This is a genomic window from Stenotrophomonas sp. SKA14, assembly GCF_000158575.1.
In the GTDB taxonomy this organism is placed as follows: Bacteria; Pseudomonadota; Gammaproteobacteria; order Xanthomonadales; family Xanthomonadaceae; genus Stenotrophomonas; species Stenotrophomonas forensis.
On the sequence record NZ_DS999412.1, the window covers coordinates 2,511,992 to 2,568,672 of the forward strand.

Consider the following 56,681-nt stretch of genomic DNA (forward strand, 5'->3'; position numbering starts at 1 on the left):
ACGCCTTCCTGGGTGAGCGTGTGCGCAGCTACTGCGTGCAGTACCGCGAGAGCGATCTGGACTTCCTGCAGCGCTTGCTGGCCGAGGAAGGGTTGGGCTGGCGCTTGTATCCGGATGAGGAAGCGCCCTGCGGCAATGGCCTGGAGATCTTTGCCGACAGCGTTGCGCTGCCCGAGGATGCCACCAGCGCCGGGGCCGGCGTGCGCTTCCATCGCAGCGATGCCACTGAAGCCAGCGACAGCGTGCAGGCCATCGGCCTGCACCGCAGCCTGGCCAGCACGGCGGTCAGCCTGCAGAGCGATGATTATCGCCAGGTGCGTGCACTGTCGGGCCAGTCGCCGATGGAAGGCGGCGGCAACGGCTCCACCCGCGAGGATTTCGATGCGGTGGGCGCCTATGCCTTCAGCGATGGCGCGGCCGCATCGCGCCAGGCCCGCCTGCAGGCGCAGGCGCGCGAAGCACACAGTCGACGCTGGCAGGGACACGGCACCGTGCGCGGCCTGCAGTCGGGAAGCTGGCTGCGGTTGCAACAGGCCCCGGGCGGCACGCCGCCGGAGCTGCTGCTGGTCGCGGTCGACCATGCCGGCATCAACAACCTGCCCACCGACCTGCGTCGCAGCGTTGACGACGCACTCGGCGTCGCCCCCGGTGACAGCGCAGACGCGGCCCTGTGGCAGCAGGCGGAGGCGATTGGCTACGGCAATCGATTTGAGGCGGTGCCGCGCGACACGCCGTGGCGACCCCTGCTGCAGGATGGCACCGGGGCCCGCCTGAATCCTCGCCCGACGGTGCCCGGGTACCAGACGGCAGTCGTGGTGGCCGGCCAGGGAAGTGACAGCAAGGACCTGCATGCCGACAGCCACGGCCGCGTGCGCGTGCGCTTCCATTTCCAGCAGGGGCAGGGCGAGGGTGCTCATGACAGTGCCTGGTTGCGCGTGGCGCAGCGCTACGCTGGACCGGGCGTCGGCAGCCAGTTCCTGCCGCGGATCGGCCAGGAAGTGCTGGTCGGCTTCCTGGACGGTGATATCGACCGGCCGCTGGTGCTGGGGGCGCTGTATAACGGGCGCGGCGAGGCCGGCGTGACGCCGACGCCCGCTGGTGCCAGCAGCGAGGGCGATGTCTCTGCCTATGGCCAGGCCGGTGATGCGCGCCACAGCGCACAGGCCAACCTCAGTGGCGGCCAGGCGCCGGCATGGCACGCAGCAGGCGCGGGCGACCAGGCGCATCGGCAGGGCGGAGCACTCTGGGGTATCCGCTCGCGAGAATGGGACGGCGGTGAAGGCAGCAACCACCTGTTGTTCGACGATTCGAACCAGCAGCTGCGTGCACAGCTGGCCAGCAGCCAGCAGGTTTCGCAGCTGTCGCTGGGTCACCTGCGGCATCAGGCTGACAACTATGTAGGCAGCGTGCGCGGCACCGGTTTCGAGCTGCGCAGTGATGCCTGGGGGGCGGTACGGGCGACGGCGGGCGTGTGGTTCACCGCCTATGGTCATCGATCGACTGCACCTGCAGGCGAGGCGGTGCAGCCCGCCGCGCTGCTGACCCAGCTGCAGGCCCTGGGCGAGCGCTTCACCCAGGCCGCGCGCACGCATGTAACCAGTCCGTTGGCGATGCAGGAGGGGGCCAAGGCTGCGGCACGCTCCAGGATGGTGGCCGACAAGTCACCAGTCCCCGGCTTGCTGGCGAGCGTGCGCACCACCACCGGTGGCGATGATTTCGGCGCAGGAAAGGGCAGTGCGGCCGAGCGCGCGTCCGAGGCGGGCCAGGGCAGGGTGCCGCATTCCGGCGACCCGCTCCTGGGGATGGCTGCTCCGCAGGGCGTTGTGCAGGTGGCGGGTCAAGCCATGCACTGGAGCAGCGGTGAAGGCCTGCTGCTGGCCAGTGGCAGTCACAGTGAAGCGATCACGATGGGGCAGGCGCGGCTTCATGCCGGGCAAGCGATCGGAGTGCTGGCATCCGTCGTTGAAGGCGCAGCCGCCGCTCCGACGGCACTTGACGTGGTGGCCGGCAGCGAAATGCTGGACATCCAGGCGCATGCAGACCTGGTCCGCATCCAGTCGCGTGGTGCGCTGCGTGGCGCCAGCGCGCAGGCACCGGTGGAGCTCGCCGCGGCCAACACGATCCACGTCGCGACGTCCGGAGGGGCCAGCCTGACCATTGCCGGCGGCAGCATTACCATTGCTTGCCCCGGCACGATCACCGTGCATGCCGGCAGCAAGTCATTTGTTGGGCCGGCCCAACAGGGCTATCCGCTTCCCCAGTTCCCGCGCAGCAGCTGCAAGAGCTGCATTCTCGACGCGATGCGCCAGGGCACGCCGGGAGTGCTGGTGTGATGAATCGTTATGCGGTGATCGACAGCGCGCAGCGGCCGCATTTCCATGAGCGGCTGGAGCGCCTGGGCGCGCACTATCGCTCGCTGTTCGAGGGCACGGCCGAGGCGAGCCTGCTGGATATCGCTCCCTTGCTGGTGGCCTGGCCGGACACGGCCGTGCACGCCAGGCTGGATGCGGAGATCCGCCAGATGGGAACGCAGCGGCCGGGCGTGACCCTGCTGTGGAGTGCGCTGGAACTGGACGAACTCGCCAAGCGGCTGCGGACCTTCCATCTGGTCAAGGTGCCCGAGAAGGGCGGTCGCGAAATGCTGTTGCGCTGGTACGACACGCGCATCCTGCCTGCGCTGCTGGAACTGCTGCTGCCCGCGCAGCGTGCCGCGTTGCTGGAGGGCGTGCAGCGCCTGCAGTACTTCGACCGCTATGGCGATCTGCAGGAATGGCCGCTGGCCGAGGTGGACGATGCCGGCCTGCCTGCACTTCCGCCATTGCGCCTGGACCCGCAGCAGTACACGCGCCTGCTGGACGCGTGCGAACCGGATGTGGCCATCGCCCAGCTCCGCCGGGTCATTCCCGATGAGATGAAGCGGGTGCCTTATCGCTCGCTGTATCCGTTCGTCGTCAAGCATATGCAGGACACGATCGCGCACGGCGTGGACCAGGTGGACGATCACGTGCAGTACCTGTTGCTGGCACTGTACACCTCAGGCGCTTGCCGGGATCATTCCGCCGTGCGGGCCCGGTTTTCGCAGGAGGCCAGTGCCTTTGAGGCTCCGTTCCCGGATTGGGCGTCGGCCTTGCCTGACGATATCTGGTTGATGGGCGTTCCATTGTGGGAAGCCCCCACGGCCTTGCCGGCGGAAGCGGCATCACCACTGAACTAGAGGAACAACCATGCGTTTGATGCGCACTCATTTGCTGGCGGCCTTGGTACTGCTGCTCCTGGTGCCAGCCCTGGCCGCGTGCAAGGGGCGGACAGCCTCCACACCTGTGGCTGTGCTGGGCTACAACCACACCGATGCCTACATCGCGCAGTTCCTTGTGAACGGCGGCAGTGGCGGGTCGGCCGATTCCCACTCGGAAGGCGGAACGGTGTGCTGCGCGATGCTGCCTGATCGATGGACACCGGATATGAAGGTGGAGATCGAATGGACGACGGATCTCGAAACGTTCCAGAAGACGACTGTTGCAGTTCCAAAGTACGACCAGCTCGGAAACCTGGCGGTCCATTTCCTGCGCAACGGACAGGTCAAGGTCTTTGTTACCGGTCTCGTGCTGGGTCATCCCGATTATCCGTTGACCGGCCCTGAAGCGCCCTTGCGCGAAGGCGAGAATCCGGTGTGGGAGCACCTACGGCGCCCGGCTGAAAAGTGATTGGAGGACTCGCCCCGAGTGATGATTTCAGCAACTGCATCGGGACCGAGCGGGCTGGAATGCCGCAGGGCAACAGCCATGACGTACCTTCCAGGCCGATGCTGCAGCCTCAAGGACATGAAAAGATGATCCCGCGACTCATGCGCACACATCTGCTGGCGACTCTGGTACTGCTGCTCCTGCTGCCGGCCTTGGCCGCCTGCAAGGGCCAGCCCGCGTCGACACCTGTGGGAGTGCGGGGCTACAACCACACCGGCCAGTCCATTGCGCAGTTCCAGGTGAATGGTGGAAGCGGAGGGTCGGCCCGACGTCACTCGGCAGGCGGCACGGTCTGCTGCGCTGTGGTTCCTGACCGATGGACTCCGGATCTGAAGGCGGAGATCGAATGGACAACCGATCTGGAGACCTACCAGAAGGCGACGGTATCAATCCCCAGGTACAACGAGGTTGGCAGTCTCGCTGTTCATTTCCTGCGCAATGGCCAGGTCAAGGTGTTCGTGACCAATCTGATACTGGGGCATCCGGACTATCCGTTGACGGGACCTGAGGCGCCGATGCGCGAAGGCGAGAATCCGGTGTGGGAGCACCTTCGGCGCCCTCTCGAAAGCTGATCAGAGGGCCAGGCGCGAGTGATGACGTCAGCAACTGCAGCGGGAGTGAAGATGCTGGAAACCAGAAGGCAACAGCCATGACGTGCCGCTCGGGTCGCTGCTGCACTCTCAAGGACAAGAAGAAATGATCCCACGATTCGTTCGTACACAGAACAGGATGCGTGTTCCGCTGCTGTCCACTTTGGTTGTACTGCTTCTGCTGCCGGTACTGGCCGCCTGCAAGGGGCAGCCCGCGTCTACACCTGTGGGAGTGCGGGGCTACAACCACACCGACAACCATGTTGCGCAGTTCCTTGTGAACGGCGGGAGTGGTGGATCGGCGTGGCCACACTCCGCAGGGGGAACCGTCTGCTGCGTAGTGCTGCCGGATCACTGGGCACCGGATCAGAAGGTGGAGATCGAGTGGACGACTGACCTTGAAACCTACCAGAAGGCGACGGTATCAATCCCCAGGTACAACGAGGTTGGCAGTCTCGCTGTTCATTTCCTGCGCAATGGCCAGGTCAAGGTGTTCGTGACCAATCTGATACTGGGGCACCCGGACTATCCGTTGACGGGACCTGAGGCGCCGTTGCGTGAGGGCGCAAACCCTGTGGCGGAGCATCTTCGCCGCTAGTCGGGTATCCGATCCGAGGGCTTGGCACGATTGACAAGGACAATGATCCCGGCTGGGACCAGCATCGAATCCAGGAGACAAGGAAATGAGTGAACGCACGACGACCGGTGCGCAACCAATGCCGGCCAATGGACAAAGGGCATTGAGTGGTGCGGAAGCACAACAGCGGGCGCGCGCCATGGCGTGCCTGCGCGAAAAGGGTTCGGAATGCCAGGGCCAGGTGCACGTAAGCATCTATTTCGATGGCACTGGCAACAACCGCGAGTGGGAAGGAACCTTTGTAACCGGCAAGACGCGCTCCCCCAAGACCCAGCTGGCTCGCAACGGTCACAGCAATGTGGCGCGCCTGTACGATGCCGCCCTGAAGGAACGCGAGAACGGCTTCTTCAGCATTTACGTTCCCGGCGTCGGTACACCCTTCGCGGATGTCGGCGATACCAACCAGGATGGCGATACGCTGGGAGGTGGCGCCGCTCGTTACGGTGCTGACCGCATACATTGGGCCATCCTGCAGATCATCAACTCGGTCCATCAATATCTGAACGCCAGTGATCTGATCCAACCCAACGAAATGAAAGTGCTGGTCGCCTCAATGAGCGAGACGCGCCTGCTGGAAGGCATGGCACGTCGCTCGATGCTCACGGCGATCGCACAGAGGCTTGAGCGCGTAGTCAATGGGCACCAGCGCCGGGTGAAATCGGTACACGTTTCCGTCTTCGGCTTCTCGCGCGGTGCGGCGCAGGCCCGGGCCTTCGTGCATCGACTGTACGAAACCGCCGAAGCCTGGGGGAGCGGCTGCGGCTACAACATCGCCGGTATTCCGCTTTACCTCAACTTCATGGGTATTTTCGACACCGTGGCATCGGTGGGCGTCGCCGCCATGAGCCGGGTGTCCAAGGGCAAATGGGACTGGGCAGCGGGTGACATGATGAGCATTCATCCCGAGGCCAGGCAGTGCGTTCATTTCGCGGCCCTGCACGAGCAGCGCATCAACTTCCCGCTGGATCTGGCGACCAGTGGGAGGGAAGTGCTTTACCCGGGCATGCATTCGGATGTCGGCGGCGGTTATTCACCCGGCGGGCAAGGCAAGGATTTCGTCTCTGGTAGTGCGGATGGCAAAGCCAAGTTGTCGCAGATCCCGTTGATCGACATGCATCATGAGGCGGTCAAGGCGGGCGTGATAGTGAAGACGATCGACGAAATCGGTACGCGGCCAACGCTCGCCATGCACTTTGGCTGCCACCCGCAGCTGATCCGCGATTACAACGCCTGGCTGACCGGTCATGGTGTCCCCGGAGGCGGCCATGCGCAGCAGATTGCAGGACATTGCCGGCAGTACGTGGCCTGGAAGGGCAAGCGCCTGCCGAATGGTCCACAGAGCGTGTTGCAGCAGCCGTTCTTCACGCAGTCCGATGCCGAGGATCAGGTGGATCTGGCCAATGCGCAGCGGGATTTCGCAAACCTGGTCGGGAAGCTGAGCAGGGGCAAACAGGAGATGGCCGCCTACCGAAGCCAGCTGGACGAAAGCCAGAAGCGCATGGAGGCTGGGCGCAAGGCCGGGCGTCCGGTCTTCGAACCTACGCCACGGGCCTCTCAGGCAGCCTACGACTACGCCGGCATTCCTGCCGAGACCAGTACCCTGCTCAACCTCGTGCTGGACGGTGCGCCGGTACCTGATGTCAGCACCAACCTGTTCGACAATTACATGCACGACTCACTCGCCGGCTTCTACATCGGGAAGTGGACGGAGCTGAACATTCCTGCGGTCAGTACCTACGGCTACCTGCGCTATCGCGAGGTCTTCAGCGTCGCCGGCAGGAGGGCGCAGGAGTGCCGCGATCCCGCCACGCTGCCGCCCGCGAATATCCCCTCCATCGGCGGCGCGTTCCAGCAGCTGGGAACAGCCATGGGCGGCTGACCGGTGAAGATGGCCGGGTTCGTGAATCGAGTGGCGCTTGCGGCAGCAGGCGTACTGCTTGCGGCGAGTTGCCATGCGCAGCCGCCCGACGTGGGCGGGTGGCGCCGGGTCTCCGACAGTGGTTACGCGCGGCACTTCCATTTCTCCATGCTTCCCCATGCTGCACCGGTGGGAAGTCGCTGGGCGATCTACGACGCCAGGGCAGGCAGGGTAGTGTGTTGCCTGTCGGTGCAAGGCGCGGAGGTGAGTGAAAGCGAGCTCCAGGACCGCTTGCACATTCCGGGCCCGTGGGTGACCGATCTGACCAATGGCTGGAATCTGGATGCCGCGCCCTATCGTCCGCATGTCCAGCTGCTGAAGGTGCAGGATGCGATGGGCAGCCATACCTTCAAGGAAGAGGGCGACGCAGCGGGTGGCCTGTTGCTGCCGCCAGATGCGCGGGCGGTGGGGGCGGGTGCGCTGGAGATTGCAGGGGAGCGCTATACGGTGCAGCGCGATGAAACCTCGCTGGCCGATGGCGACGGTGGCGTACACACCTACACCTTGAAACCGGCCAGGGGCGGTGCAGCCCTGAGGGTCGAGGTGCCCTTCGGAACCTATTAGCCGGCATGCCCGCATCGTTGCCTGCCTGGAACCGGCGCCGCCGCGCCCTTGCCCGTCCCCACATGGCAGCGGCTGCATCTTCATGGCATCCTCACGAAACTGATTGGCCCGGTGCCATCGACGGATGAACAACATGCACAACTGGATCGCACCCGCGGCCGGCGCGCTGATGGTGGCGCTTTGCCTGGCCGCCCCGGTGGCACAGGCGGCCGAGCCGACCTTCGGTGGCTGGCGCAACCTGGGCTCGCGCGATGGCGCCGAGCCGGCGTTGCGGGATGTGCCGTTCGCGCTGCTGCCGGCGCCGGCGAGCCGTGACGCCCGTTTCGCGATCTATGACCGCGAGAGCAAGCGGCTGGTGTGTTGCCTGCAGGTGGCCAGCGCCGAACTGGACGATACGGCGCTGCGCAAGGTCTACCAGCTGCCCGAACAGTGGGTGACCGATCTGCGCAACGCCCGCAGTACGGCGCGGCCGTGGCCGACCCGGGTGTACGAGATGCGACGTACCGATGAACTCGTCGACTACGGCTTCAGTGATGCGCCCGAAGCCTACAGCGATCTGGGTGGGCTGCTCGTTCCGGCCAACGCACGGCTGCTGCCCGATGGCAGCGTGCAGGCCGGGTCGACCTACCGCCTGCAGTTCCGCAGCACGCCGCTGGGCGATGACAGCAGCGCGCTGGACCGCTTCACCCTGCAGCCGGCCCAGGACGCGGGCAAGCCGGTCGTGGTGGAAGTGTCGTACGGCACCTACTGACCCAGGACATTGATCCGGCGGAACGCCAGGACCGCCATGGAAGCGATTCGGCGCGACCCCGCATACCCCGGGCAAGGCAAAGGAAACCTTGCATGCCGCCGACGCGGTGCGTGGCTGGGAGGGCGGCTACACTACGGGGCGCGGCCGTTGGCCGAGCCATTGACGTGAGTGCCGTGCCCCGCCTGTTGCTGCTGTTGTCCCTGTCCGCGCTGGCTGGTTGTGCCAGCGCTCCGCCACCGCCGGCCCACTCCGATGCGTTGTGGCGGTTGATCGAGCGTGACTGCCGCGGGGCCGAAGGCCCGCGTGGCGACTGCCTGCAGGTGGAGGCGGCGGTGGATCGGCGCGATGTGCTGGTCAAGGATGCGCACGGCGACTACCAGTTCCTGTTGATGCCGCTGGACAAGCTGAGTGGCATCGAGAACCGCAGCCTGTACCAGCGCGGCGCACCGAACTACTTCGCCGCCGCCTGGCAGGCCCGCCGCCATACCGAACGGGCCCTGGGCCAACCGCTGCCGCGCAGCGTGGCCAGCCTGGCGCTGAATTCACCGCATGGGCGCTCGCAGCACCAGCTGCATATCCACGTCGACTGCCTGCGTGCAGATGTGCTGCAGGCCCTCGATGCACACGCGGCAGCGGTGGGCACCGAGTGGGCGCCACTGCCCGTGCTGCTGCGTGGCCATCGCTATCAGGCACGCCTGCTGCCGGGTGCGGAGCTGACCGCCAATCCGCTCAACCTGCTGGCCTATGGCCTGGCAGGCGTGGACGACGTGGGCCAGTGGAGTCTGGTGGTGGCGGGGCGTGACCGGGTGCAGGGTGGCCCGGGCTTCATCCTGCTGGCCACCCGTGTGGACGCGGAAACCGGCAACGAGGCCAGCGGAGAAGAGTTGCAGGACCACGCCTGCTCCGTGCTGACCGGTGCAGGCGATGTGCTGGAGCGGGTCCGCTAGTCCGCCACCTGCAGGCCGCTGCGCCACAGGGGCGCGGTCAGTGCCCACAGTTGGCGATCCTGCCAGCCGTCGATGTCCAGATGATGGTCGCGCAGCAGGCCTTCCTGGCTGAAACCGAAGGCGTGCAGCGCATTGGCGAACGGCGTATTGCCGTCCGGTGGCAGCATCACGAACAGGCGATGCAGGCCGACCCCTTCGAACAGGAACGGGCACAGTGCCTGCAGCATGGCGTCGGCGTGCGGATGCCAGTGCTGCAGCGACAGCAGCTCGGCGCAGCGCGCCTCCAGCGATTGCAGGCGGATATGCAGCTGGTCCAGCACCGTGCCGTGATCGTCGTCGAATACACCCAGCAGCAGCTGGTCGTTGTCCTGTTCCAGGCGTGAGCGATGCATGTGGGCGAGGAAGCGTGCCTCCTCGTCGATGCCGGCCGGGTGACGGCGGCCGCGCTGCTGGCGGTCGTCGAACAGGCGCCAGCGCGGCAGGTCGGTGCGCTGGAATGGGCGCAGGGTGACCGGTGCCACCTGCAGCTGCAGCAGATGGCGGCGCAGCACCGGGCGTAGCGGGGGGAGGGCGGGGGTCGGATATGGGGTGATCATCCCCGCAACGATGGCGAGGCCCGCAGCGCCAGACCATTCAATTCGTTGCAAAAGCGTGATCGCTGCCGCGGCAGGTCTGATTCGGTTCAGGCATAAGTCCATCAGGGCTGGTCTTTTCCGTTGAAACTCCCCATTCAGGACACTTTCGTTACGGGAACGTTATGCGCCGATGGCCGCCGCCCGTGCCACCACCCCACTCCTCCAGGAAGCCCATGTCCGCCTCTCACAAGGCGCTGCGCCCGCGTCCGCTGGTGCTCGCGCTGTCGTCACTGATGCTGGTCTCGTTGCCGGCCTTCGCGCAGGAAAGCGCACCCACCCAGCTACAGGAAGTGAAGGTCACCGGCTCGCGCATCCCCCGCGCCAGCGTCGAGGGGCCGTCGCCGGTGACGGTGATCAGCCGTGAGCAGATCGATGCGCAGGGTTACCGCAATGCCTTCGATGCATTGAGTGCCCTGACCGAGAACACCGGCAACGTGCAGGGCGAGGACTTCGGCAATACGTTCACTCCGGCCGCCAATACCATCAATCTGCGGGGGCTGGGCCCGAACCGGACGCTGGTACTGGTCAACGGCCGCCGCCAGTCCGACTATCCGCTGGCCTACGAAGGCTCGGTGAACGTGGTCAACCTGGCCAACATTCCGAGCGCGCTGATCGAGCGCATCGAGGTGCTGGCCGCCGGTGCATCGGCGGTGTACGGCTCCGATGCCATCGCCGGCGTGGTCAACATCATCCTCAAGGACCGCTTCGAGGGCGTGGACGTGAACGTGCGTGCTGGCGGCACCCAGCAGGGGGGCGGTGACAACCAGCGCGTGCAGGTGGTCGGTGGTGGTTCCGGCGAGCGCTGGGATGGCCTGTTCGGCTTCGAGTTCGATGTGCGCAAGGCGATCCACGCGCGCCAGCGCGACTTCATGGATTCGCTGGACGATGACCCGACCGGCAAGGCGCCGCAGGCCACTGCGATCGCCTACCGGCGCAACGCCGCCACCGGCCGCAACATCGACCCGGGCACGAATGGCTGCGACCCGGCGTCGGGCATCTACGGCGGCAGTGTGTTCCGCGCATTCAATCCGCGCCAGGGATGGTACTGCGGCAGCAACGAGGCCGCCGCCAGCTACTGGACCGTGCAGACCGAGAAGCGCAACCTCAATGGGTATGGCCTGCTGACCTTCCACGTCAACGAGACCACCGACCTGTTCGCCGATCTGGCCGTGGGCAGCGCACGCATCACCAACAACACCCGCGCGCCCACCTGGACGTCGGCCCGCAACTACTTCTACAACCAGACCACCGGCAACCTGGAGAGCTGGTACCGCCGCTTCGCACCGGAAGAAATCGGTGGCCTGCCGCGCAACGCCAACCGCTTCCTGGAAAACTCGTGGTCGTTCAACGTTGGCGCGCGTGGCCGGATCGGCGACAGCGACTGGGACTACGAAGCGGTCTACAGCCGCTCCCGCTACGAGAACCGCACCCGTCGCCCGGTGCTGCTGGCCGGCATCAACGAATACCTGCTTGGCCCGAAGCTGGGCGTGCGCAATGGCGTGGAGGTCTATGCACCGGACCCGGCGCGCCTGTTCAAGCCGCTGACGCCGAACGAGTACGAGGGGCTGTCCGATTACCAGGAAAGCCGCAATGCGGCGTGGCTGCAGACCTTCAGCGCCAGCATCAACGGCCGCCTGTTCGCGCTGCCCGGCGGAGATGCCGCGCTGGCGGCGGTGGTCGAGGCCGGCAGCCAGGGTTACCGCAACCGCCCCGATCCGCGGCTGGGGAGCGGAGAGTTCTGGAATACCAGCGCCGGCATCGGTGCCGGTGGCGAGCGCGACCGCTATGCGGCGGGCGTTGAACTGCAACTGCCGTTGCTGAAGTCGCTGACCACCACCCTGGCCGGTCGTTACGACCAGTACCGTGCCGGGGGCGAGCACCTCGGCAAGGCCACCTGGAGTTTCGGCGTGGAGTTCCGCCCGATCGAGAGCCTGCTGATCCGTGGTACCGCCGCGACCAGCTTCCGTGCGCCGGACATGAATTACGTGTTCGCCACCGAGACCCGCGGCTACAACCCGGGCATGACCGATTACTGGCGTTGCCGCACCGCAGGCCAGTCCTACGACAACTGCGACTACAACGGCCTGTCGATCGACTACAGCAACCGCGCCAACCCGCAGCTGCAGCCGGAAACCGCCAAATCCTATGGCTTCGGCGTGGTCTGGTCGCCGCTGGCCGGGCTTGATTTCAGCGCTGACTACTACGACATCCGCATCGACAACGAGGTGACCAGCCTCGACACCAGCCGCATCCTGCGCGATGAGGCCGATTGCCGCCTGGGCCGCACGCTGGGCGGCGAGGCGCGCGACATCGGCTCACCGCTGTGCCAGGACGCGCTGTCGCGGGTGATCCGCAACCCGTCCACTGCCACCGTGCAACCGGACCAGGTGACCCGCGTGCTGATCAACCCGATCAACGCGGCGTCCGAATCGGTGCGCGGCCTGGACCTGAAGGGCAACTGGCGCTTCGATGCCGGCCGCTATGGCCGCTTCACCACGCGCCTGGCCTACACGGTGGTACTGGAACACACGTACAAGCAGTTCTCCGATGATCCGGAGCGCGACATCCGCAATTCGCTGGATGACTACCAGTGGCGCAGCAAGGCCAACGGCAGCGTCACCTGGAACCAGGGTGACTGGACCACCACGCTGTATGGCAACCGTTTCGGCTCGCTGCCCAAGAGCGATGGCAGTGGCCGCATGGGGCCATACATGACCTATAACGCCAGCGTGTTCCGCCAGTTCGGCGAGAACCTGTCGGTGGGGGTGATCGTCAACAACCTGCGCGACAGCCGCCCGCCGGCGGACAGGAACGGAGGCGGCTGGCCGTTCTATCCGGTCGGCAACTACGACCCGTATGGCCGCCAGTACTGGTTGCAGCTGGACTACCGGTTCCGCTGATCCCGCTGCAAGCGAAAGGCCCGGCATTGCCGGGCCTTCTGCTTTTCATTCATTGTGCGGTGCCGCTGCGCCCGCCGTCGGTTCAGGGCAGCGCCTGCTGCAGGTATGACTCGATGACATAGCTGAAAGGCTGCTGCTGGCGGTCGCGCAGCAGGGCGCGAACCTCCAGGATCACGCCATGATCGCCTTCGCCGCGTGGTGGCCAGAAGGTCTGGTCGGCCAGGGTCTGGCGCTGGAAGCCGAGCGGGCCGACCACGCGGCCGAACGGCTCGTCGGTGCTGTCCAGCACGTCGTTCATGGCCGGGCTGAGGTGGCCGGGCAGGTACCAGTTGTCGGCCTCGGACAGCACGCGGCTGCCACAGACCAGCTGCACGCGGCGGTAGCGCAGGGCGGTACCGGATTGCGCCGCGCCCAGCGCCTGCAGCACATCGGCCGGTGCCGGCTTGTCCTGGCCGCGGACGCGCACCGCACGCACCCGTGCCTGCTCGGCCAGGCCATGCTCGGCGCACCAGTGTTCCAGGGTGGCGGTGGCGCTCTGCCCGGACAGCACGCGCTGGTGCAGCCGTTCGACCAGCGCAGCCGGCGCGATGCGCTGCTGTCCAGGCGGTGCCTGCAGCGGTGCGGCGGCGGCATCAGTGGCGGACAGGCTGGCGATCGGGGCGGCGGCAAGCAGGGACGCGGCCTGCCAGCGGCGGAGACGATCGTGGCGGTCGGACGGGCCCATGCGGCATCACAGCGGAAACAGGCCTCTATGGTACCCGTTCAGGCGTGTTCACGGCGTGGCAGCGGCCGGCCGTCGTTGCGGCATTCATCGTTCTGATGAATGCATGGCATCCAGATATTTCGTTGGCCGATGGGGGCGCCCGGGGCGCAGGATGGCGTCATGACTTGGCTTTCCGGGAGTTTCCGATGACGCTTCAGTTCGTCCATGGAGGCGTGGACTGCGATGGTGCGCCGTTGCATTTCCACATTCACAACGGACGCATCAGTGGCCTGAATGCAGAGGGCGCGCCGCGCGAAGGTGCAGAAAGCGTTGATCTGAGGGGCTTTGCCGTCCTGCCGGGCCTGGTCGATGGCCATATCCACCTGGACAAGAGCTTCGTGGGTGACCGTTGGCATCCGCATCAGCCGGTGAACAGCCTGCGTGAGCGCCTGGCGGTGGAGAAGGCGGCGGTGGCGTGCGCCGCGCCGATGGTCGACCGGGCCGAGGCGCTGATCCGCCAGTGCAGCGGTTTCGGCACGGTGGCGATGCGCTGTCACGTCGACATCGATGCCAGTACCGGCCTGCGCCATCTGGACGCGGTGCGTGAGGCGGCGCTGCGCTGCGCCGACATCATGCGCATCCAGCTGGTGGCGTTCCCGCAGGCAGGGGTGATGTCCTGTGCCGGCACGGCGGCCGTGCTGGAGCAGGCCTTGGCGGCGGGCGTGGAAGTGCTGGGTGGCATTGACCCGACCACGCTGGATGGCGATGCCGAAGGCCAGCTGGCGCTGTTGTTCGGGCTGGCCGAGCGCCATGGCGTGCGGCTGGACATCCACCTGCATGAACCCGGCGAGACCGGGCTGGCCCAGCTGCTGCGCATCGCGGCGCGGACCCGGGCGGCCGGATTGCAGGGCCGGGTGGCGGTCAGCCATGCCTACTCGTTGGGTGAGGTGCCGCTGGCGCGCGCGCTGCAGGTTGGCGAGGCGCTGGCCACGGCCGGCGTAGCCATCATGAGCAATGCACCGGGCGACCACCCGTTCCCGCCGTTGCGTGCTCTACATGACGCCGGCGTGCGCGTGTTCGCCGGCAATGACAACATCCGCGATTGCTGGTGGCCGTACGGCAATGGCGACCTGCTGCAGCGGGCGATGCTGCTGGGCTACCGCTCCGGCTTCTACACCGATGCCGATCTGAAACTTGCGCTGGACATGGTCACCGCCCATGCCGCACAGGTGATCGGGCTACCGCAGTACGGGCTTGCGGAGGGCCTTCCGGCCACCTTCGTCGCGGTGCGTGCCGACCACGGCCCGGCGGCGGTGGCTGCAGTGCCAGTGGAACGCCGCGTGGTGGTGGACGGCCGCTGGCTGTAGATCCACGCCATGCGTGGATGATGCGATCGAATCCGGTGCGTGGCTCACACGTAATCATCGGCGCGGGTCGCGACGAACTCCTCCAGCCATGCCAGCAGGTGGGCAATGTCGATCACCTCGCCCTGCTCGACGCGCTTGAGCAGCAGTGTACTGGCGCCGATCTGCAGGCTGCTGTCGGCATAGCGCAGCACCGCGTCGATGCCCCAGGCGTCGGTGACCTGCATCCACGCCAGGCCTGGCACGCGCTGGGCCAGGGTGTCGCCGAACGCCACGCCAAGTGCTTCCCAGCCGTCGCCGTCGTCACGCTCGATCAGCTCGGCGTCGACCACACGCTGCAGGGTGCTGGCTGGCAGCGGCCATTGCACCGGCAGAGTGGGGAAGCCGGCCGCCACGCGAGCAGCGATCAACGACCGCTGGTGCTGCAGATGGGTCCGCAGGGCAGCAGGCAGGGGATCGAAGCGGGTGGGGATCTCGTCGGACATGGCAACGCGCCGCGGTGCACGGAAACAGTGGGCACTGTAGCTGGCGATGTGACACCCTGGCGCGGCAGGATTGTTCAGATATCGATGTCTGATGCGCGAAACGCATCCACACATGAAGCGGATCTACGGTGCTCAATCCGGTTCGCGCTGCACCTGCCGCCACAACTCGCCCGCCAGAGCGCGCACCGCATCATCGGCATCGGCGCGATGCAGCAGGCCGATCTCGTAGTTGTCGATCACCGGCAGGTCGCGCTCACCATCGATGATGCGGTGTTCACGCATGACCGCGCGGCGGGGCAGCAGGCTGATGCCGATGCCGTCGGCCACCGCGCCCTGGATGCCGCTGAGCGATGAGCTGGTGAAGGCGATGCGCCAGCGCAGGCCCAGCGCTTCCACGGCGTGGATCATCTCGTCGCGATACAGCCCGCGCGGCGGGAAGGTGACCAGCGGCAGCGGATCCTGCTGCAGGCAACTGCTGCGCAGGCTGTCGATCCAGTGCATCGGCTCACGCCGGCAGTGGACGGCCTGGCGCGTGTTGCGACGTTGTTTGACCAGCACCAGGTCCAGTTCGCCATGGTCGAAGCCGTGCGCCAGGTCGCGGCTCAGTCCGCTGCTGATCTCCAGCTTCACCTGCGGATGGCGACGGCTGAAGGCCGCCAGCATCCGGGTGGTCTGCGCGTTGACGAAGTCCTCCGGCACGCCGATGCGTACGGCGGTCTCCACGGTGGCGCCGGCCAGCGCCTGGGCCATTTCCTCGTTCAGGTCGAGCATGCGCCGCGCGTAGCCGAGCAGGGTGTGGCCGGCATCGGTGGGATGCACGTCGCGGTGGCCGCGTTCGAGCAGGCGGTGCCCGGCCAGCTCCTCCAGGCGGCGCACCTTCTGGCTGACCGTGGACTGGGTCGAATGCAGTCGCGTGGCGGCGGTGGTGAAACTGCCACAGTCGGCCACCATGACCAGCGCCCGCAGCAGGTCCAGTTCGAACAGGGTTCTATTCGATTTGGCACTGTCTGGCATTTGAACATTTCACTTCTGGATGCACGTGGCGACTTCTACCATGCGAAGCAACCACCGGCAATGCCCGGCCATTGCGAGCGCCGCGCACCGTGCCGCGGTGATCGACAGGAGGAGACACCGACATGCGCTTCCATCGTTGCCGTGCCTGGCCTGCGCCGTTCGTGCGCGTGCTGCTGGTGTGTCTGCTGGCCATGGTCACGCCTGCCTGCACCGCCACCTCCCGGGCGGATGCCGATGCCCACCTGCGTGATGCCGCGAGTCGCGGCGATGCCGAGGCCGTGCGCGAGGCAATCGGGCAGGGCGCCGATCTGGAAGCACGCGACGGCCAGGGCCGAACCGCGCTGCTGCTGGCCACGCATGGCAATAACGTGGATGCCGCGCGCGAGCTGATCGAGGCCGGTGCCGACGTCAATGCCAGGGATGCGTTGCAGGACAGTGCCTACCTGTACGCCGGTGCGCGCGGCCTGGATGAAATCCTGGCGATGACGCTGGCGCACGGCGCCGATCTGCGCAGCACCAACCGCTATGGCGGTACCGCGCTGATTCCGGCCGCCGAGCGCGGCCACGTTGCCACCGTGCGCACGCTGCTGCGCGCGGGCGTTGCGGTGGATCATGTCAACCGCCTGCACTGGACCGCATTGCTGGAAGCGATCCTGCTCGGCGATGGAGGACCACGTCATGTGCAGATCGTGCAGCTTCTGCTCGATGCCGGCGCCGATCCCGAACGCGCCGACGGCGATGGCGTGACACCACTGGCCCATGCGCGGCAACGCGGCTACACCGATATCGAAGCACTGCTGCGCCAACACGGCGCGGTGCGCTGAGGCCCGACCCCTTCCACCCGCACGCTGGGCGTGCCCACCAGGATGCTGTCCATGTTCCGTTTCCATTCGCTGTCTCTTGCCGTCCTTGTTGCAGTGGCCCCGCTGTCGGCCGCGGCCGCCGAGCGTGCCGACCTGCTGATCCGCAATGCCACCGTGGTGGATGTCGAACATGCCAGCACGCTGCCTGGGCAGAGCGTGGTGATCCGCGGCGAGGACATCGTTGCCGTTGGGCCGGACGCGCAGCTGCGCAGCCAATGGAAGGCCACCCGCCAGATCGATGCCAAGGGCAAGTACCTGATCCCGGGCCTGTGGGACATGCACGTGCACTTCGGTGGCGGCCCGGCGCTGATCGAGGAGAACAAGGCGCTGCTGCCGCTGTACATCGCGCACGGCATTACCACCGTGCGTGACTGCTCCGGCGACCTGCCCGGGCAGGTGCTGCAGTGGCGTGGCGAGATCGCCAAGGGCACGCTGTTCGGGCCGCGCCTGCTCAGTTCGGGCGCGAAGATCGAAGGCATCAAGCCGGTCTGGAAGGGCACGATCGAAGTGGGCAGCGAGGCGGACGTCGACCAGGCGATCGCTCGCCTGCAGCACGACAAGGTCGATTTCGTGAAGATCACCGACAGCACGCTGAAGCCGGAACTGTTCCTGTATTCGGCCAGTGCCGCACGCAAGGCCGGCTTCAAGGCTTCGGGCCATATCCCGATGGCGCTGACCGTGGAGCAGGCCGTCGATGCCGGGCTGGCTTCGATCGAGCACCTGGACTATGCGTTCAAGGCCGGCAGCAAGGACGAGGCGCAGATCGCCGCCGACTTCGGCGCCGGCCGCATCGACCGCGCGGAAGCCAACCGCCGGCTCGACGCCAGCTTCGACCGCGATACCGCGATGCACGCCTACCGCGATTTCGCCAGGCGCGGCGTGTTCGTGACCCCGACCCTCAACGGTGGCCGCATCCTCGACTTCCTCGACCAGGATGACCACGCCAACGACCCGTACCTGGCCTACATCGGCCCGGGCCTGCGCGCGACCTACCAGTGGCGCGTCGACCGTGCCGCCAAGGCCACGCCCGCGCAGATCGAAGCGCGCCACGCGCAGTACCACCAGGTGGCCGCAGTGCTGCCGCTGCTGCAGGAAGCCGGCGTGACGATCATCGCCGGCACCGATGCGGGCTTCCTGAACTCGTACAACTTCCCGGGTATCGCCCTGCACCAGGAACTGCAGCTGTTCGTGAAAGAAGGCCTGAGCGCACCGCAGGCGCTGTCGGCGGCGACCCGTTCCGGCCCGGCCTGGTTCGGCCAGATGGACCGCTACGGTGGCGTGGCCACTGGCAAGGCCGCCGACCTGGTGCTGCTGACCGCCAATCCGCTGCAGGACATCGCCGCTACCGAAAAGATCGACAGCGTGATCCTGCGTGGCAACGTGTATGACCGTGCGGCGCTGGACAGGATGCTGGCCGAGACCAGGGCGAAGGTCGCGGCCTGGAATGCCGAGACGGCCAAGGCCAACTGATGGCGGAGTTGGGCGCCTTCATTCCTGGAGAGTCGAGCCATGCTCGGCTCACTCTGTTCCGCTGTCCAAGTATTCGATCCGGTTGGGATTCATCCACGCATGGCGTGGATCTACTGATCGTGGGATCCGTGCGTCAATCGTGGCCGCTGTCGTCCAGGCTGATGATGCCGCGCCGCAGCGCCTGAGTGACCGCATGCGTGCGATCGCCGACGCCGAGCTTGTCCATCAGGCTCTTCATGTGGGCCTTCACCGTCTGCTCGGAGATCTGCATGCGCTCGCCGATGCGCTTGTTCGATAGACCGCTGGCGACGTGCCGCAGGACCTCGGTCTCGCGTGGCGACAGGCGGTCTTCCACCACGTGCGCGGCGATGCTGGCAGCCACCGCTGGTGGGATCGGTGCGCGCCGGCCACCGGCCACCATGCGGATGGTGTCGACCAGTTCATGGCGCAGCATGTCCTTCAGCAGGTAGGCACTGGCACCGGCCTGCAGTGCGCGAACTGCACGCACGTCGCCGCGGTAGGTGGTCAGCACGATGATCCGCGCGCGCGGGTCGAGCGCGCGGATCCGCACGATCGCTTCAACGCCATCCAGGCGTGGCATCTGCAGATCCATCAGCACCACGTCCGGGTGCAACCGCTGGTAGCACGCGATGGCCTCTTCGCCGTCGGCGGCTTCGCCAAGCAGCTGCAGGTCGGCCTGCGCGCCCAGCAGCGCCGCCAGGCCGTCGCGCAGCAGGGGGTGGTCATCGACCACCAGGACGCGGATCGGGGCAGGGATTTCAGTCATGCTTCGGTGTGCTCCAGGGCCAGCGCCAACGCGATGGAAGTCGGTGATACAGGCGCCGCGCGGGGACCGCCAGCGCAATTTCGGTACCCAGTCCGGGGCGCGTCCACAGCTGCAGCTCGGCACCCAGCCGCTGCGCCCGCTCGCGCATGCCCTGCAGGCCCCAGTGGCCGTGGCCGGCGTTCTCGTCGGCGATACCCACGCCATCATCGCGCACGTGCAGCAGGAAGCAACGCGTGCCGTAGGACAGCTCCACCTCGATGGCACTGGCGTCGGCGTGACGCAGCGCATTGCGGATCGCCTCGCGCCCGATCAGGAAGACCTCTTCAGCGGCGTCGGCCTGAAGCAGTGGCACTGCCCCCTCCACGGTCAGGCGCAACGGGTTGGTGCCCTGGCCGGCGTACTCGGCGTGCACATCGGCCAGCGCCGATGCAAGGTCGCGCCCGGCGAACGGACCGTCGCGCAATGCGTTGACCCGTTCGCGGCCTTCGGCCAGGTTGCGTTCGGCCAGCTGCATTGCCGACTCCAGCTGACTGCGCACCGGCTCCGGAGTCTGCGCGGATTGGCTGATCGCATGCAGGTGCAGGATCAGCCCCTGGCTGCCCTGCAGCAGGGTGTCATGCAGGTCGCGGGCGATGCGTTCGCGTTCACCGTGGCGCTCCTGCAGACGGGCACGGAACAGCGCCGCCAGCTGGCCACTGCGGATGCGTACGGCCATCATCAGCAGCGCCAGTATCGCCGCCGCGCACAACAGCTTGAACCACACCGTCTGCATGAACGTAGGCGCGATGCGGAAGCTGCGGCTGGCCGGGGTGGTGCTCCAGATACCGTCTTCGTTGGCAGCTTCCACTTCGAAGCGATAGCTGCCCGGTTCCAGGTTGGTGTAGTACGCACGTGTACTACTGCCGGCGTCCTGCCAGCCGTCGTCGACGCCGGACAGGCGGTAGCGGTAGCGGTTGCGCTCGGGGCGTGCCAGCGACAGCGCCACGTAGTCGATCTGCAGCTGGCTGGTGCCCGCGGGCAGGCGCAGGCCGTCGCGTAGGGGCTGGTGTGCGCTGCCGTACAGCACCTCGCCGATGCGCACGCTGGGCGCCATCATGTTGACATGCGATCGCGTGGTATCCAGCCAGGCCAGGCCCTGGTTGGTGGCCAGCCACAGCAGTCCGTCGTCGGCCAGGGTGGCGGTGGCGATCGGCCCGCTCTGCAGGGCAATGCCCGGCATGCCGTCCACCGCATCGAACAGGCGCGGCGTCACCTGCATGCCGGTGCGCAGGGCGCGGCGCAGCTGGCTGCTCTGCAGCCGCACCAGGCCCCGGCTGCCATTGAGCCACAGATGCCCGCGTGCGTCGGCGACCATGCCGGTGATGCCTTCGAGCACACCGGCCATGTCAGTGCGGACGGGCACGAATGGGCCATTTCCCACGCGCGCGGCAAGGCCTGCTTCGCCGGCCACCAGCAGCAGATCCTGATGCTGCAGCAGCGCAGTCACCGGCCCCACGGCAAGACCCTGGGTGGCATCGAAGGTGTCGATGCCCGTGCTGCCCATGCGGCGCAGCCTGCCGTCGGCATAGCCGAGCAGCAGCTGGCCGTCGCGGTCCAATGCGAGCGACGAACAGGCCTGCTCGGGCAAGCGCGCTTCGCGCCGCCATTGGCCATGCTGGTAATGCAGCACGCCGTGTTCGCCGCTGCAGACCCAGGCCTGCGCTTCGTCGGCGAACAGCAGGGCATGCAGCGGTTGCCCGGTGAACGGTGCCGGCAGTGGAATCAGGGTGGTGTGGCCGGCCACCGTGCGTGCCAGGTTGACCCAGTCGAACTGCCAGACCGGCGTGGGCGCCTGGCGAGCGGCCGCCTGCAGCTGCGCGGTGCTGCCGTCCAGCAACGACCGGCGCAGATCGTACAGTTTGAGGTCTTCGCCATAGCCATACACGCGTCCATCGCTGGCCCGCACCAGTGAGCGGTAGGGGTCGCTGGGGCCGGCGGTGAGCGCATGCACGCTGCGCGCGCGGAAGCGGTTGAGGCCGAGATTGGTGCCGACCCAGAGGTTGCCCTCGCGATCGACGATGATCGGCACGGCCGAGGTGGCGGTCAGCCCGTGCGGTGAATCGAAGCGCTCCATGCGCACGGCATGGTCGCCCTGGAAGGTGACCCGCGCCACACCGCCATGTGGGCTCATCGTGGCCCACAGCGCACCATCGGCGGTGAACTGCAGGCGCGCGGCGACCAGATCCGGCAATCGCCGAGCTTCGCGCTCATGCTCGGCTATCAGGCCCTGAGCGTTGGCCAGCGGCGAGGTGCCGCGCACGCGGTCGGCCAGCCACACTTCGCCCTGCGGGCTTTCCGCCAGTGACGCCATCTGCGATACGGCGATGCCGGTGTCCTTGAACACGGCATCGCCTGACGCGCGCATCCAGACCTTCAGGTCGGCCAGTACCCAGAAGGTGCCGCGGCTGTCATGCAGCACCCATTGCACGCGATGCTCCGGCACGCCGCTCCCGCTCGGCAGCGGTTGCCAGCGCTGGCCGTCGAACCAGCGCAGGCCACCATTGATGGCCGCCCACAGGCGACCGTCGCGGCCTTGGCTGAACTGCGGAACCACGCCGACCGGAACGCCCTGGCTGCGGCCGTAGTTGTGCAGCTGGCCGCGCGCGAGCTGGCTGATGCCGGCCTGGAAGTAGCCGATCCAGAGTGCGCCATCGCTGCCGTGCGCCAGCGTGACCATGTTGGAGGAGGGAAAGGCGCTGCCGACAGGTGCCGGCTGGCGTTCAAAGCGGCGGCCATCGAAGCGGTAGAGGCCCGAGCCGGTGGCCAGCCACAACAGGCCATCGCGGTCCTGGCTGATGTCCCAGATATCGCCGGGCGCGCCCTGGCCAACCCGCCAGGCGGTGTGCTCGTAGCCGGGCAGGCCGCTGCTCAGCAAAGGGCGCTGCACGGCGAACGCCTGCAGGGAGATCAACAACAGCAGGCACGCCAGCAGCGCTGGCAGGCGCTGCTGGAACGGGAAGGGGTGGCCACGCATGGCGGGCATTCTGTCAGGTACGGGGCAGGCCAGGGTGACCCGAACGGGGTAGGCGCGTGGCGCGGCGCTCGGCTATCACCCCGGCATGTTCCGTGGAGCCCGGCCATGCAGCGCCTGTTTGTGATGTTTCCCGACCGTGCACCGGGCATCGGCCTGCTGTGGCTGCGGCTGTGCGTGGCCGCTGCGCTGTGCATGCCGGCGTCGCACGCCGGTGAGTGGTCGATACCCGGCCTGCTGGTAGCCGCGATGCTGGTGCTGGGCGCGCTGACCCCGCTGGCGGCGGTGTTGGCAACGCTGGGCCTGTACCTGCTGGCCCAGCCCTGGGCACTGGTGCCACTGCCGCTGGCGCTGTTGCTACTTGGGCCCGGCGCGTACTCGCTGGATGCCCGTCTGTTCGGCCGCCGCCTGCTGGGGCGGCGGCCTCCCCCATTCGGGTAGGTGCGGGCTTCGTCCGACGGGGGTAGGGCTTCCGGCGCGTGGCACCGACCATGGGCCACCCCTCTGCGGCGTCCCCCATGGCCACCGTCTTCCTGCCTGCTTCGCCCGCCGCATCGCTGGCCCCGCACCAGGCGGCGGCGTTGCAGCGCGCCCTGCGCTATGTCGATGAACACCTGTCGCAGCCGCTGCGGGTGACCGAGCTGGCCGAGGCTGCCTGTGTCAGTCGCTTCCACCTGGTGCGCCTGTTTCGTAGCGGCACGGGCGCCAGCCCGCTGCGCTACGTGCGCCGCCGTCGCATCCAGCGCGCCTGCCAGCTGTTGCCGGCCGCGAAGCTGCCGATGTCATCCCTGGCGCAGCAGCTGGGCTTCTTCGACCAGAGCCATTTCGTCCGCAGCTTCCGCGCCGAGACCGGCTGCAGCCCAGGCCAGTACCTGGCCGGCGATGCGGCCCTGTTGCTTCCCCCAGAACGTGCTTCCAACGGAGTCCATCCATGAGTCCTGCCACCGCTGTTGCCGCCCCGTCCCTGCTGTCGCCCACCGATCACGCGCTGGTGCTGATCGACTTCCAGTCGCAGATGGCATTTGCCACCCATACCATCGACATCTCTGCGCTGCGCAACAACGTGTCGCTGATCAGCAAGGGCGCCAAGGGCTTCAGCGTACCGGTGCTGCTGACCACGGTGGCCGAAACGTCGTTCTCCGGCCCGATGTTCCCGGAACTGCCGGAGATCTTCCCGGGCCAGCCGGTGTTCGACCGGACCTCGATGAACACCTGGGAGGATCAGGCGGTGATCGCGGAGATCAATCGCATCGGCAAGCGCCGCCTGGTGCTTGCCGGCCTGTGGACCAGCGTCTGCATCGTCGGTCCGGCGCTGTCGGCGCTGGCGCAGGGGTTCGAGGTGCACGTGATCACCGACGCCTGTGGCGACGTCAGCGAAGAGGCCCACGAACGCGCGATTACCCGCATGGTGCAGGCTGCGCAGTGCCGATGACCAGCGTGCAGTACCTGCTTGAACTGCAGCGCGACTGGGCACGGGGTGAAACCTATGGCCTGACCACCGGCATTGCCCGTGACCATGCCGGTGGCTACGGCATCGGCATCCAGTACGCCAAGAGCATGTTTGGCGCGCAGGAAGGCGGGCACTGAGCATGCTGGCTGGGCATGGCCTCGACCTGGCCCTGCTGATGCTGCGCGTGGCAGCCGGGGGGTTCCTGCTGCCACATGCGCTGGGCAAGCTGTTCGGCTGGTTCGGCGGCCCCGGGCTGGTCGGCTTTGCTACCGAGTTGCGCGGCTTCGGACTGCCAGCGGCGGCGCCACTGCCGCTGCTGCTGGCCCTGTTGCAGGTGCTGTGCGGACTGGCCGTGCTGCTGGGCTGGCAGGTCCGCATCGCCGCACTGGTCGCCGCAGCGTTCATCGGCTTCACCGTACTCCTGGCCCTGCCCAAGGGTTGGTTCTGGATGCGCGGTGGCAGCGAGTACCCGTTGATGTGGACCACGGTACTGCTGGCCGTCGCGCTGGCCGGGCCCGGCGCCTGGGCGCTGGACGGCCAACATCTGTCGGGAGACCACGCATGAGTCACGAACCACTCGATCACGGCCGCCGCAACGTGGTGCTGGCCAGCGGCGCCGCTGTTGCGCTGGGTCTGGCCGGCCGTGCCGGTGCCGCATTCGATTCCACTTCCAAGGAGCGTCGCATGAGCACGCTGGTCATCCGCAATGCCCGCATCACCACCCTCGACCCACAGCAGCCGCATGCACAGGCGCTCGCCGTGCAGGAGGGGCGCATCGTTGCCGTCGGCAGTGACGAGCAGATCATGCGCGACTGGGGCAACGAAGCGACCCTGATCGATGCGCAGGGCCGGCGCCTGTTGCCCGGCCTCAACGACAGCCACACGCACCTGATCCGCGGCGGCCTGAACTACAACCTGGAACTGCGCTGGGATGGCCTGCGTTCGCTGGCCGACGCGATGGCGATGCTGAAGGTACAGGTTGATCGCACTCCGGCGCCGCAATGGGTACGCGTGGTCGGTGGCTTCACCGCCGCGCAGTTCAACGAGAAGCGCCTGCCGACGCTGCAGGAGCTCAACGACATCGCGCCGGATACGCCGGTGTTCCTGCTGCACCTGTACGACCGCGCGCTGCTCAACCGCGCTGCGCTGCGGGCCTGTGGCTACACGAAAGACACGCCGGACCCGCCGGGTGGGCAGATCGTGCGTGACGCGCTCGGCAACCCGACCGGACTGCTGCTGGCCAAGCCCAACGCGCTGATCCTGTATGCAACGCTGGCCAAGGGGCCCCGGCTGCCGATCGAGTACCAGGCCAATTCCACCCGCCACTTCATGCGCGAGTTGAACCGGCTGGGCATCACCTCGGTGATCGACGCCGGCGGCGGCTTCCAGAATTACCCCGAGGACTACCAGGTCATCGAACAGCTGCACCGCGATGACCAGCTGACAGTGCGCATCGCCTACAACCTGTTCACCCAGAACAAGGGCAAGGAAGTGGATGACTTCCGCGGCTGGAGCGAGATGCTGCAGCCTCGCCAGGGCGACGACCTGCTGCGCCACAACGGGGCCGGCGAGATGCTGGTGTTCTCCGCTGCCGACTTCGAGCTGTTCAACGAGCCACGCCCGGAGCTGCCGCCGGAGCTGGAACCGGAATTGCACGATGTGGTGAAGCTGCTGGTGGAGAAGCGCTGGCCGTTCCGCATCCACGCCACCTACGACGAAAGCATCACCCGCATCCTGGACGTGTACGAGCAGGTCAACCGTGAGGTGCCGTTCGATGGCCTGCACTGGTTCATCGACCATGCCGAGACCATCACTCCGCGCAACATCGAGCGCATCCGCGCGCTGGGAGGCGGCATTGCCGTGCAGCACCGCATGGCCTATCAGGGCGAAGCCTTCGTCGAGCGCTATGGCGTGCAGGCGGCGCGGCACACGCCGCCGGTGAAGCGGATGCTGGCCGAAGGCGTGCCGGTGGGTGCCGGTACCGATGCCACCCGTGTGGCCAGCTACAACCCATGGGTGGCGCTGTCCTGGCTGGTGACCGGGCGCACCGTGGGCGGCCTGGCTCTGTACGGCGATGAAAACCTGCTGGAGCGCGAACAGGCGCTGCGCCTGTGGACCCAGGGCAGCGCCTGGTTCTCCGGCGACGAAGCGGTGAAGGGCACGCTTAAGGCTGGCCAGCTGGCCGACTTCATCCTGCTGTCGGCTGATTTCTTCCGCGTCGATGACGCGCGGATCGCCGACATCACCAGCGTGCTGACCGTGGTCGGTGGCCGCATCGTGCACGCCGACGGTGACTACGCCGGCCTGGCCCCGCAGCTGCCGCCGGCGATGCCCAACTGGTCGCCGGTCAACCGGTTCGGTGGCTACCACGTGGGTGGCGCCGCGACCGGCCTGGCCGCTGCCCACCGCCATCACCATGGTGCGGCCTGCACCACGCATGGCGCCCATGGTCATGCCGCGCAGCACGCGGCACCGACCGACGACCTGACCGCGTTCTGGGGCGCGATGGGATGCTCGTGCTTCGCGTTCTGAGCCTGGCGCTGCTGGCCATGCCGGCGCTGGCGCAGGCCTGCGACGGCGGTCTCTGCAGCGATGCGGGCGACGGCCAACTGCAATGGGATGCGTCGCTGCGCGTGCGTGGCCTGTACTACGATCCGACCCGCTTCGGCATCGGCGGCGCAGAAGATGGCTACGGCCTGCTGCGTGCGCTGGCCTCGGCCACCTATGTGGAAGACACCTGGCAGGCGAAGCTGCAGCTGGGTGTGCATGCCGAAAGTGGCAAGGCCGGCGGCCCCGGCCGTACCGACCGCAGCGCGCTGGACGTGCAGCAGGCGTACTGGCGCTGGCAGCGCGGTGGCCTTCATCTTCAACTGGGGCGGCAGGAGGCCGGCTACGGCAGCTCGCGGCTGCTGTCGGTACGCGATGGGCCAAACATCCGCCTCGCCTTCGACGGAGCACGTGCGGGCTGGAAGGGCCGCCGCGGCACGCTGGACCTGATGGTGCTGCGGCCGGTGGAGAACCGACCGGGCGCGCTCGATGATCGCGGCGAACACGGTGCCCACCTGTGGGCTGCGTACGCCACGACGGCACGCGGTCAGGCGACGGGCCAGTGGGACCTGTACCTGCTGGACTACCGCCGCGAAGGCGCGCGCTTCGCCGCAGGTAGCGGTATCGAGCGGCGGCAGAGCCTGGGCGCGCGCTGGTTCGGCCAGGCCGGTGCACTGGACTGGAACAACGAGTTGGTGGTGCAGGGCGGTGAACTGCGTACCGCCACGGGTGACCTCGACATCCGCGCCTGGACGCTGGCCACCGATACGGGTTGGCGCTGGCCGGACCTGCCGCTGCAGCCACGGCTGGGCCTGAAGGCCGACATCGCCAGCGGCGACGGCAATCTGCGCGATGGCCGACTGGGAACGTTCAATGCCTTGTTCCCGAAGTCGGCCTACTTCAGCGAGGCCAGCCTGCTGGCGCCGGCCAACCTGATGGATATCCAGCCTACGCTGAGCCTGCGCCTGCACGACGCGGTGACGACGGAGCTGGGCGTACAGATGGCCTGGAAGCATCGGCGCGCCGATGCGGTCTACACCACGCCGGCACCGCTGCTGGCGCTGCCAGGCACTGCCGGTGGCGCACGCCGCATCGGCAACCAGTACAAATCCGAAACCCGCTGGCAGGCCAGCGAACACTGGCAATGGCAGCTGCAGCTGGCCTGGGTCGATGCCGGTCCTGCACTGAAGCAGGCCGGGGGCCGGGACACGCTCTTCGCCTCGATCGTTGGAGCATGGCAATGGTGAACGCAACCGCGTCACAACCTTCCGCACAGGCCACAGGTGCCTGGTCGCCGTTGAAGATCCGGATGTTCCGTTCGATCTGGCTGGCGATCCTGGCCAGCAACATCGGCACCTGGGTCAACGACGTGGCCGCCGCCTGGGTGATGGCCGAGCGCACCGGTTCACCGTTGATGGTGGCACTGGTGCAGTCGGCAACCACAGTGCCGATCGTGCTGCTGGCACTGGCCGCCGGCACGCTGGCCGACATCGTCGACCGGCGCAGGTACCTGCTGGCCACCCAGGGCTGGATGCTGCTGGTGGCCGCGGTGATGGCGGCGCTGACCGCCATGGACATGCTGACCCCGCAGCTGCTGGTGCTGCTGACCTTCTGCATGGGGTGTGGCGCGGCGATGGCGATGCCGGCGCAGGCGGCGATCGTGTCCGAGCTGGTGCCGCAGCCGATGCTGGCCTCGGCGGTGGCGCTGAACTCGATCGGCATCAACATCGCGCGCTCGATCGGCCCGGCCATCGGCGGCGTGATCGTGGCGCAGCTTGGTGCGGTCTGGGCCTTTGGCTTCAACGCCATCACCTTCGCCGCGATGCTGTTCGTGGTGTGGGGCTGGAAGCGCGACCCGAAGCAGTCCAGCCTGCCGCCGGAAGGCTTCGGTGCCGGCCTGAAGGCAGGCCTGCGCTACGCCAGCCGCGCCGGGCGGCTGCAGGCGGTCCTGATCAAGTCGGTCGGCTTCTTCTTCTTCGCTGCGGCGATGAACGCGTTGCTGCCCGTGGTGGTGCGCGGGCAGATGCAGGGTGGGGCGGGGCAGTACGGCATGCTGCTGGGCTGCATTGGTATCGGTGCGGTCGGCGGCGCGCTGCTGCTGCCGAAGCTGCGCGCACAGATGGACCGCGACCTGCTGGTGCTGCTGGCCACGCTGTCGCTGGCGTTGAGCCTGGTCGGGCTGGCGCTGACCCGCAGCTGGTACGTGCTTCCCGTGGTGATGCTGGTCAATGGCTTTGCCTGGATCACCGTGCTCTCTTCGCTGCAGATCGCCGCGCAGACGGCGGTACCGGCGTGGGTACGTGCGCGCGCGCTGGCGCTGTACATCATGGTGTTCTCTGCCGGCATGGCCGCTGGCGGCCTGAGCTGGGGCGCGCTGGCGCAGCGCACCTCGCCGGAGCTGGCCCTGCTGGTGGCTGCCGCCGGTGCGGTGATCGGCGGACTGCTGGTCTGGCGCGTGCGCATCGCCGGTACCGAAGACCTGAACCTGCGTCCGGCCGGGCACTGGCCGGCGCCGGAACTCTCAGTACCGGTATCCAATGATCGCGGCCCGGTGCTGGTGACCATCGAATACCGGATCGACGATGCCGATCGCAGTGCATTCCAGGCGCAGATGCGCGCGCTGGGAACGATCCGTCGCCGTGATGGCGCCGTGGTCTGGGGCGTGGTTGAGGATGTGGCGACGCCGGGCATCCACCTGGAGTATTTCGTGACCCCGTCGTGGCTGGAGCATCTGCGCCAGCACGAACGCATCACCGCTGATGACAAGGCGATCCAGGAAGTGCTGCGCGGACTGCATCGCGGCGAACGGGCACCGGTGGTACGTCACTTCGTGGGCGGCCATGACCCGCTGCCCAAGGCCGGCGTTCCGCACCACCACAGTGACATCTGACCTGCTCTGGTAGAGCCGGCCGCTGGCCGGCTGCATGTGCTTTGGATCAGGATGGAAAAGTTGCCGGCCAGCGGCCGGCACTGCCGCAGAAGCGGCGGCGCTTCAGGCGCCGCCGCCACACATCACTTGCGTGCGAACGCCAGCAGGTCGGCGTTGAACGCGTCGGCGTGGGTGACCGTCAGGCCGTGCGGTGCACCGGCATACACCTTCAGTTCGGCGTCGCTGATGATCTGTGAGGACAGCTTGGCCGAAGCATCGAACGGTACGATCTGGTCATCATCGCCATGCACGACCAGCGCAGGCACGTCGATCTTCTTCAGGTCACCGGTGTAGTCCACTTCCGAGAATTCGTGGATGCAGTCGTACTGGCCCTTGACGCCACCGAGCATGCCCTGCAGCCAGAACGAATCACGCATGCCCTGGGTGACGCTGTTGCCATCGCGGTTGGCGCCGAAGAACGGCGTGGCCAGGTCCTTGAAGAACTGCGAGCGGTCGTCGCCGGTGCCCTTGCGGATGCCGTCGAACACCTCCAGCGGAGTGCCGGCCGGGTTGCCGGCGGTCTTCAGCATCAACGGCGGCACGGCGCCGACCAGTACCACCTTGGCGACGCGCTTGCTGCCGTGGCGGCCGATGTAATGGGCCACTTCGCCGCCGCCGGTGGAATGGCCGACCAGAATTGCGTCCTTCAGGTCCAGCGTGTCGATCACCGCGGCCAGATCGTCGGCGTAGGTATCCATGTTGTTGCCGTCCCAGGTCTGGCTGGAGCGGCCGTGGCTGCGACGGTCATGGGCAATCACGCGATAGCCGTTCTGCCCCATGAACAGCATCTGCGGGTCCCAGGCATCGGAGGACAGCGGCCAGCCATGGGCGAACACGATCGGCTGGCCACTGCCCCAGTCCTTGTAGAAAATGCGGGCGCCATCGGCGACGGTGACGTGATTGCTCATTGCAGGTTCCTTGGCGGAAGGGAGGGAAGGCACCTGCAGGCGTGCCGGTGCCTCCCGCAGTACAGCGCAACAGGTGTCGAATGCCTTGCACGCCTGTGCTGGATTGCCGGGGCTGTGACGTGTATCGCTCTGGCAGCGAGCGGATGGCCCGCTGACGATGGCGGCAGTCCCGCCGAGGAACCTGCGATGCCGAAAGTGCAATGCTGCCCGTTGTTGTGTCTGCTGCTGGCGGGCGCCGTTCACGCGCAGACCCAGGTCTACAAGTGCGTGGAGGGATCCCATCCGGTCTATCAGCAGACGCCGTGCCAGGGGCGTGCGGAATGGCGCTGGGAGATTCCGGCGGAACAGTCCTTGCCACGTGGCCCGGCGCCTGCCACGTCCACTGCAGCGCCGGCCCGGCGGCGGGCGTCACGCTCCGGGCGCGCGCGGGCTGCGCTGATCCCGATCAGCGCCGATCCCGCCGCCTGTGAGCGTGCACGGCAGCAACGCGGGAAGGCGCTGGCCAGGGCCAGGCGACTGGACTTCGTACAGCGCCGACAGCTGGATGACGCGGTGCACGACGCGTGTCGCTGATCTCAGTGCTGGAAACGACAACGGCGCCCAAGGGCGCCGTTGTGCGGAGACGCTGGACGCGCGGGCTCAGCGACCGTCGCTGGCCGCCGCCGGTGCCGGCGAGGGCACGCTGTCCGGCTTGGGCAGGCTCAGCTCCGGGTTGCCCTGTTCGGCCTGCAGGATCTGGATGCGGCGCTGCAGTGCGTCCAGCTGGCTGTTGGTGCTCTGCACGTCGGTGCTCAGGCTGACCGCCTGCTGCTGGGCCTGCTGCAGGGCCGCGCTGACCTGGGCCGACTGCGCCTGCTGCTGTTCCATTTCCTGCTGCAGGGTGCGCAGGCGCTCCTCGTTGTAGGCCACCAGGCGCTCGGTGTAGCGCTTGCCGGCTTCCAGCCGGGTGGTGTCGATATAGACCTGCGCCAGCTGTTCGGACTGCTGGGCAAACGTGCGGTAGACGCGCTCGGCGTTGTCCACGGCATCGGTCTTGATCACCCGCCAGAAGTTCTTTTCCTGGAACAGGGCGACGTAATACGTCAGGGTGTTGGCGTTGAACAGCAGGCTGGCACCGTAGTTGCCGTTGTAGGTGGTACGCAGCTCGGTCAGCTGGCGCGAATCCATCAGCTGCTTGAGTTCGTCCACGGTGTTGCGCACCACCGGTGCGGTGCGCGCGGCCGGCTCTGCGGCGGCTTCGCGGTCGCCACGGGCGGCCATCGCCGCCGGTGCCACCAGCATCATGGCCACGGCCAGCATTGCCGCGCCGCGCGCCTGACGGGCGAAGACCGCGCCCCCTGAAGTTTCTCGCATGTCTAGACCATCCACGGATGAGTGTGGGTTGAGATGAAGGTGGTTCCCCGCCGGGAGTCTAGCATGGGCGCGGGCGCCGCCAAGGGCGCCCGTCACGGGTCAATAGACCAGCTGCGCGGCGCTGCACTGGATCGATTGCACGTTGACATCGGTCCGGCCCAGTTCCAGACCCAGCACGCTGGCCAGCAGGTTGGTCAGCAGGGTGCCGACGCTGTTGAGGACCGGGCGCAGCGCGGCCAGGATAGGCTTCAGCAGCGTGCACAGCAGGCCGCTGCAGCTGACGCTGCCATCGGGGTTGGTGACGCCGGTTCCACCGGCACCATCGAGGAAGCCGGCCGGCGCGGTCTGGATGTACGACGCCAGGTTGTTGCGCACGCAGCCGTTGTAGTCGATCAGATTGCCGAGCAGGCTGTCGCAGCGGTTGATCAGCAGGCCGCCGACCAGTGAGCCGAGCAGCCCGTCGAGCACGCCCAGGCCCTGGCCGGTGACGGTGACCTTGAACGCATCCCAGACCGGCCCGTCCTTGTGGCAGGTGACCAGGTTCAGCAGGCCGCAGGCGTAGGGCAGGCCGCCGGGCACATTCCAGCTGTTCAGCGGCGCCAGCTGCCGGCTGGGGTCGCCATCGCGCAGCAGCGGAATCAGCTTGTTGACGTCATAGCGCGTGTTGGGCGGGAACGTGGCCTGCAGGTAGCGGTCGGCCAGCGCCTTGGCGGTGTCGTTCGCGCTCATGCCCTGCTTGGGTGAGCTGAGCATGCCAGACAGGACCCGCAGCAACTCGTTGACCAGATCGGAAACGGCATTGCCCAGTGCCAGCGGATTGATCTGGGTGGAGCCGCTTTCGCCGGCAGCCAGGGTCAGGTTCTGCGAACTGGTCAACGCGGGCAGGGTGATCTTGTCGTTGATCAAGGGCTGGCCCAGCAGTGTCAGCAGCTGTTCCTTCTGCAGGGTGTTGTCACAGACATTGTTCTTGGAGAACCGCTGTGCGGGATCGACGTTGCCGACGCAGGCGCGCAGCACCGAGGAATCGACCTGGATGGTGGCCTGGGGCGAGGTGCCGCCGCATTGGATGCCGGTCAGCGTTCCCATTGCGTTGGCGACATCGACGTGTACGGGCAGATGCAGGCGCGTACCCAGCAGCTGCAGCAGTGGGCCAAGCGCAAACAGGTTGTTGCTGTCGACATCGGCCATCAGGCGGACCTGCGCGTTGTAGGCGCGCGACCCTACGCCACCGATGGCGATCGACGGCGGTTCGACCACACCGGCCTGCACGTTGATGCCCAGCAGGTTCAGGCCGCCGATCGCGATGCCGTTGCCTTCATTGGCGATGGAAATGGCAGTGCTGATCAGGTTGAGGACGCTGATCTTCGATTCCAGCGCGCTGCCGGCGGTACCGTCTGGAGAGATGACCTCGGCGAACAGGCCACCGCCGCCGGATTCACTGCCCAGTGCGATGTTGAGCTTGGTGATGTCCAGCCGGGTGGCGACCAGGTCCGACAGGGCACGCAGCTGCACGCCGACGGTGGTATCGCGGCCGACCACCGTGGCGGTGGCGTCGACCAGCTGCGCCAGCGAAATCTTGTTGACCGCCAGCAGGCGGTTGAAGTCGGCCACACTGAGGTTGGCGCTGACTGGAATGTTGAGCGCCTTCAGCAGGCCGGAGGGTGTGACGTTGGCCTGCGCCAGGCCGTCATAGGAAAGCACGGTGGCGTTGGTGACATCCAGGCCGATCAGGCGCAGGGTCGACATCAGCAGCGAATCGCCGCGGGTCCGCAGCAGCTGCGAGCCGACGGCGAACACCGCAGTGGGCTCGGAACGGCGCGCCACCGCCTGCACGCTGACCGTCGGCAAGCTAGTGTTCTGCCCGAAGAAAGGCAACACACTGCGCTGCGCGATGACCTGCACGGCGTTGCGGGGGTTGGCCGCATCCACGGTGGCCTGGAAGCGGTTGGTCGTGTCGCGTGTCGCGCTCCAGTTCCCGCACCTGATCTGCAGGCTGCCGGCAAACCGGTTCTGGGTCAGCGCACTCTGCCGCGCCGCACTGTTATCGCTGTTGTCCGACGTGCACAGTTCCAGGCGTTGGGCGCCGGCCAGTGCCGCCAGGTCTGCGACTTTCTGCGCATCGCGCTTGGCCCAGAACAGGTAGCCGATCTCGACCAGCCCGAGCATGGCCAGCAGCGCCAGCATGACCAGCATCATGGTGACCGACATGCCGCCGCGGGGGCGGTTGAAGCTGAACTGGCGTGGGCGTTTCATGGTCTACCTCAACGTCCGGATGAGGATGTTCCCTTGGACTTGCCGACATCGGTTTCAAAGAAATCGGGAATCTCGTGCTGGAAGCTCTTCAGGTAGCGCGCGTAACTCAGGGTGGCCTGGTCGCCGAGGATCGGCAGGCGCGGGCCGGCCTGCTGTCCCGAGGCCTGCAGCTGGAACAGGCTGCGCGTGGCGTCGCCGATCTCGCTGCGGCGTACCGCGGGCGCAGGTGCGGCCGCTGTGCTGGCGAGGTCGTAGGCAGCGGGTGATGCGGGTGCCGGTACCGGCACACGAGCCTCGGGCGCGGACACGTCGATCGTTGCCAGCGTTTCGGATTGCAGCGGTTGCGCTGCGGTTGCAGCGGGACGGGCACCGCCGAGCATCTGCCCGGTCAGCGGCTGTTGCTGTGCCTGGGCAGCTGTCGCCAGCAACAGGCCGCTCAGCGCGGGCAACAGGCGACGGGTCAGGAGCGGCTTGATCATGGCGTGTTCCCGGTGGGCTGGTCTGGGGTGCTGAAGCGTTCAAGCATCGAAGGTGGCAGGCGCTGCGGATCCCGCGCATCGCGGATGTCGCGGCGCGCTTCGGCGGCCAGCCGGGCTGCGGCCTGCGGGCGGGCGGGCGTGCTGGCAACCGCGCGGGGGGCTGCCACCTCGCGTGCCGCTGCTGCAGCCTGGCGCTGCTGCAGGCGTGCGCGGATCTGCTCGGCCTGCTGCTGGATGCCGCGGCGGCTGTCTTCGTTGAGGTTGGCCTGCTGGGCCAGGCGCTCGGCCGTGGCGGTGTCGCCACGCAGCACCGCCCACAGCGCAAGGTTGGCCGTCGCCTTGGCATTGCCGGGTGACAGCTCGAGTGCCTTTGCCAGCGGCTCACGGGCCTGGTCGAACTGTCCGGCACGCAGCCGCGCGTAGCCCAGATCGCCGAGGTAGTCGGTGTTCAGCGGTTCCAGCTGGGTGGCCCGGGCCAGAGACTGCTCGCTGCCGGCGTCGTCATCGCGATGCGCGGCGATCAGGCCCAGGCCATGTGCGGCGGCGGCCGCCTGCGGCCCCGTGGACAGTTCACGGTAGAGCGCGATGGCCGCGTCGGCCTGCCCGGTCTCGCGCAGGGCATCGGCCTGCAGCAGCCGCAGCGCCGGGCGATCACCGTAGCGCTGGCGGAATGCATCGACGTGGGCCAGCGAGGCATACCAGGCGCCCTGCTGCTGCATGCGCGCAATCAGTTCCAGGTAAGCGTTGCGGCTGTCCTGTGGTGCCGGTTCGGGCGCGGCCAGGCTGGGCGCGCGCAGGTACTTCGGCGTGGTCGACGCGCAGCCACCGGCGACGGCGGCAAGGGCGAACAGCAGGCAGGCGGTGCGAAGGGCGGGCATCAGGTCGTTCCCATCGAGGACATGGTGGCGGCCAGCGCAACCAGCGCCGGGCCGGCAAGAACCAGCATCAGCGCTGGCAGCAGGGTCAGCATCATCACAACCGTCATCTTCACCGAGAGCTTGCCGACCTTTTCCTTCAGCGAGTTGCGGCGCTGCTCGCGCAGGCGGATGCTGAACTGGCGCAGTGGCTCCTGCACCGCGCCACCGTGTGCATGCACCTGCAGGATCAGTTGCACCAGGCTGCTCAGGTCGTCGTCACCGTAGACGTCACTCAGGCGGCGCAGTGATTGCGCGCGGGTGCGCCCGTGGGTGTAGGCCACGTTGGCTTCCTGCAGTTCGCCGCCGAGGATCGGCAGCGCATCACGCAGCTTGTCGCCCAGCGTCTGCAGGCTCTGGTCCATGCTGAATCCCACCCCCTGCAGCAGGCGCAGCAGGTCGATCAGCAACGGCAGCTCGTTCTCGACTGCACGGCGGCGACGCTTGACCCAGGCAGACAGGGCGAACTTGGGCAGCAGCAGGCCTGCGGCCAGCGCACCGATCACCACCATGATCTTCGCCAGCCCGGTCGCCTCGCTGAAGGCCAGCGCAAGGGCCAGTACCAGCAGCGCCAGCAGCAGGCGGACGCCGAGATAGATGGCGGTGCCGCGGCGCGTGTTCCAGCCGGCCAGATCCAGCAGCAGGCGATCCTCGTTGGCCAGCAGTGCGGCTTCCAGGCGGCCACCACTGAGCGAGCGGCCGAAGCGCTCCAGCCAGCCCAGCGAGTCGCGGCCCGTGGCTTCCACTTCGCGCGCCTCGTCACGCGGCTGCAGGGCGGTCTTGAGCGTGGCCGACGTGCGCTGTTCGCGATGGCTGCGGACCCAGCCGGCAAATCCGAGCAGGGCCACGCCCGCGGCCAGCACCAGCAATGAAAGCGCAAACCAGGTGCTCGCACTCATCGGGCTTCTCCAGGGGGACTGCGATGGCTCATAGCGATTTGGCCAGTCGATACAGCAGGAAAGCCCCCACCAGCTCCAGGCCCAACGCGATCAGCAGGACCTTGTGGCCGAGCGGCTCGTGCAGCACGGGCTGGAAGAAGTCGGGGCTGGCGATGGCCATCAGCACGGCGCTGGCCGGTGGCAGCAGGCCCAGCACCCAGGCCGACATCCGTGTTTCCGAGGTGGTCGCCGCCAACTCCTGCTGTGCCTGTTCCAGGTCGCGCATGAAGTCGCCCATGCGTTGCAGGATCTGGTCGGAGCGACCGCCGATGCGCACGCTGACGCCGATCACCACCGACAGCACCTTCAGTACATCCATGCGATAGGGCTGCGCGGCGAGTGACAACGCGCGATCCAGATCCATGCCGCTGCGGGCATAGCGTACCGTGGTGTCCAGCAGGCCGCGCAGCGGCGCGCTGGTCTGCATCGACGCAACCTGGAATGCCGCCTGCAGGCTGTTGCCCAGCGCGGTCAGGCGCACCAGGTTGTCGAGGAAATCGGGCAGCTGGTGCAGCAGCTGCGCGCGCAGCCGGGTGGTCCGGCGCATGATCCACAGCCAGCAACCGAGCGCGTACAGCAGCAGGGTCAGCGGGAACATCCACGCAGTGCCCAGCCGCAGCATGGCCGTCAGTGACAGCACCACCCCCGGCACCAGCAGCATCACCGGAAGTTTCCAGCCCGGTTGCAGGCCCGCACGTTGCATCAGTCCATTCCAGGGCAGCGGCCTGCGCCCGCTGCTGGCAGGCCGCGCGGGCTCGTTGGCGGCGGCACTGGCGATGCTGGCCGATGGCGAACTGGCTGTATTGCCACGGGCCAGCTGCTGCTCGGCATGCTGCAGCGAAGCCTGGCGTTGCTCGCGGGTGCTGGCCGTGCCCCACAGCCATGCCGCCAGCGCCAGCAGCACGGAGATGATGCTCAGCACGCCCAGCAGCAGACCGGTGCCCATGCTCAATAGTCTCCGTACAGCGATTCGCGCAGCAGCTGGCGGAACGGTTCCAGCTTGTGTGAGTGGGGCTGGAAGCCCAGGCCGATCCAGCGGTCGATCTCCCGGCCGTTCGCGTCGATCTGCAGTTCGTGCCGGAACATCTCCTGGGTGGTGATCAGGTTGTCGCTGACGCCGGTGATTTCCGTGATCGAGACCAGCACGCGGCGGCCGCTGCCCAGTCGCGAGATCTGCACGATGAAGTCGATCGCACTGGCAATCTGCCGGCGAAGGCTGTCCTCGCTGCCCTGGAAGCCGGCGAAACCTGCCAGCATCTCGATGCGGTACAGGCAATCACGCGGTGAATTGGCATGGATGGTCGCCATCGAGCCGTCGTGGCCGGTGTTCATCGCCTGCAGCATTTCCAGCACCTCGGCGCCACGGACTTCGCCGACCACGATGCGGTCCGGGCGCATGCGCAGGCTGTTGCGCACCAGGTCGCGGATGCTCACCGCACCGTGGCCTTCGGCGCCGCCGATACGGCTTTCCAGGCGCACCACGTGCGGGTGGTTGAGCGACAGTTCGGCAGTGTCCTCGACGGTGATCACGCGCTCGTTGGGCGGCACGTAGCTGGCCAGTGCATTCAGCAGCGAGGTCTTGCCGGAGCTGGTTCCGCCCGATACCAGGATGTTGCAGCGCCCCAGCACCATGGCTTTCAGCAGTGCCTGCATCGGCGCGTCGAAGGTGCCTTTGGCCAGCAGTTCGTCAGGCGTGAACGGGTCCTTGCGGAACTTGCGGATGGAGACCATGGGGCCATCCACCGCCAGCGGCGAGATGATCGCGTTCAGGCGGCCGCCATTGGGCAGGCGCGCATCGACCATCGGGTTGGAGTCATCCAGGCGGCGCCCCAGTGGCGCAAGGATGCGGCGCAGGATCCGCAGCAGGTGGGTATCGTCGGTGAAGCGCTGCGTGGCGCGCTTGAGCTGGCCGCTCTGCGAGACGTGCACGTCCTTGAAGCCGTTGATCAGGATGTCTTCGATCGTCGGGTCATGCAGCAGGTCGTCGAGCGGGCCGAAGCCGGTCAGCTCCTTGACCAGCCCTTCAGCGACCACCTGCATTTCTTCTTCGTTGATCGGGATGCGCCATTCCTGGATGAAGCCCACCGTCTGCACCTGCACCCAGCGTGCAATGGTGTCCGGCGCCCAGGAATCGATGTCGATGCGCTCGTCCTCGATGCTGTTGAGCAGGTGCTCGTGCGCGGCCGACAGCACCTTCTGGTACTGCTCGGTCTGCGCGAACGGCAGGTGGCCCGGCGGGTTGTCGGGCAGCACCGGGCGGGTGGCGGCATGCGGGAACGGGGTTACCTTGTCTTCCATTGCGATCCACCCAGGGCAAGGGAGAGTCTTTCCCGCAGTCCCTGTGCCTGCACCGGGCATGCAGCCGGGTCCAGGCGCGAAACGAGCGGGGCGAGGGCACGCAGGTAGGGGTCGCGCGGAGCGTCCTGCAGCAACAGGTGGCCCTGGCTGGCAGCAAGGCGGACGCGTGGACGTTCGGGCAAGGTGGCCAGCAGCGGCACCTCGAAGCGGCGTGCGATCTGCTCCGGGCTCATGCCGCTGCTGTCATCGTGGCGATTGATCACCAGCTGCAGCCGCTTCTCGCGTTCGCGCTGACCCGCCAGATGCTTCAGCGCCTGGTCGAGCGACACCAGGGTGGCGATCGAGGCGTCGGTGACCAGCCAGATTTCGTCGGCCTGGTCCAGCAGCAGCGGCGGCAATTGCCGCAGGGGGCAGCCGCCGGCATCGCACAGCACACTGGCGAAGACGCCGCGCAGGCGCTGCAGCAGTGCACCCGGATCGGAGGGCGGCACCGCGTCACTACCACCGGCCCGATCAAGCAGCACCAGTCCGGAGTCATGGCGGGCCATGGCGGTGCGGGCGAGGGTGGCGTCGATGCGGCTGGCGTTGCGCAGCGCGTCTTCGTAGTGGAAGCGGCTGTCCAGATTGAGGTACAGCGCGAGATCGCCGGACGGCTGTGCCAGTTCCATCAGCAGGCCATCCTGCTGCAGCGATTCGCCCTGGGCCAGGGCGCGGGTCTGCTGCGCGAGCACCGCCAGATGCGCGGCCAGGGTACTGGTGCCCACCCCGGCACGCACGCCCAGCAGCACGATCAGGCGGGCCTTGTGCGCCAGCTGTGGCGAGGCCGCCGGTCGCGGCGACAGCGCGCGGCGCAACGCGGCTTCGATGCCGGCGTTGTCGCTGTCCAGGTCCAGCACGTCGCGCAGGCCGGCGCGCAGCGCGATCACCACACCTTCGACCTGGCCGGCACTGGTAGCGCCGACCGCGACCAGCACCAGGTCCGGCTGTGTCTGCTGCAGCTGCTGGGCCAGTGCACTGGAGGCGGCCGCGTGTTCGGGGCGGAAATCGAGCAGCACCAGGCTCTGGCCCCCGCGTTGAAGGTCCTGTGCGGAGGTCGGCGCGTTGCTGTCCTGCCAGTGCAGGGTCGTGGTCGGCGGCAGCTTGGCGGCCAGCCGGGGCAGCAGATCGCGATCCATTCCGTACAGGACCAGGTTCATCGGTGGTCCTTGTGGATGCAGGGGCTGGGCGGTGGCGTAGGGCATGGTCGTGGTATCGCAGGCATCATGGAATCAGCGTGAGAAGCCGGGCACCGGATCCTGGCTGATCGGGCCGAGCAGCCACGAGCCCCATTCGGGCAGGTTCGGCTTGGCTTCGCGTGCGCCGGGCAGCGGCAGCTCGGTGTTGCGTGCCAGCGGCTGCACCAGCCGCGGCGTGACGATGATCACCAGTTCCTTGTCCTGTCGCTTGTAGTCGAAATTGCGGAAGAACGAGCCGATGATCGGCAGGTCACCGAGCAGCGGAATCTTGTTGACGCTGGAGACGACGTTGGAGCTGACCAGGCCGCCGATGACGAAGCTCTCGCCGTCACCCAGTTCAACCGTGGTATCGGCCCGGCGGGTGGTGATCGAAGGGATCTGCACACCATTGAGGGCAATGGAATTGCTGTAGTCCAGATCGCTGGCTTCCGGCGCGACCTTCAGTGCGATGCGGTTGGGTGCCAGCACGGTCGGGGTCACGGTCAGCCCGATGCCGAACGGCTTGTAGGTGATGGTGGTGGTGCCCAGGCCCTGCGGCTCCAGGATCGGCAGTTCGCCACCGGCCAGGAAACTGGCGCTCTGTCCGGACAAGGCGACCAGGGTGGGCTCGGCCAGCACGCGGGCCATGCCGTTGCTCTGCAGCAGGTCGACATCGGCATTCCACAGGCCCTTGGTGGAGCCGAACACCAGACGGAACGCCGAGGAAATCGGTGATGTCGACTCGTTGCCCGATTCGCCTTCCTTCATGCCGGGCAGGATGCCGGTGTTGCCGGGCAGCTGGCCACCGGGACGGGCGATGCCGTAGGCGAAGCTGCCGTTGCGGTTCTGGAAGCTGATGCCGATCTGCTTCAGGGCGGTCTTGTTGAACTCCACCACCTTGACCTCGACCTGGACCACGCCACCGCTGCTGACCGTCGATGCGTCGGCGAGCTGGCCCTCCTTGCCCAGTGCCATCGCCGCCGTCTGCTGTTCCTGCATGTGCGCAAGCACGCTGTCGGTGCTTCCCTGCAGCAGTCCCTGCTGGTCCTGCTGGGTGAACAGCAGGCCGCTCGTGCCGGTGTTCGCCGCGCCCTGCACAGCGCTCTGCACGCGCACCTGCACGCGCTGTGGCTCGGCCTGCTTGCGGTGCCACAGCAGCAGTGTGGTGGTGCCGGGCGCTTTGCCCACCAGCAGCGCCTGGCGCTGGCCGCGCAGCATCACGATGTCGGCGACACCGGGGTCGGCGATGGCCACGCGCTCGAGGTCGGCGGGCAGGCTCCATGGACGCTGCTCACGGGCCTGCAGCACCAGATCGTCGGCGGCCACGCTTGTTGCCGGTGCCAGCAGCACCAGCATCAGGGCCAGCCAGCGCTGGCGAGGGGAGGGGCGTGGAGACAGTCGGCGTTGGGTCATGGATGCACTCGGGGCAGGTCAGAGGGAACCACGGGGAGCGGAACTGTCACCCCGGATGATTTCAATGCCGGAGGCGCGTGGCGCACCATGGCGGCCGGCCGGTGCGCGCGGCGGCGCCTGCGGGTTGACACGCGTCGGGGCGGCGCCACGCCCGGCCAGCGCATCGCCATCGATGCCTGCGAAGGCGTGGTTTTCGGGTCGCTGCAGGGCCACCTGCTGCTCTGCATCCAGTCCGCGCAGCGGGTCGATCACGCCCGGCGCCTGCGGGAACAGGGCAAGGTCGGGCAGCCCGGTATCGGCCGGATTGCGCAGCGCCAGGAACAGCTTGCCCTGCTGGGCGCCAAGCAGCAGCCGGTTGGCGTCCGCCACTGGTACCGCCAGTACCGCGCTGCGTGCCGGCTGGCGGGTCTCGTCGCTGGCGCCATGACTGTTGCCGGTGATGTCCGCCGCGCGTGCGTCGTTTCGTTCGCTGCCATCGGTGCTGGCGGCGGTGTCGCCTGGGTTCGGCGCGATATCCTGCTGGCCATAGCTCAGCACGCGCAGGCGCGACAGCAGCAGGCGCGCCTGTGCGGCCTCGCCCGGACCCCCTGCGCTGGGCTGGGCGGTACGCAGGTTGAGGAACACATCGACGAAATCGCCGGGGAGGATGCGATTGCCCGCGCCGACCAGTTCGTCGACCGGTACCGCCAGTGCGCGCTCACCGGGCCGCAGCTGCAGCGAGAAGCCCTGCGCGAGGGCCGAGGTGCTGATTGCGCTGCCTTCAGCAATGTCCTGGACCGGAACCTTGCCGACCACGGTGGACATGCTGGTCGCGGCGCCGGCGACCGGCGTGGTGCGCTGGGCCAGTCGCAGCCCATTGGCGGTGATCGGCTCGCCGGCCGGCAGCCGGGCGACGGCTTCGACCACCGTGATGGCCTGCGGGTCCGCGCTGGCAACCGGCGCCACATGTACCGGCGCGTCAGGCTTGCGGCCGATCATCAGTGCAATCACGGCCAGCAGCACGGCCAGACCGATCAGGGCGACGGCGGCGATGCGGGTCAACTTGAGCATGGAACCGTCTCCTGTACCAATCGTCAGGTGCCGCTGCCGAGGTCGAGCTGGGCGACCGCGACGCTGCGGATGGGAGCCTGCATCACCCACCCGTAGAGGGTGGCGGTGCCGGGCAGGAAGGGGTGGCCCGCATAGTCGTAGCTGACCGTGACGGTGATGCACTGCGCGGCGGGCAGCCCTGCACACGGCGCGGGCGCGGCGACCACGATGGCATTGCTGCCTCCCGCGCTGCAGTCCACGTCCTGCTTGGAAAACTGCAGCAGCCACTGCATTGAGGTGCGTGCTGCGACGCAGGCCGCAGTGCGGCGCTGGGCGTTGGTGCCGTAGCGCAGGGAGGCGCGTGCTCCCTCTGCGGATGCGGTCGCCAGCGTCTGCTGCGCGGCCATGATCATCACCCCGGTGAAGGTGAACAGCAGCAGCGGCAGCAAGCCGAGCATCAGCATCAGTGCGAATTCGATGCTGGCCACGCCGCGTTGCCGGCGACGGCTGCGAGTGTTCATGAAACACCTCCGTAGACCTGGATGATGATCCAGCCGATGGCCGACAGCGCCAGATAGGCAGCGTAGGGAATGCCGTAGCGTCCCTGCCGTGCGCTCTGCAGTTCGCGCAGGGCAGGATGGGACTGCCACTGCGAGCTGGCCCGGGTCATCTGCAGCTGCAGGCCGGTCGGCAGCATGGGGCCGAGGCGGCGCGAGGCCAGCACCACCAGCGCATGAAGCCCGGCGCCGAGGCTGGCGGTCACCCAGATCGGCAGCAGCGCTTCCAATCCCAGCAACAGGCCCAGCACCGCAAAGAATTTCACGTCGCCCGCGCCCATCCAACGTACGGCGTAGAACGGCAGCAACGCGACCAGGCCCAGTGCCGCGCCGGCAACGTGGGATCCCCACGGCAGGCGCGGCGTACTGAACTGGCCAGCGATCAACAGCGGTACAGCCAGCGCGCACGCGGCAAGCAGCCAGGCGTTGGGCACCCGGCGGGCATACAGATCGCTGATCGCGATCCGCAGGCACACGCCGATGGCCAACAATCCCAGCAGTGTCATCGCACACTCCGTCGCCCGATACCGGGCTGTCCCTGGAAACTCCCCGACCTTGCTTCCGGTAGTTTCACTATTACCGGTGTTTGGATCGGTCCATATCCGCCGCGTTTACTTCGCCGCCGTGGTGGCGTCCTTGGCGATGTCCGTCAGGTGCGTGAAAAGCGTTGTGAAAAACGAGGTGATCTGGGTGCGGCCGACCGCGATCAGGACACCGGCAATGACCGCTGCCAGCAATCCATATTCAAGCGCGGTAACGCCGTCTTCTTCCTTCAGGAACGTGCGGATCGAAGCGTTCATGGTGATTTTCTCCCTCTACCTGTCTGCTGCAGGACACCTGTTGGGCGGTGGCCCGGCTCCGCCGGGATCGTCCGTGGACCCCCGCGCGTCCTGGCGGGGGAGGCACGACGGGGTGTGCCCGCCGTGCTCAAGCAGGGTGATCGGCCCAGGGGAAAATGCCGGCCGCGCGCCGTCCACCGCGCGACGCTGCGCCGCTGGTCGGAATGTCGTGCAATACGGCCATGGTCATGTGCTCCCCCAGGGTGCGGCCGCGTTGTAGTGGCCGGATCACCGTGTTATCGACTTTGCCTGAATGGCGGTTGGCTGCAACTGGAACCTATATGCAAATTCGGCAGAAACCCGTCAATGCTTAAACTTTCAGGCTGTTTCTGTGACGCAAATCCGTTCGCCGGCAAAACGATTCACTGACGTGCAGATAATGTGATGCTCTTTCGATCACATGCGAAAATCGTGCCAGTCGCAGCCACATTTTCTTCACCTGTGTATCTATTTTCTTCAATGCAGGCTGCGGGTTTACCCAAGTGGATTATCGGGCATACTCAACTTCAGGTTGTGGCAATTCCCGGGCAGTTTGCATGGCAATGGCTGCGTCCGTCCCGGCAACGACGGATGTTCGTGGAAAGGTGTGGCCCTGTCAGGCAGTGGGGGCCGCAGCGTGTGACGGATCAATGGGGGATGACACTGTCATGGTCGATGGTGGGGTAGGAGACAGCGACGACAGCGGCCTGCGATCAATCGATCTGGCGACGCTGAGCGGCGTACTTCGTGTGTGCGATGTCGAACTGTTGCTGCTCGATGGCAATGGGCCGCGGGCGGCATTCGCTTCGCGTGTGCATGAGGAAGCCCTGTTCTGCAGCATCAGCTGCGGATTCCATTGCCGCGGCCGTTTCATGCTGCCACCGGACTGGGCGATGCTGGGATACCTGCACGCGACCGACGAGACGCTGAGCTGGTGCCACGGCGTTCCACTGACGCCGGGAATGGCGTTGACGGTAATGCCGGAGGGCATCAGTGAGTTCACGCTGAGCCCTGGTACGCATCTGACCCTGATGCTGGTGCCGGTTGCCCGCGTGCAGCGCAAGCTGACCGAGCTGAGCCTGCGCAGCACGCCACCGGCTGGACAAGCACTTTCGTTGTTCAACCTGTCCAGCGAATCGGCGCCGCTTGCGCGTCATTATCAGCAGTTGCATGTCCAGCTGGGGCAGGGCGGCAACCTGGAGCCAGAAGAAGCAGAGCGCTTGCTGCACGAGCATGTACAGTCGCTGCTCGGGGCCGGTGCTTCCGATCGGCCCGGCTGCAGCCGCGCGCGGCGAACGCATTATCTGATCGCGCAGCGCGCGGAAAACTTCATGCGCCTCAACCTGCGTCGCAACATCTACATGAACGAGATATGCGATGCGGCCGGGGTCAGCGAGCGCGGCCTGCGCTACGCCTTCGAAGACCTGTTCGGCACATCGCCCAACCGCTATCTGTCGATGCTGCGCCTGTGCGCGGCCTGCCGCAGCCTGTCGATGGCTGATTCCAGCCGGCGCTCGGTGAAGGCTATCGCACTCAGTTGCGGGCTCTGGGACCTCTCCCGATTCGCCGACAACTACCGCAAGGTATTCGGTGAACTGCCGCGCGATACCCTGATGCGCGCCCCGGCGCAGATTGGCCAGCCGGCCTGAATCAAGCGGCACAAGGGTTTTTTCGTGGTTTCTGCCGGAATTGCACATCCGCTTGCCGATATGGTTGCCGCTTCTGCATAACCGGCTGCCGATTCCGGCCGTGGATTTGCCGGAATGCGCGATTGCCGTGCCGGAATGAAGTGCGCCGTGGCTTCCGCCCGCGCTGAAATGTCAGTCACCTGCCTAGCGGCAAGTCCACTGACATTCCAGTTGTTCGCCTACGGGGGAAATGCTCATGAACCGCATCTACCGGCGTGTATGGAACCGCCAGCTCAATGCTCTGGTTGTGGCCTCGGAACTGGCCACGGGCGACAGCGGTGGCAGCGCTGCCCGTGACCCGCGCAGTATCCTGCTGGTGCCGACCGCCCTGGCCCTCGCCCTGCTGTGTGCGCTGGTCAGCGGACATGCGGGGGCATCCGAATCGAATCAATCGCTGCGCGATCTGCAGGCGCTTGCAGCCAAGTACACGCAGCCGATGCCGGTCAAGGTTGATGCCGAAGTTGCATTGGCGGCTGCCGCGCGACAGGCGCAGAGCAGCCCGGCAATCAGCGCGGATGCGCGCGTTGGCCTGCAGTTGAGCACGGCGTCGCTGCCGGTGGTGCGCGATGTGCTGCCGGCCACCGTACAGGTGAAGCTGGCCGCCGGCAGCACGCCAAAGCAGGTGGCCGTGCCTGGCCTTGCGGCCGACGTGCGCGCCAGCGTAGGCCTGGGCAACGCAGCGTTGCGTGCCGCGCAGGTGGAGGCATCGCTGGCTGCACAGGTCGCACCGGCGGCGCAGGCGCCGCTGGGCATTGCCGCAGACGCACGCGCCAGGGCCAAGGTCGGTCTTGCGGGCGCGCAGGTGGCGTCGATTGACAGCAGTGCCAAGGCTGCGGCCGGCGTCAGTGCTGCGTCGGCGGGAGGGTTGCCAGGCTTGAAGGCAACGGCAGCTGGAGCGCTGGACGCGAAGCTGAAGATGGCAGGTCACCAGATCGACGCTCAAGGCCAGGCCAAGGCGACGGCAGCGGTCACGCTGCCGGCCAAGGAAGAGTTGCCGGGAGAAACCCATGACCGTGCGATCACCGCGGCCTTCGACACCGGCGTAGCCGGCAAGGTGCGCGTGCAGGCACCGGATGGGCAGGAAGTGGTAGCGGATCGCAATCTCAAGCTGGCGGGTCAGGCGACCGTTGCGGCGCAGAACAGCGCGCTGGGTGTGGGTGGCCTGGTTGGCGGTGTGGTGGGCGCCGCTGGGAATGCTGTCGGTGGCGCCCTCAATGGCACGGTTGGCAGCGTAGGCGGTGCCGTTGGCGGCACGCTCAACAACGCCGTGGGCACCGTCGGTGGCGCGTTGAATGGTGCGGTCGGCACGGTCGGTGCAGTGGGGGGCGCCGTCGGCGGCGCTCTCAACGGCACGGTCGGCAACGTGGGCAGTGCCGTCGGTGGCACGCTCAACAACACCGTGGGTGCTGTGGGTGGCGCAGTGAATGGTGCTGTCGGCACCGTCGGTGCGGTGGGCGGCGCCGTCGGCGATGCCCTCAACGGCACGGTCGGCAGCGTGGGTGGTGCCGTAGGCGGCACGCTCAACAACACCGTGGGCGCCGTGGGTGGCGCATTGAACGGTGCGGTCGGCACAGTCGGCGCGGTGGGTGGCGCCGTCGGTGGTGCTCTCAACGGCACGGTGGGCAGCGTGGGCAGTGCCGTCGGTGGCACGCTCAACAACACCGTGGGTGCTGTGGGTGGCGCATTGAACGGTGCGGTCGGCACAGTCGGCGCGGTGGGTGGCGCCGTCGGTGGTGCTCTCAACGGCACGGTGGGCAGCGTGGGCAGTGCCGTCGGTGGCACGCTCAACAACACCGTGGGTGCTGTGGGTGGCGCATTGAATGGTGCGGTCGGCACAGTCGGCAGCACAGTGGGTGGTGCTCTCAACGGCACCGTTAGCAACGTAGGCGGTGCCCTGGGAGGCACGCTCAACAATACCGTAGGCGCCGTCGGTGGCGCAGTGAATGGTGCTGTCGGCACCGTCGGTGCGGTGGGCGGCGCCGTGGGCGGCACGCTCAACAACACCGTAGGCGCCGTGGGCGGCGCATTGAACGGCGCGGTCGGCACAGTCGGCGCGGTGGGTGGCGCCGTGGGTGGCGCCCTCAACGGGACGGTCGGCAACGTGGGCGGTGCCGTAGGCGGCACGCTCAACAACACCGTGGGTGCTGTGGGTGGTGCATTGAACGGCGCGGTCGGCACAGTCGGCGCGGTGGGTGGCGCCGTCGGTGGTGCCCTCAACGGCACGGTCGGCAGCGTGGGCGGCGCCGTGGGCGGCGCATTGAATGGCACTGTCGGTACGGTCGGCAGCGCAGTCGGTGGTGCGCTCAACGGCACGGTCGGCAGCGCGGGTGGTGCCGTAGGCGGCACGCTCAACAACACCGTGGGTGCTGTGAGTGGCGCGTTGAACGGTGCTGTCGGTACCGTCGGTGGTGCGCTCAACGGCACGGTCGGCGGCGTGGGTGGTGCCGTAGGCGGCACGCTCAACAACACCGTGGGTGCTGTGAGTGGCGCGTTGAACGGTGCTGTCGGTACCGTCGGTGGTGCGCTCAACGGCACGGTCGGCGGCGTGGGCGGTGCCGTAGGCGGCACGCTCAACAACACTGTGGGCGCCGTGGGTGGCGCATTGAACGGTGCTGTCGGTACCGTCGGTGGTGCCCTCAACGGCACGGTCGGCAACGTGGGCGGCGCCCTGGGCGGCACGCTCAACAACACCGTAGGCGCCGTCGGTGGCGCAGTGAATGGTGCTGTCGGCACCGTCGGCGCGGTGGGCGGCGCCGTCGGCGGTGCCCTCAACGGCACGGTCGGCAACGTAGGCGGTGCGGTGGGCGGCACGCTCAACAACACCGTGGGCGCCGTCGGTGGCGCATTGAACGGTGCCGTCGGCACGGTGGGCACGGTCGGAGGCGCGGTGGGTGGCGCAGTCAACGGTACGGTTGGCGCCGTAGGCAATGCAGTCGGCACCGTTGGCAACACTGTCGGCGGCGTGCTGAACGGCGCCACTGGCGGCGGCACCGGTGGCCTGGGCGGGGTGCTGGGCAACACGCTTGGCAACGTCGGCAGCGCCGTGGGCAACCTGCTCAATGGCAATCTCAATGGCACCCTCGGCAATCTGGGCAGCGCCGTGGGTGGCCTGGTCGGTGGCACGCTCAGCGGCCTCGGCCTGACCAAACCCTCCGCGATTCCGCCGACCAGTCCTAAGGCGCCGGCTGCTGCCGACCCCAATGCCGGCCTGATCATCGGCACCGGCGGCCTGGTCGGTAATGTTGGCCAGCTGATCGGTCCGACCACCACCAGCCTGTTCGGTGGCAACGGCTACCTGAGCAACGGCAATCTCAAGCTCAGCAATGCCAACGTGATGCAGACCTACTCGACGGTCAACGTGCTGGGTCTGCCGGTGGTCAACCTGTCGCCGGTCGGCAGCACGCTCAACGGCCTGGGCGGTGCGGTCACCGGTGGCAGCTCGCACCTGACCCTGATCGGTGGCGTCACCTCCGACAGCTACATCTACAACATCAACAACGGCAATCCGGGCGGCCTGCTTGGCCTGCTGCTGCCGAAGGATTCGCCGGCATGGGCGGCCAAGTGCCTCGACATCGCCCTGGCCGACATCTCCTGCTGGGCGGTCAATGCCGCACAGGATTACCAGGTGCTGATGGGTGACGGTGCCTTCGCCAACGGCTCCAAGGAAGTGGTGATCGGTGCCAACGCCCGCCACGAACTGCCGAAGGTGGATGCCAATGTCGCCTTCCCCGGTGCGGGCACCAACGATCCGAGCAACCCGACCGGCGTACCGACGGCTGACTATGCCGCGCGCATGGGCCACTCGGTGATCGTCGGTGACAGCGCCGTCGGCACCGCCAACGGACAGACCCTGCTGGGCGCGGAGGCCACCTCGAACCAGGCCAACTCGGTCGCACTGGGCTACCGCTCTGCCGCGCTGCGCGGTGCGCAGGCCAGCTACAGCGCCTATGGCCTCACCGCGCCGCAGGTCTCGGCCGGTGAAGTGTCGGTGGGTACCGCCGGCGGTGGCGAGCGCCAGATCACCAATCTCGCCGCGGGTAGCGCCAACACCGATGCGGTCAACGTGGCCCAGCTGAAGGGCGCGATCAGCCTGATCAACGGGGTTGCCGATGTCGCGGTGACCTACGATCTGGACGGTGCCGGCAACCCGAACTATCGCCGGGTCACGCTGGGCGCGGGCACCGGTACCACCACCATCGGCAATCTTGCCGGCGGCGCGGTCACCGCCGGCAGCCTGGAGGCGGTCAACGGCGGACAGCTGGCAGGCACCAATGCCGCCATCGCCAGCTTCTTCGGTGGTCGTGCGGCCTTCGACCCGGCCACGGGCGCCTTCACCGCGCCGCTGTTCGAGATCAGCACCATCTCCACCGGTGGTGCCATCGCCAAGGGCCTCTATACCAACGCTACCGATGCCTTTGCAGCGGTCGATGGATCGCTGGTCAACCTCAACACGCAGATCACCGACATCCGCAACGGCGGCACCAAGTACCTGCGGGTCAATTCCACCGGTACCGAAGCCGTGGCCAGCGGCACCGACTCGATCGCTGTGGGTACCAACGCCCGTGCGACCGCCGCCAACAGCATCGCCGTCGGTGCCGGCAGCCTGGCCGACCGTGCCAACAGCGTGTCGATCGGCGCGGCGGGTGCGGAGCGCCAGGTCACCAACATGGCAGCCGGTACCGCCGCCACCGATGCGGTGAATGTCGGCCAGCTGCAGGCGGCCGCGGCCGGCGCACTGCGCTACGACCTCAACGGCGACGGCAGCGTCAACTATGCCAGCGCCACGCTGGGCCAGGGCGGTACCGCCACCACGCTGCGCAACCTCGGCCCGGGCCAGGTGAGTGCCACCAGCAGCGAGGCGATCAACGGCGCCCAGCTGTTCGCCGCCAACCAGGCCGTGGCCACCCACCTCGGCGGCGGCGCGGCGGTCAACGCCAGCGGTGTGCTGACCGCACCGACCTACTCGATCAACAACATCGCCGCCAACGGCACCATCACCAAGGGCAGCTACAACGACGTCGGCACTGCCTTCGATGCGGTCAGCAACTCGCTGGCCAACGTCGCCGACCAGACCGGCGAGATCGACAAGCTGGCGGTGAAGTACGACGTCGATGGCAGTGGCAACGTGATCAACAGTGTCTCGCTGAAGGGCACCGGCACCGGAGCGGTGAAGGTGACCAACGTCGCCGCCGGTAGCATCCTGGCCGGAAGCAGCGATGCCATCACTGGCGACCAGCTGTTCAACACCCACAGCACCATCGCCAATTACTTTGGTGGCAGCACCGCCTTCAACGGCACCACCAACGTGTGGACCGCGCCGAAATTCAGCATCTCCAGCATCGCCACCGATGGCAGCTTCACCAGCGGCGACTACAACAACGTCACCGCGGCTTTCAACGCGGTGGACGGCTCGCTGAAGGTGCTCAACCAGCGCATCACCAACGGGGGCGGTGGCAGTGCCTACCTGGCGGTGAACTCGACGGCGGCGGCTGCCACCGCGGCCGGTGCCGAAGCGGTGGCGGTCGGCCCGCAGGCCAGTGCCGCAGGTGCCAACAGCGTGGCAGTCGGCAACGGCGCCAGCAGCAGTGCCGGCAACAGCGTCGCGCTGGGTGCCGGCTCGGTGGCCAGCGTCGGCGCGCAGAGCGGCTACACCGGCGCCTATGGGCAGACCGGTGGCAGCAACTCGGCCGGTGAAGTGTCGGTCGGCAGCACCGGCAACGAACGCAAGATCACCCATGTTGCCGACGGCTCCGACGACCACGATGCGACCAACGTAGGCCAGCTCAAGAACGGCGTGAACTACGCCATCGACCAGTCCAAGTCCTACACCGACCAGAAGATCCAGAACATCACCAACGTGGCCGGCAGCTTCCGTGCCAACAACACCAACAACCTGGCCGACCCGTCCGCCAGCGGTGCCAACTCGGCCGCCGGTGGTGCAGGCTCGACCGCTGCCGGTGCCAACTCGACCGCGCTGGGCAACGGTTCGCAGGCACAGGCCGACAACTCGGTGGCACTGGGTGCGGGTTCGGTGGCGAACCGGGCCAACACGGTCTCGGTCGGTGCCGCCGGTGCCGAGCGCCAAGTGGTCAATGTGGCCGACGGCTCGCAGGCCACCGATGCGGTCAACGTGCGTCAGCTGCAGGCCTCGCAGCAGGGCACGATCCGCTATGACACCACGGTCAACGGCGCCACCAACTACAACAGCGTCACCCTGGGCAGCACCGGGAGCGGTCCGACCACGGTCCGCAATGTTGCGGCCGGTACTGCCGGCACCGATGCAGTCAATGTCGACCAGCTGAAGTCGGGCATGGCGCAGACCCTGGACTGGTCGAAGGCCTACACCGACGAGCGCATGGGTGGCTTCGAGCGTGACCTGCGCAAGACCGACAACCGCGCCTCGGCCGGTATCGCCTCGGCGATGGCCACTGCGGCGTTGCCGCAGCCCAGCGAAGCCGGCCGCAGCATGGCTTCGATCGCCGCCGGCAGCTACAACGGTGAGTCGGGCGTGGCGCTGGGCATCTCGGGTGTTTCCGAAGGCGGGCGCTGGATCTACAAGTTCAGTGGTTCCACCAACAGCCGTGGCGAGGCCGGTGTGGCCGTCGGTGCCGGCATCCAGTGGTGATCGCCGCCGCCGGGCCGCCAACGCGGCCCGGCATCGCGGAAACGTCAACAGGGGGAATGACATGAAACAGCATCGCATCGCCCGGGCCGGCCACGCTGCCGCGACGCTGGGCCTGATCCTGGGACTCGGCCTGCTGGCCGCCTGCCGCAGCCATGCACCGGCCGCCGATGGCCCCGCCGAAACCACCGCCGTGCACTTCCCGGAGGCGTCGAAAGCCTCGCTGAAGGAAGGCACCTATCCCGACGTCGCCGATCTGCGCCGCTTTGCGCCGGGGATGAGCAAGCGCCAGCTTTACACCCTGCTGGGCACGCCGCACTTCAACGAAGGCATGTGGGGCGTGCGTGAATGGAACTACCTGTTCAACTTCCGGACCGCGCAGGGCGCGGAGTACTTCACCTGCCAGTTCCAGGTGCGCTTCGACGGCAAGGGCATTGCTCAGGCCGGGTACTGGAAGCCGGAATCGTGCGCGGCCGTGCTTGATCCGCCGCGGCCTCCGGCTCCGCCTGCACCCGCACCGGCGCCATTGCCGGAACAGCCGTTGCGGCTGTCTGCCGACGCACTGTTCGGCTTCGACAGTGCGAAGCTCAGCGCCGAAGGCCAGCAGGCCGTGCAGGGCATCCTGGCGCAGGTGCGCGAGGCGGCGCAGGTGCAGTCGATCCGGGTGACCGGGTACACCGACCGCATCGGCAGCGCCAGCTACAACCAGGCGTTGTCGCAGCGCCGTGCCGATGCCGTGCGCACCGCACTGGTGCAGGGTGGGGTGCCTGCCGGCAGCATCAGTGCCGAAGGCCGCGGGGCCGCCGAGCCGATCGTGCAGTGCGAGCAGCACAACCGCCGCGAGCTGATTGCCTGCCTGGCACCGAACCGGCGGGTGCAGATCGCGGGGATGGCCCATCCGCGCTGAGATTCCTGCGCCGGGGCATGACCCCGGCATTCCGAGTCCCCCCTGACCGTCGGCAGGACGTGGCAACGTCTCCCCCGTCATCCACGCCTGCCGGCGGCTCAGGTTTTCCATGGTGCACGCGATGAATGCCCAATTCCTGCCTCTTTCCATGAAGACGGAAACCACACTGAGTGTGTACGGCCAGCTCGGCAACCACGCCGTGGTGCGTATTCCCGGGCGGCGGCTGCCGGGATTGATCCTGCAGGCCGATACCGTGGCGGGGTTCCTGGCCCAGCTGCAGGAAGCCCAGGCCTGCCTGCGCAGCGGCCGCGCGCAGCGTACCGACGCCGAGCTGGACATGCTGATCGACGTCCTGCAGCAATGGTACGCGCTCATCGAATCGCGCCTGGCCGATGCCGGCGAGGCACTGTAGGAAAAAAGGGGACGGAGGGGATTAAGTCGTTTCCAGCACTGCCGGGGCAAGAACGACTTAATCCCCTCCGTCCCTTTTTTCTAGGCGCGGGCGCTTACGTGCCAGCAGGCGGCATCCACGCGCACGCGGTCGCCTTCGATGAAGGGGGTGAACGCCGCCAGGGCCTCCTCGCGGAGGGCGGTGGCACGGGCTTCCGGCATCGAGCGCAGGGCCAGTCCAAGCGGGCCCAACTGGCCTACATACGTCGGCAGGTCGTCATGGGCGATGGAGCAGGGCAGGTCCACCGCAACCACCTCGACATCCTTCCAGCCGGCGACCAGCAGCATCTGCCGTACGCGTTCGCCATCGGCGAAGGCGAACTGTCCCGGAGCGCCGGGCACGCGTGGCGGCAGATCCAGCGCATCACCAATGGCGCGCTCGGCGGTGGTCATGAACGGAATCTCATCTGCACCGCGCCAGGCGATGAAGCGTAGGCCGGCGCCGGGCAGCGCCGCGCGGTGCAGGTTGGCGAAGGCCGCGCCGCTGTCCTCAAAGAACATCACGCCCAGACGCGACTGGATCCAGTCGTAGTGTGCCGGCGGCAGCGGATGCTGCTGCGCATCGGCCACGATGAAGTCCGCCTCAAGTCCTGCGTCGGCGGCACGCTGACGGGCCAGGGCCAGCATCGGCGCCGAGATGTCCAGGCCGGTGCAGTGCGCCTCTGGTCGCGCCGCCGCGGACGCGAGCAGGCTGGCGCCGGTACCGCAGCCAATGTCCAGTAGTTGTGTGACGGTTTCCGGTAGTTCGCTGACCAGCAGATCGGCCATCGGCTGGAACAGGCCATCGAGGATGGCCTGTTGCGCGACCCATACCTGCCCGCCAGGGCCATTCCAGAGCGCGTTCTGATCAACCGGGGATGTGCTGGCCATGGCCTTGCCTTGCAGGGAAGTTGCCCATAGGTTGCCGCTTGAAGGCGACTTGAGGTCAAGCCCATGCGTGAACTGGATATCGGCGAGGTGGTGAAGCGCAGTGGCGTGCCGGCCTCGACACTGCGTTACTACGAACAGCTGGGGCTGTTGCAGGCCCTGGGCCGTCGCGGCCTGCGCCGGCAGTACGACGAGCAGGTGCTGGAACGGCTGGCGCTGATCGGCCTCGGCCAGGCGGCCGGGCTGTCGCTGCAACAGATCGGGGTATCGCTGCCGCCCCTGCGCGGATGCCTCGCGCTGGACCGGGACGCCCTGCTGGCACAGGCCGAGGTACTGCAGCGGCAGATCAACCAGCTGCAGCGGATACGCCGGCACCTGCAGCGTGCGGCGGCCTGCCCGGAGGCGCAGGATGCGCGCCGGTGCGGCTCATTCCGCAAGTTGTTGAGGGCCCAGCAGCGCATCGCGGGAGGGTGAAAGAAGCGCATCCACGCATGGCGTGGATCTACTGCACCACGCCATGCGTGGATGAATCAATCGCGGGTACTGACTTCCCAGGTGGCGTGCAGCACGCCCGGTACATGTTCCATCCGCGCCAGCACCACGTCCAGTTCATCAGCGCTCACGGCGGTGCTCACCAGGACCGCGATCACATCGGTGGGCGCGTCGGCATGTTCGACCACCTGTACATCGCCAACCGGATACTGTGCGGCCTCCAGCGCATCGACCAACCGCTCGCGCACGCGCGGCACTGCTTCGGCATCCACGCTCAGGCGCACCTCGTAGGTCGCTTCGGTCGCCGCCTCGTTGATCGGGATGCGGTTGATCGCATTCACCAGCGGCCGCAGCAGGGTGTTGCCGGCAATGATCAGCACGGTCAGCAGCACGCCCTCGGCCAGCATGTCCGCACCGGTGCAGCTGCCGACCGCCGCCGAGCACCACAGGGTGGCGGCGGTGTTCAGGCCGCGCACGTTCATCCCTTCCTTCATGATCACGCCGGCACCGAGGAAACCGACGCCGGAGACCACGTAGGAGATCACCCGCACCGCCTCGGCGCTGCCGGCGATGCGCATGCCCAGGTCGACGAAGGCGGCGGCCCCCACGGCCACCAGCACATTGGTGCGCAGGCCGGCGGTGCGCTGCCGGTACTGGCGCTCGGCGCCGATCAGCGTGCCCAGTACGAAGGCGGCCAGCAGGCTGACCACGGTGTCGGCGAAGGGGCCGGCCTGGAAGGTTTCAATGAAGCGCATGGCGCGAGTCTACCCGGTCGAGGTGACAGTAGATCCACGCCCTGCGTGGATATCCAGATATGCCGGAAACGACTTAATCCCCTCCGTCCCCTTTTTGTGGGGTCAATCGGTGTCCTCGACGCGCTCGCCCATCAGTTCGCGCTGGCGCTTGTCCAGTTCCTCGGCGTAGCGCTTGCGCACGAAGGCTTCGGAGACCACGCCGAGCACCTGGCCATCGGTGGTGACCACGGCCAGTTCGTCGGCCTGGGTCTGGTCGAAGCGCTGCATCACGCTGACCACGTCCGCGGCCGGCGACAGTGACACGTCACGGTTCTCGGCCAGTTCGCCGATCGCGGTCTCCGGCTTCACGCCATCGCCATAGACGCGGGGAATCTGCACGATGCCGGCGTAGTGGCCTTCGCCATCGATCAGCACCACCCGGCTGCCCGAACCCAGCGGGAAGCGCAGGCGGAACGCGGCAGCGTCGAGGTCGGCCGGTGCGGTCGCCACGCCCTTGCGCATCAGCCGCCCGGCGTTGAGGTTCTGCACCCAGCCCACGTCGCGGGCGCTCTTGATGGTCTCGCCGCGCAGATGCATGCGCCAGGTCGAGAACGAATAGCCGAACCACTGCCGCACCAGCGTGCTGGAGACCAGCACCGCGCTCATCACCACGCTGGTCAACAGGAAGTCGTGGGTGCCTTCCAGTACCAGCATGGCCATGGTCATCGGTGCGCCGACCACGGCGGCGGCCAGCGCCGCCATCCCGGCCAGTGCGGCGGAGGTGGCGTCGATCACCGGCACCCCGGTGGCCATGGCCAGCAGGCCGGCGAACAGGGCGCCGACCAGGGTTCCCATGAACAGCGAGGCGAAGAACAGGCCGCCGCGAAAGCCAAACCCGAGCGAGATGCCCGAGGCCAGGCACTTCAGGGTCAGCAGGCCGCCGATCCAGATCAGTGGCAGGTGCGTGGTCAGGTCCAGGTGCAGCGCACCATGCCCGGACGACAGCACCTGCGGGCTGGCCAGCGCCAGTGGTATCAGCAACAGGCCGCCCACCACCGGGCGGCCCCACAACGGCAGCGGGCTGCGCTTCACCGTGCCTTCGATCGAGGCGATCAGCCGCATCACCGCGATGCCGACCATCGCGCAGCAGCAGCCGAGCAGGCCGTAGATGGCGTAGTCGGCGGCGCGGACATCAATCGTCGAGGCGGCGGGCAGCAGGTAGGCCTCGATGCCAGCCTGGTCGGCCACGAACGCGCCTGCCAGGGCGGCGACCGCGACCGGGGCCAGCGCAGCCGGGGTGTAGGCACCGATGACGATTTCAAAAGCGTAGAAGGCGCCGGCCAGTGGCGCTCCGAAGGCGGCGGCGATGGCACCGGCGGCGCCGGCGCCGACCAGGATGCGCACGTCGTTGCGGCGCAGGCGCATCACCCGGCCCAGCTG

General features: G+C 67.5%; 48 protein-coding genes and 1 pseudogene (2 of these 49 running past the window's edge). 26 read left to right on the plus strand and 23 right to left on the minus strand.

Annotation, left to right across the window (positions count from 1 at the left end; translation table 11 throughout):
* From SSKA14_RS11440 to SSKA14_RS11480, 9 genes are all read left to right on the plus strand, one after another.
* On the plus strand, positions 1-2,333 hold the 3' portion of the coding sequence (locus SSKA14_RS11440) for a type VI secretion system Vgr family protein (protein WP_050413369.1). The gene continues 451 nt to the left of window position 1, outside the view; only the last 2,333 of its 2,784 coding nucleotides appear in the window; its start codon lies off the left edge, out of view; its stop codon occupies positions 2,331-2,333.
* Positions 2,333-3,214: a DUF4123 domain-containing protein gene (locus SSKA14_RS11445; protein WP_040007520.1), complete on the plus strand. Its 882-nt coding sequence runs from the start codon at positions 2,333-2,335 to the stop codon at positions 3,212-3,214. Before SSKA14_RS11440 ends, SSKA14_RS11445 begins: the two co-directional genes overlap by 1 nt.
* Before the next feature lie 10 nt (positions 3,215-3,224).
* Positions 3,225-3,704, plus strand: coding sequence for a DUF3304 domain-containing protein (locus tag SSKA14_RS23390; protein ID WP_232281382.1), 480 nt, complete (start codon positions 3,225-3,227; stop codon positions 3,702-3,704).
* A gap of 125 nt (positions 3,705-3,829) precedes the next feature.
* Positions 3,830-4,315: a DUF3304 domain-containing protein gene (locus tag SSKA14_RS23395; RefSeq protein ID WP_232281383.1), complete on the plus strand. Its 486-nt coding sequence runs from the start codon at positions 3,830-3,832 to the stop codon at positions 4,313-4,315.
* Between the two features lie 124 nt (positions 4,316-4,439).
* Positions 4,440-4,931, plus strand: a complete 492-nt coding sequence (locus SSKA14_RS23400) for a DUF3304 domain-containing protein (RefSeq protein WP_232281384.1) — start codon at positions 4,440-4,442, stop codon at positions 4,929-4,931.
* A gap of 85 nt (positions 4,932-5,016) precedes the next feature.
* Positions 5,017-6,849 carry a DUF2235 domain-containing protein gene (locus tag SSKA14_RS11465; RefSeq protein ID WP_232281385.1) on the plus strand — a complete coding sequence of 611 codons (1,833 nt, stop codon included), beginning with the start codon at positions 5,017-5,019 and terminating at the stop codon, positions 6,847-6,849.
* A gap of 9 nt (positions 6,850-6,858) precedes the next feature.
* Positions 6,859-7,452, plus strand: coding sequence for a hypothetical protein (locus tag SSKA14_RS11470; RefSeq protein ID WP_040007522.1), 594 nt, complete (start codon positions 6,859-6,861; stop codon positions 7,450-7,452).
* A 133-nt stretch (positions 7,453-7,585) separates the two neighbouring features.
* On the plus strand, positions 7,586-8,203 hold the full coding sequence (locus SSKA14_RS11475; protein WP_008266651.1) for a hypothetical protein: 618 nt from the start codon (positions 7,586-7,588) through the stop codon (positions 8,201-8,203).
* Between the two features lie 164 nt (positions 8,204-8,367).
* On the plus strand, positions 8,368-9,150 hold the full coding sequence (locus SSKA14_RS11480; RefSeq protein ID WP_198283603.1) for a CDP-diacylglycerol diphosphatase: 783 nt from the start codon (positions 8,368-8,370) through the stop codon (positions 9,148-9,150).
* Here the strand turns inward: SSKA14_RS11480 and SSKA14_RS11485 are convergent.
* Positions 9,147-9,746, minus strand: coding sequence for a GNAT family protein (locus tag SSKA14_RS11485; RefSeq protein WP_040007524.1), 600 nt, complete (start codon positions 9,744-9,746; stop codon positions 9,147-9,149). The genes SSKA14_RS11480 and SSKA14_RS11485 overlap by 4 nt on opposite strands.
* Positions 9,747-9,958: 212 nt before the next feature.
* Here SSKA14_RS11485 and SSKA14_RS11490 point away from each other — a divergent pair, with 212 nt between their 5' ends.
* Positions 9,959-12,685, plus strand: a complete 2,727-nt coding sequence (locus tag SSKA14_RS11490; RefSeq protein WP_008266684.1) for a TonB-dependent receptor — start codon at positions 9,959-9,961, stop codon at positions 12,683-12,685.
* Between the two features lie 82 nt (positions 12,686-12,767).
* Here the strand turns inward: SSKA14_RS11490 and SSKA14_RS11495 are convergent, their stop codons facing one another.
* Entirely contained in the window at positions 12,768-13,409 is a 642-nt protein-coding gene (locus tag SSKA14_RS11495; RefSeq protein WP_008264825.1) for a hypothetical protein, read from the minus strand.
* 185 nt (positions 13,410-13,594) lie between these two features.
* Here SSKA14_RS11495 and SSKA14_RS11500 point away from each other — a divergent pair, with 185 nt between their 5' ends.
* Positions 13,595-14,755 (plus strand): amidohydrolase family protein, encoded by a 1,161-nt coding sequence (locus SSKA14_RS11500; RefSeq protein ID WP_008267833.1) that lies wholly within the window; start codon positions 13,595-13,597, stop codon positions 14,753-14,755.
* A 44-nt stretch (positions 14,756-14,799) separates the two neighbouring features.
* Here the strand turns inward: SSKA14_RS11500 and SSKA14_RS11505 are convergent, their stop codons facing one another.
* Both SSKA14_RS11505 and SSKA14_RS11510 read right to left on the minus strand, forming a co-directional pair.
* Positions 14,800-15,237: a DUF3806 domain-containing protein gene (locus SSKA14_RS11505; protein ID WP_008265181.1), complete on the minus strand. Its 438-nt coding sequence runs from the start codon at positions 15,235-15,237 to the stop codon at positions 14,800-14,802.
* A 132-nt stretch (positions 15,238-15,369) separates the two neighbouring features.
* The gene (locus SSKA14_RS11510) at positions 15,370-16,251 is read right to left on the minus strand and encodes a LysR substrate-binding domain-containing protein (RefSeq protein ID WP_008265766.1); all 882 of its coding nucleotides are present in this window, start codon (positions 16,249-16,251) and stop codon (positions 15,370-15,372) included.
* A 122-nt stretch (positions 16,252-16,373) separates the two neighbouring features.
* Between SSKA14_RS11510 and SSKA14_RS11515 the strand changes: the two genes are divergently transcribed.
* Entirely contained in the window at positions 16,374-17,075 is a 702-nt protein-coding gene (locus tag SSKA14_RS11515) for an ankyrin repeat domain-containing protein (RefSeq protein WP_008268546.1), read from the plus strand.
* A gap of 51 nt (positions 17,076-17,126) precedes the next feature.
* On the plus strand, positions 17,127-18,584 hold the full coding sequence (locus SSKA14_RS11520) for an amidohydrolase family protein (RefSeq protein ID WP_040007527.1): 1,458 nt from the start codon (positions 17,127-17,129) through the stop codon (positions 18,582-18,584).
* Between the two features lie 133 nt (positions 18,585-18,717).
* Here SSKA14_RS11520 and SSKA14_RS11525 read toward each other — a convergent pair whose 3' ends face one another.
* Positions 18,718-19,371: a response regulator transcription factor gene (locus SSKA14_RS11525; RefSeq protein ID WP_008265742.1), complete on the minus strand. Its 654-nt coding sequence runs from the start codon at positions 19,369-19,371 to the stop codon at positions 18,718-18,720.
* Positions 19,364-22,393: a sensor histidine kinase gene (locus SSKA14_RS11530; RefSeq protein ID WP_040007529.1), complete on the minus strand. Its 3,030-nt coding sequence runs from the start codon at positions 22,391-22,393 to the stop codon at positions 19,364-19,366. The genes SSKA14_RS11525 and SSKA14_RS11530 overlap by 8 nt, the downstream gene beginning before the upstream one ends.
* A 96-nt stretch (positions 22,394-22,489) precedes the next feature.
* Here SSKA14_RS11530 and SSKA14_RS11535 point away from each other — a divergent pair, with 96 nt between their 5' ends.
* The 7 genes and pseudogenes from SSKA14_RS11535 to SSKA14_RS11565 all read left to right on the plus strand — a co-directional run bounded on the left by SSKA14_RS11535 (position 22,490) and on the right by SSKA14_RS11565 (position 29,268).
* Positions 22,490-22,822 (plus strand): hypothetical protein, encoded by a 333-nt coding sequence (locus SSKA14_RS11535; RefSeq protein ID WP_008265910.1) that lies wholly within the window; start codon positions 22,490-22,492, stop codon positions 22,820-22,822.
* Positions 22,823-22,899: 77 nt separating this feature from the next.
* Positions 22,900-23,316 carry an AraC family transcriptional regulator gene (locus SSKA14_RS11540; RefSeq protein WP_008265551.1) on the plus strand — a complete coding sequence of 139 codons (417 nt, stop codon included), beginning with the start codon at positions 22,900-22,902 and terminating at the stop codon, positions 23,314-23,316.
* Positions 23,313-23,968, plus strand: a pseudogene (locus SSKA14_RS11545) (hydrolase). Before SSKA14_RS11540 ends, SSKA14_RS11545 begins: the two are co-directional and overlap by 4 nt.
* Positions 23,969-23,970: 2 nt before the next feature.
* On the plus strand, positions 23,971-24,396 hold the full coding sequence (locus tag SSKA14_RS11550; protein ID WP_008265694.1) for a DoxX family protein: 426 nt from the start codon (positions 23,971-23,973) through the stop codon (positions 24,394-24,396).
* 119 nt (positions 24,397-24,515) lie between these two features.
* On the plus strand, positions 24,516-26,363 hold the full coding sequence (locus SSKA14_RS11555) for an amidohydrolase (protein WP_198283629.1): 1,848 nt from the start codon (positions 24,516-24,518) through the stop codon (positions 26,361-26,363).
* Complete coding sequence (locus SSKA14_RS11560) at positions 26,342-27,625, plus strand: alginate export family protein (protein WP_040007536.1); 1,284 nt, start codon at positions 26,342-26,344, stop codon at positions 27,623-27,625. The genes SSKA14_RS11555 and SSKA14_RS11560 overlap by 22 nt, the downstream gene beginning before the upstream one ends.
* Positions 27,619-29,268: an MFS transporter gene (locus tag SSKA14_RS11565; RefSeq protein WP_008268486.1), complete on the plus strand. Its 1,650-nt coding sequence runs from the start codon at positions 27,619-27,621 to the stop codon at positions 29,266-29,268. The genes SSKA14_RS11560 and SSKA14_RS11565 overlap by 7 nt, the downstream gene beginning before the upstream one ends.
* A 122-nt stretch (positions 29,269-29,390) precedes the next feature.
* Here the strand turns inward: SSKA14_RS11565 and SSKA14_RS11570 are convergent, their stop codons facing one another.
* The gene (locus SSKA14_RS11570; RefSeq protein WP_008265236.1) at positions 29,391-30,215 is read right to left on the minus strand and encodes an alpha/beta hydrolase; all 825 of its coding nucleotides are present in this window, start codon (positions 30,213-30,215) and stop codon (positions 29,391-29,393) included.
* Positions 30,216-30,401: 186 nt separating this feature from the next.
* Between SSKA14_RS11570 and SSKA14_RS11575 the strand changes: the two genes are divergently transcribed.
* Complete coding sequence (locus tag SSKA14_RS11575) at positions 30,402-30,788, plus strand: hypothetical protein (RefSeq protein ID WP_008266136.1); 387 nt, start codon at positions 30,402-30,404, stop codon at positions 30,786-30,788.
* 66 nt (positions 30,789-30,854) lie between these two features.
* Here SSKA14_RS11575 and SSKA14_RS11580 read toward each other — a convergent pair whose 3' ends face one another.
* The 13 genes from SSKA14_RS11580 to SSKA14_RS11640 all read right to left on the minus strand — a co-directional run bounded on the left by SSKA14_RS11580 (position 30,855) and on the right by SSKA14_RS11640 (position 43,463).
* Positions 30,855-31,568, minus strand: coding sequence for a DUF2968 domain-containing protein (locus SSKA14_RS11580; RefSeq protein ID WP_040007538.1), 714 nt, complete (start codon positions 31,566-31,568; stop codon positions 30,855-30,857).
* A 99-nt stretch (positions 31,569-31,667) separates the two neighbouring features.
* Entirely contained in the window at positions 31,668-33,821 is a 2,154-nt protein-coding gene (locus tag SSKA14_RS11585; protein WP_008264740.1) for a TadG family pilus assembly protein, read from the minus strand.
* An 8-nt stretch (positions 33,822-33,829) separates the two neighbouring features.
* Positions 33,830-34,300 carry a DUF3613 domain-containing protein gene (locus SSKA14_RS11590; RefSeq protein ID WP_008267662.1) on the minus strand — a complete coding sequence of 157 codons (471 nt, stop codon included), beginning with the start codon at positions 34,298-34,300 and terminating at the stop codon, positions 33,830-33,832.
* Complete coding sequence (locus SSKA14_RS11595; RefSeq protein WP_008266491.1) at positions 34,297-35,178, minus strand: hypothetical protein; 882 nt, start codon at positions 35,176-35,178, stop codon at positions 34,297-34,299. Before SSKA14_RS11595 ends, SSKA14_RS11590 begins: the two co-directional genes overlap by 4 nt.
* Positions 35,178-36,113 carry a type II secretion system F family protein gene (locus SSKA14_RS11600; RefSeq protein WP_008265073.1) on the minus strand — a complete coding sequence of 312 codons (936 nt, stop codon included), beginning with the start codon at positions 36,111-36,113 and terminating at the stop codon, positions 35,178-35,180. The genes SSKA14_RS11595 and SSKA14_RS11600 overlap by 1 nt, the downstream gene beginning before the upstream one ends.
* Positions 36,114-36,141: 28 nt before the next feature.
* The gene (locus SSKA14_RS11605) at positions 36,142-37,098 is read right to left on the minus strand and encodes a type II secretion system F family protein (RefSeq protein WP_008268454.1); all 957 of its coding nucleotides are present in this window, start codon (positions 37,096-37,098) and stop codon (positions 36,142-36,144) included.
* 2 nt (positions 37,099-37,100) lie between these two features.
* Entirely contained in the window at positions 37,101-38,450 is a 1,350-nt protein-coding gene (locus SSKA14_RS11610; RefSeq protein ID WP_008265078.1) for a CpaF family protein, read from the minus strand.
* Complete coding sequence (locus SSKA14_RS11615; protein ID WP_008268187.1) at positions 38,435-39,691, minus strand: fimbrial protein; 1,257 nt, start codon at positions 39,689-39,691, stop codon at positions 38,435-38,437. The genes SSKA14_RS11610 and SSKA14_RS11615 overlap by 16 nt, the downstream gene beginning before the upstream one ends.
* Before the next feature lie 27 nt (positions 39,692-39,718).
* Positions 39,719-41,077: a type II and III secretion system protein family protein gene (locus SSKA14_RS11620; RefSeq protein ID WP_040007541.1), complete on the minus strand. Its 1,359-nt coding sequence runs from the start codon at positions 41,075-41,077 to the stop codon at positions 39,719-39,721.
* Positions 41,078-41,095: 18 nt separating this feature from the next.
* Positions 41,096-42,127: a Flp pilus assembly protein CpaB gene (gene cpaB / locus SSKA14_RS11625; RefSeq protein ID WP_008265746.1), complete on the minus strand. Its 1,032-nt coding sequence runs from the start codon at positions 42,125-42,127 to the stop codon at positions 41,096-41,098.
* 23 nt (positions 42,128-42,150) lie between these two features.
* A complete protein-coding gene (locus SSKA14_RS11630) occupies positions 42,151-42,627 on the minus strand; it encodes a TadE/TadG family type IV pilus assembly protein (RefSeq protein WP_008264826.1) in 477 nt (158 codons plus the stop codon).
* Entirely contained in the window at positions 42,624-43,169 is a 546-nt protein-coding gene (locus SSKA14_RS11635) for a prepilin peptidase (protein ID WP_040007543.1), read from the minus strand. Before SSKA14_RS11635 ends, SSKA14_RS11630 begins: the two co-directional genes overlap by 4 nt.
* Positions 43,170-43,274: 105 nt before the next feature.
* Positions 43,275-43,463, minus strand: coding sequence for a Flp family type IVb pilin (locus SSKA14_RS11640; protein ID WP_008265706.1), 189 nt, complete (start codon positions 43,461-43,463; stop codon positions 43,275-43,277).
* Between the two features lie 686 nt (positions 43,464-44,149).
* Between SSKA14_RS11640 and SSKA14_RS11645 the strand changes: the two genes are divergently transcribed.
* The 4 genes from SSKA14_RS11645 (at position 44,150) to SSKA14_RS11660 (ending at position 53,110) form a co-directional block, all read left to right on the plus strand.
* Positions 44,150-45,130, plus strand: a complete 981-nt coding sequence (locus tag SSKA14_RS11645; RefSeq protein ID WP_008267818.1) for a helix-turn-helix domain-containing protein — start codon at positions 44,150-44,152, stop codon at positions 45,128-45,130.
* Between the two features lie 235 nt (positions 45,131-45,365).
* Positions 45,366-51,794 carry an ESPR-type extended signal peptide-containing protein gene (locus SSKA14_RS11650; RefSeq protein ID WP_050413370.1) on the plus strand — a complete coding sequence of 2,143 codons (6,429 nt, stop codon included), beginning with the start codon at positions 45,366-45,368 and terminating at the stop codon, positions 51,792-51,794.
* A 61-nt stretch (positions 51,795-51,855) separates the two neighbouring features.
* Positions 51,856-52,698, plus strand: a complete 843-nt coding sequence (locus tag SSKA14_RS11655) for an OmpA family protein (protein WP_008268215.1) — start codon at positions 51,856-51,858, stop codon at positions 52,696-52,698.
* 121 nt (positions 52,699-52,819) lie between these two features.
* Positions 52,820-53,110 carry a hypothetical protein gene (locus tag SSKA14_RS11660; protein ID WP_019659952.1) on the plus strand — a complete coding sequence of 97 codons (291 nt, stop codon included), beginning with the start codon at positions 52,820-52,822 and terminating at the stop codon, positions 53,108-53,110.
* A gap of 80 nt (positions 53,111-53,190) precedes the next feature.
* Here the strand turns inward: SSKA14_RS11660 and SSKA14_RS11665 are convergent, their stop codons facing one another.
* The gene (locus SSKA14_RS11665; protein ID WP_008266790.1) at positions 53,191-54,018 is read right to left on the minus strand and encodes a class I SAM-dependent methyltransferase; all 828 of its coding nucleotides are present in this window, start codon (positions 54,016-54,018) and stop codon (positions 53,191-53,193) included.
* A 63-nt stretch (positions 54,019-54,081) separates the two neighbouring features.
* Between SSKA14_RS11665 and SSKA14_RS11670 the strand changes: the two genes are divergently transcribed.
* Positions 54,082-54,489 (plus strand): MerR family transcriptional regulator, encoded by a 408-nt coding sequence (locus tag SSKA14_RS11670; RefSeq protein ID WP_008266621.1) that lies wholly within the window; start codon positions 54,082-54,084, stop codon positions 54,487-54,489.
* 56 nt (positions 54,490-54,545) lie between these two features.
* Here the strand turns inward: SSKA14_RS11670 and SSKA14_RS11675 are convergent, their stop codons facing one another.
* Both SSKA14_RS11675 and SSKA14_RS11680 read right to left on the minus strand, forming a co-directional pair.
* On the minus strand, positions 54,546-55,262 hold the full coding sequence (locus SSKA14_RS11675) for an MgtC/SapB family protein (RefSeq protein WP_005409984.1): 717 nt from the start codon (positions 55,260-55,262) through the stop codon (positions 54,546-54,548).
* A gap of 102 nt (positions 55,263-55,364) precedes the next feature.
* On the minus strand, positions 55,365-56,681 hold the 3' portion of the coding sequence (locus tag SSKA14_RS11680) for a chloride channel protein (protein WP_050413415.1). The gene runs 456 nt beyond the window's last position; the window shows 1,317 of its 1,773 coding nt (coding positions 457-1,773); its start codon lies off the right edge, out of view; its stop codon occupies positions 55,365-55,367.

Excerpts from the sequence above, each read along its gene's own strand:
- SSKA14_RS11445 (WP_040007520.1), top strand. The coding sequence starts at position 2,333 with ATGAATCGTTATGCGGTGATCGACAGCGCGCAGCGGCCGCATTTCCAT.
- SSKA14_RS23390 (WP_232281382.1), top strand. The coding sequence starts at position 3,225 with ATGCGTTTGATGCGCACTCATTTGCTGGCGGCCTTGGTACTGCTGCTC.
- SSKA14_RS23395 (WP_232281383.1), top strand. The coding sequence starts at position 3,830 with ATGATCCCGCGACTCATGCGCACACATCTGCTGGCGACTCTGGTACTG.
- SSKA14_RS23400 (WP_232281384.1), top strand. The coding sequence starts at position 4,440 with ATGATCCCACGATTCGTTCGTACACAGAACAGGATGCGTGTTCCGCTG.
- SSKA14_RS11465 (WP_232281385.1), top strand. The coding sequence starts at position 5,017 with ATGAGTGAACGCACGACGACCGGTGCGCAACCAATGCCGGCCAATGGA.
- SSKA14_RS11470 (WP_040007522.1), top strand. The coding sequence starts at position 6,859 with ATGGCCGGGTTCGTGAATCGAGTGGCGCTTGCGGCAGCAGGCGTACTG.
- SSKA14_RS11475 (WP_008266651.1), top strand. The coding sequence starts at position 7,586 with ATGCACAACTGGATCGCACCCGCGGCCGGCGCGCTGATGGTGGCGCTT.
- SSKA14_RS11485 (WP_040007524.1), bottom strand. The coding sequence starts at position 9,746 with ATGATCACCCCATATCCGACCCCCGCCCTCCCCCCGCTACGCCCGGTG.
- SSKA14_RS11490 (WP_008266684.1), top strand. The coding sequence starts at position 9,959 with ATGTCCGCCTCTCACAAGGCGCTGCGCCCGCGTCCGCTGGTGCTCGCG.
- SSKA14_RS11495 (WP_008264825.1), bottom strand. The coding sequence starts at position 13,409 with ATGGGCCCGTCCGACCGCCACGATCGTCTCCGCCGCTGGCAGGCCGCG.
- SSKA14_RS11500 (WP_008267833.1), top strand. The coding sequence starts at position 13,595 with ATGACGCTTCAGTTCGTCCATGGAGGCGTGGACTGCGATGGTGCGCCG.
- SSKA14_RS11505 (WP_008265181.1), bottom strand. The coding sequence starts at position 15,237 with ATGTCCGACGAGATCCCCACCCGCTTCGATCCCCTGCCTGCTGCCCTG.
- SSKA14_RS11510 (WP_008265766.1), bottom strand. The coding sequence starts at position 16,251 with ATGCCAGACAGTGCCAAATCGAATAGAACCCTGTTCGAACTGGACCTG.
- SSKA14_RS11515 (WP_008268546.1), top strand. The coding sequence starts at position 16,374 with ATGCGCTTCCATCGTTGCCGTGCCTGGCCTGCGCCGTTCGTGCGCGTG.
- SSKA14_RS11520 (WP_040007527.1), top strand. The coding sequence starts at position 17,127 with ATGTTCCGTTTCCATTCGCTGTCTCTTGCCGTCCTTGTTGCAGTGGCC.
- SSKA14_RS11525 (WP_008265742.1), bottom strand. The coding sequence starts at position 19,371 with ATGACTGAAATCCCTGCCCCGATCCGCGTCCTGGTGGTCGATGACCAC.
- SSKA14_RS11530 (WP_040007529.1), bottom strand. The coding sequence starts at position 22,393 with ATGCCCGCCATGCGTGGCCACCCCTTCCCGTTCCAGCAGCGCCTGCCA.
- SSKA14_RS11535 (WP_008265910.1), top strand. The coding sequence starts at position 22,490 with ATGCAGCGCCTGTTTGTGATGTTTCCCGACCGTGCACCGGGCATCGGC.
- SSKA14_RS11540 (WP_008265551.1), top strand. The coding sequence starts at position 22,900 with ATGGCCACCGTCTTCCTGCCTGCTTCGCCCGCCGCATCGCTGGCCCCG.
- SSKA14_RS11550 (WP_008265694.1), top strand. The coding sequence starts at position 23,971 with ATGCTGGCTGGGCATGGCCTCGACCTGGCCCTGCTGATGCTGCGCGTG.
- SSKA14_RS11555 (WP_198283629.1), top strand. The coding sequence starts at position 24,516 with ATGAGCACGCTGGTCATCCGCAATGCCCGCATCACCACCCTCGACCCA.
- SSKA14_RS11560 (WP_040007536.1), top strand. The coding sequence starts at position 26,342 with ATGCTCGTGCTTCGCGTTCTGAGCCTGGCGCTGCTGGCCATGCCGGCG.
- SSKA14_RS11565 (WP_008268486.1), top strand. The coding sequence starts at position 27,619 with ATGGTGAACGCAACCGCGTCACAACCTTCCGCACAGGCCACAGGTGCC.
- SSKA14_RS11570 (WP_008265236.1), bottom strand. The coding sequence starts at position 30,215 with ATGAGCAATCACGTCACCGTCGCCGATGGCGCCCGCATTTTCTACAAG.
- SSKA14_RS11575 (WP_008266136.1), top strand. The coding sequence starts at position 30,402 with ATGCCGAAAGTGCAATGCTGCCCGTTGTTGTGTCTGCTGCTGGCGGGC.
- SSKA14_RS11580 (WP_040007538.1), bottom strand. The coding sequence starts at position 31,568 with ATGCGAGAAACTTCAGGGGGCGCGGTCTTCGCCCGTCAGGCGCGCGGC.
- SSKA14_RS11585 (WP_008264740.1), bottom strand. The coding sequence starts at position 33,821 with ATGAAACGCCCACGCCAGTTCAGCTTCAACCGCCCCCGCGGCGGCATG.
- SSKA14_RS11590 (WP_008267662.1), bottom strand. The coding sequence starts at position 34,300 with ATGATCAAGCCGCTCCTGACCCGTCGCCTGTTGCCCGCGCTGAGCGGC.
- SSKA14_RS11595 (WP_008266491.1), bottom strand. The coding sequence starts at position 35,178 with ATGCCCGCCCTTCGCACCGCCTGCCTGCTGTTCGCCCTTGCCGCCGTC.
- SSKA14_RS11600 (WP_008265073.1), bottom strand. The coding sequence starts at position 36,113 with ATGAGTGCGAGCACCTGGTTTGCGCTTTCATTGCTGGTGCTGGCCGCG.
- SSKA14_RS11605 (WP_008268454.1), bottom strand. The coding sequence starts at position 37,098 with ATGGGCACCGGTCTGCTGCTGGGCGTGCTGAGCATCATCTCCGTGCTG.
- SSKA14_RS11610 (WP_008265078.1), bottom strand. The coding sequence starts at position 38,450 with ATGGAAGACAAGGTAACCCCGTTCCCGCATGCCGCCACCCGCCCGGTG.
- SSKA14_RS11615 (WP_008268187.1), bottom strand. The coding sequence starts at position 39,691 with ATGCCCTACGCCACCGCCCAGCCCCTGCATCCACAAGGACCACCGATG.
- SSKA14_RS11620 (WP_040007541.1), bottom strand. The coding sequence starts at position 41,077 with ATGACCCAACGCCGACTGTCTCCACGCCCCTCCCCTCGCCAGCGCTGG.
- cpaB (WP_008265746.1), bottom strand. The coding sequence starts at position 42,127 with ATGCTCAAGTTGACCCGCATCGCCGCCGTCGCCCTGATCGGTCTGGCC.
- SSKA14_RS11630 (WP_008264826.1), bottom strand. The coding sequence starts at position 42,627 with ATGAACACTCGCAGCCGTCGCCGGCAACGCGGCGTGGCCAGCATCGAA.
- SSKA14_RS11635 (WP_040007543.1), bottom strand. The coding sequence starts at position 43,169 with ATGACACTGCTGGGATTGTTGGCCATCGGCGTGTGCCTGCGGATCGCG.
- SSKA14_RS11640 (WP_008265706.1), bottom strand. The coding sequence starts at position 43,463 with ATGAACGCTTCGATCCGCACGTTCCTGAAGGAAGAAGACGGCGTTACC.
- SSKA14_RS11645 (WP_008267818.1), top strand. The coding sequence starts at position 44,150 with ATGGTCGATGGTGGGGTAGGAGACAGCGACGACAGCGGCCTGCGATCA.
- SSKA14_RS11650 (WP_050413370.1), top strand. The coding sequence starts at position 45,366 with ATGAACCGCATCTACCGGCGTGTATGGAACCGCCAGCTCAATGCTCTG.
- SSKA14_RS11655 (WP_008268215.1), top strand. The coding sequence starts at position 51,856 with ATGAAACAGCATCGCATCGCCCGGGCCGGCCACGCTGCCGCGACGCTG.
- SSKA14_RS11660 (WP_019659952.1), top strand. The coding sequence starts at position 52,820 with ATGAATGCCCAATTCCTGCCTCTTTCCATGAAGACGGAAACCACACTG.
- SSKA14_RS11665 (WP_008266790.1), bottom strand. The coding sequence starts at position 54,018 with ATGGCCAGCACATCCCCGGTTGATCAGAACGCGCTCTGGAATGGCCCT.
- SSKA14_RS11670 (WP_008266621.1), top strand. The coding sequence starts at position 54,082 with ATGCGTGAACTGGATATCGGCGAGGTGGTGAAGCGCAGTGGCGTGCCG.
- SSKA14_RS11675 (WP_005409984.1), bottom strand. The coding sequence starts at position 55,262 with ATGCGCTTCATTGAAACCTTCCAGGCCGGCCCCTTCGCCGACACCGTG.